Source organism: Gordonia marina (genome assembly GCF_052036135.1).
In the GTDB taxonomy this organism is placed as follows: domain Bacteria; phylum Actinomycetota; class Actinomycetes; order Mycobacteriales; family Mycobacteriaceae; genus Gordonia.
On record NZ_JBPSDN010000016.1, the window covers coordinates 57,151 to 104,755 of the forward strand.

Consider the following 47,605-nt stretch of genomic DNA (forward strand, 5'->3'; position numbering starts at 1 on the left):
GCGTGCGGATCGGGACCTCCGAGGTCTATCGCTCGGTCGAGGCCGTCGACGGCGTCGACGACAGCCTGGTGGTCTGTCTCAATCTGCCGGACGGCGGCTTCTTCATGCCGTTGTTCGTCAAACCCGCTCCCGGCCGCGTGGTCGACGACGACCTGCGCTCGGAGATCGTCCACCGGCTCCGGACGGAGAACTCCCCGCGTCACGTGCCGGACGAGATCTACCAGGTCGACCGCATCCCGTACACGCTCACCGGCAAGAAGATGGAGATCCCGGTGCGGAAACTGCTGGCCGGCGTGCCCGTGGAGAAGGCGGCCAATCCCGATTCGATGGCCGACGCCACCGCTCTGGACTTCTTCGTCGAGTTCGGCCGGCGAAATCCCCGGCCCTGAGCCGGCTCCAGATCCCGATCACCACCGACGGACCCCGGTCCGAAACACCGACAACTCGAAGGAACACAGCATGCGCGCACTGAAACTGACCGGTCCCGGCACGATGGAGCTCGTCGAGGTCCCGGTTCCGGAGATCGCCGACCACGAGGTCCTGGTGAAGGTCACCGCCGCCGGTTTGTGCCATTCCGACCTGCACATCCTGCATCAGGACGAGAACTGGCCGTTCTTCGGCACCACGCTGGGACACGAGACCGCCGGACTGGTGGATTCGGTCGGTGCGGCGGTGACCGGACTCGTTCCCGGCGAGGCCGTCCTGGTGCGGGCGCTCTGGGCGTGCGGCGAATGCCGGCCGTGCCGTCTGGGCGCCGACAACGCGTGCGCGGTCACCGGGACGCGCACCATGTTCCCGCTGACCCCGGGCCTCGGCGCTGACGGCGGGATGGCCGATTTCATCAAGGTCGACGCCCGTCACCTGGAGAAGATCGGGGAGCTCGACCCGCTGGTCGCGGCGCCGCTCGCCGATGCCGGGCTGACGCCGATGCACAACGTGAACTCGGTGCTGCCCTACCTCACCGAAGGTGCCACCGTGGTGGTCATCGGCATCGGCGGCCTGGGGCACGTGGCCCTGCAGATTCTCGCGGCCGCCGCCCCGGAGGCCCGGGTGATCGCGGTCGACACCGACGACGCCAAACTCGACCTCGCGCGGTCTCGCGGCGCGAGTCTCGTCCTGAAGCCGGGACCGGACGCCGCGGCGCGGATCCTCGCCGAGGCCGGTGAGCACGGCGTGGACGCGGTTCTCGACTTCGTCGGTGTGCAGCCGACGATCGACCTGGCGATGAGCGTCGTGCGCCCGGAGGGCGCGATCCGCATCGTCGGCCTGGGCGAGGGTCATGCGCAGATCAACGCCGATCTGTCCGGTGAACCGCTGCCGTGGGGTGTCACGGTGCAGCGCGCGTACGGCGGGAACATCGCCGATCAGCGCGCGGTGATCGACCTGGCGAATCGCGGGCTGGTCACCATCGAGTCCACCGCCTATCCGCTCGCCGAGGCACAGCGGGCGTTCGACGATCTCGCCGCCGGCCGGGTCGCCGGGCGGGCGGTGCTGGTTCCGTAAGCGGCCCGGCGCCGCGTGCCGGTGGTGAACCTCGCGACGATCACCACGTCATGTCGCGCAGGGACCGCTTGAGGATCTTGCCCGCACCGGACACCGGGAGCGCTTCGACGAACGCGATCGACCTCGGCAACTTGTAGTTGGCGACGTGCCCGCGGCAGAAGTCCTGGATCTCGTCGGGGGTGACCGTCGCTCCGGGCGCGAGCACGACGACGGCGTGGACGCGCTCGCCCCACTGGTCGTCCGGCAGTCCGATCACGGCGGCCTGCGCCACGGCCGGATGCTTCGCCAGGACGTTCTCCACCTCGACGGAGTACACGTTCTCGCCGCCGGTGATGATCATGTCCTTGATCCGGTCGACGACGAAGACGTAGCCCTGGTCGTTCATGTATCCGACATCGCCGGTGTGCATCCACCCGTCCCGGAGCGCCGCGGCGGTCTCGGCCGGCTTGTTCCAGTACCCGGTCATCACATGGTCGCCGCGCACCACGATCTCGCCGACCTCGTTGCGCGCGACCTCCTGCTCGTCGGCCCCGACGATGCGCAGATCCGAGTGCACCGCGGGCCGGCCGCAGGACCGGCGGAGTTCGGGGACGGCGTGGTCGGCGTTCGACAGCAGGGTCGCGACCGGGGCCAGCTCGGTCATGCCGTAGGCCTGGGTGAGTCGTGCGTTGGGCAACAGTTCCATGGTGCGGGCCAGCAGCGCCTCGGAGATGGGCGAGGCGCCGTACATGATGTTGGTCAGACTCGTCAGGTCCGCATCGGCGGCCTCCGGCGCGTCGACGAGCAGCTGGATCATCGTCGGGACGAGGAGCGCATTGGCCACCCGGTGGGTCTGGACCGCATCGATGACGCCGGAGACGGTGAACGACGGGATCATCACGTGCGTCGCGCCGGTCAGGCAGGCGATGTTCCAGGCGGCGAGATCGGCGAGATGGAACATCGGCGCGGCGTGCAGGAGCACGCCGCCGCGGGCCAGGAGGTCGGTGGTCACCAGCGAGCCCATCGCCGAGGTGAGGCAGGCGCGGTGGCTCAGCATGACGCCCTTCGGGTCGCCGGTGGTACCGCCGGTGTAGAAGATGCCGAACAGATCGTCGCCGCCGCGACCGGCGTCGGGCACCGGGTCGGCACCGGCGATCAGCGTTTCGTAGTCGAGGGTGTCTTCCGGCGCCGGGCCGTCGCCGGTGTAGATCACCGATTCGAGCTCGGGGGTGAGCTCGCGCAGCCGGGGGACCAGGGGTGCGAAGGTGTCGTCGACCAGAAGGATCCGGGTCTGGCAGTCGGTCAGCGAGTAGGCGATCTCGGCGGCGCTCCACCGGACGTTCACCGGATTCACCACGCCGTCCGCCCACGGCACGGCGAGCAGGAACTCGTGGTAGCGATCGCTGTTGAGCGAGAGGATGCCGATCCGGTCACCGCTCCCGGCGCCCAGGGAACGCAGCGCCCCGGCGAGGCGGGCGACGCGGTCGACGATCTGGACGGCGGTTCGCCGTCGGTCACCGCAGATCGTGAGGACCCGATCGGGGGTCAGTTGTGCGGACTGGCGCAGGGCGTGCGTGATCTGCATGTCTCCTCCTGGGAGAATATTCGTGAGTGTGATGGATCCTACATCGATTCCACTATTGCGTGATACATCGCAGAAATGCAAGTATAAGTGAATAATCGTTCGCGACATGGAGGTTGAATATGACTAACGCGATGGTGGCCGGTGTCGGCATGATTCCGTTCGCGACGCCGCGCACGGCGCGGCCGTACGATGTGATGGCACCGGAGGCGATCCGCGCCGCCCTGACCGACGCGGGCATCGCGCTCACCGAGGTGCAGCAGGCGTATGCCGGCTATGTCTACGGCGACTCGACCAGCGGGCAGCGGGCGCTGTACGAGGTCGGCACCACCGGGATTCCGGTGGTGAACGTCAACAACAACTGCTCTACCGGGTCGAGTGCCCTGTGGCTCGCGCGCCAGGCCGTCGCCTCCGGTGCCGCGGACTGCGTCCTCGCTTTCGGCTTCGAGCAGATGGAGCGCGGGGCGCTCACCATGAAATGGCCGGACCGGCCGAGCCCGTTCACCGATTTCATGGAGATCGCCGAGCGCCGCAACGGGGCGAGTGAGGCGCCGTTCGCCGCGCAGTTGTTCGGTGGTGCCGGGGCCGAGTACGCCGAGCGGTACGGCGTCTCTCCGGAGACCTTCGCTCTGGTCTCGGTCAAGGCGCGCAAGCACGCCGCGAACAATCCCTTCGCGGTGTTCCGCGACCCGGTGACCGTCGAGGAGGTCATGGACTCGCCGGCCGTCTTCGGCCCGCTGACCCGCCTGCAATGCTGCCCGCCGACCTGCGGGGCCGCCGCGGCGATCCTGGTCAGCGAGGAGTTCGCGCGGCGTCGTGGCCTGCGGACGGATGTGATGATCCGTGCCCAGGCGATGACCACCGACGGTCCGGCCACCTTCGACGGCAGCCTGCCGAACCTGGTCGGTGCCGAGATGAGCCGCCGCGCCGCCGACCAGGTGTACGAGTCGGCCGGGGTGGATCCCGGCGACATCCGTGTCGTGGAGCTGCACGACTGCTTCACCACCAACGAGGTGCTGTCCTACGAGGCGCTGCGCCTGACGCCGGACGGCACCGCCGAGAAGTTCATCCGGGACGGCGACAACACCTACGGCGGGGCGGTGGTGACCAACCCGTCCGGCGGCCTGCTGTCCAAGGGGCATCCGCTCGGTGCCACCGGCCTGGCCCAGTGCGCCGAACTCACCTGGCAGCTCCGCGGCGACGCCGGTGCCCGGCAGGTCGACGACGTCACGCTCGCCCTGCAGCACAACATCGGCCTCGGCGGGGCCGCCGTCGTCACGCTCTACGAGAAGGTCTCCTGATGCCCATCGATCCGGTGGCGGCCAAGGCGGTGACGTTTCCCGAGTTCTCCGTCGAGATCGAACGCGGACGGCTCCGCTTCTTCGCGCAGGCCATCGGTGAGACCGATCCGGTCTTCACCGATGTCGGCGCCGCGCGGGCCGCGGGTCATCGCGACCTGCCGATTCCGCCGACCTTCCTCTTCAGCCTGACGCTCGAAGCGCCCGACTCGTTCGGCTACCTCGACGCGCTCGGTATCGACATCCGGCACATCCTGCACGGCGGACAGCGTTTCGACTATCACTTCCCGCTGTGCGCCGGTGACACCGTGACCGTCCGCGAGCAGATCGTCGATGCGTACAGCAAACGCGGCGGTGCGCTGGACTTCCTGGTCAAACGCACCGAGTTCCTCCGGGACGGCGATCTCGCGGCCACGGCCACGTCGACCGTCGTGGTCCGTCACCCGGAAGGAGCGCAGCGATGAGCGCCGTCGCGAAGGCCGGCCCGGCGGTCGGGGACGAACTCCCGGAGCTGGCGGCCGGCGAGATCACGCGGACCGTGCTCGCCCTGTTCGCCGGCGCGAGCGGGGACCACAACCCGATGCACATCGATCTCGATGTCGCCCGGTCCGCCGGGCTCGACGATGTCTTCGCCCACGGCATGCTGTCCATGGCCTACCTCGGCCGGTTGCTCACCGAGTGGGTGCGGGTCGACCAGATCAGGAGTTTCGAGGTCCGCTTCGCCGCGATCACCCCGCTGCACGGCGCACCCGTCTGCCGGGGTCGCGTCGCCGCCGTCGATGGTGACGAGGCGACGCTGGAACTCACCGTCACGCTCGGCGACGGCACCGTCACTCTCGCCGGCAGCGCCGTCGTCGCGTTGCACTGATCCGGCGCTCCGCCGGACTCCACACCACAGAAGGAGAGAACCATGGCTGTATTCACTGGAAAGACCGCGATCGTCACCGGATCCGGGCGGGGCATCGGGCGCGAGATCGCCCTCAAGCTCGCCGGTGAGGGCGCCGCCGTCGTCGTCAACGATCTGGACGCCGAACCGGCGCAGCAGACGGTCGCCGCCATCGAGGCCGCGGGCGGCCGGGCGGTCGCCTGCCCGGGGAGCGTCACCGACGAGGACTTCGCCGAACGCTTCGTCGCGACCGCGGTCGACGCCTTCGGCGGGATCGACATCGTCGTCAACAACGCCGGATACACCTGGGACAGCGTGATCCAGAAGATGAGCGACGAACAGTGGTCGGCGATCATCGACGTCCACCTCACGGCTCCGTTCCGGATCCTGCGTGCCGCACAACCGGTGCTGTCGGCGCAGGTCAAGCGGGAGCGGGCGGAGAGTCTGCCGGTGCCGTGCCGGAAGGTGGTCAATATCAGCTCGATCGCCGGGCTCGGCGGCAACGCCGGGCAGGCGAACTACGCGGCCGCCAAGGCGGGGATCACCGGGCTGACCAAGACGCTCGCCAAGGAGTGGGGGCGCTACAACGTCACGGTCAACACGGTGGCCTTCGGGCTGATCACGACCCGCCTCACCGAGACACCCGCGGACGGCGACGGCAGCATCGACATCGCCGGCCGTGAGCTCAAGGTCGGTGTCAACCCGCAGCTGCTGGAGGCGATGGCCTCGCAGATCCCCCTCGGCCGCGCCGGTACGCCGGCCGATGCCGCCGGCGCGGTCTACCTGCTCTGCCGCCCCGAGTCCGACTACGTCAGCGCGCAGACACTCGTCTGCGGCGGCGGCTACCAGATCTGAGTAGCCCGTGGAACGCAACATCTTCGAACGCGAACACGGCGACTACCGGGCGGCCGTCCGCCGGTTCCTGACACAGCGCGTGGTGCCCGGCTACGCCGCATGGGAGAAGGCCGGTGCGGTACCGCGCTCGCTGTTCACCGAGTGCGCCGAACTGGGTGCCTTCGCCGCGGTCCCCGAGGAGTACGGCGGCGCGGGAATCCGGGACTTCCGATTCAATGCGATCCTCGCCGAGGAGGCGGCCGCCGCGGCGGTCGCGCCGGCCCTGCTCGGACCGATCCTGCAGGCCGACGTCTGCATGCCCTACCTGCTGGACCTGACCACCGACGAGCAGAAGCGGCGCTGGCTGCCCGGCATCGCATCCGGCGAGACCGTGGTGGCCATCGCGATGACCGAACCGGGCACCGGCTCGGACCTGTCCGGGATCGCCACCACCGCGGTCCGGGAGGATGGACACTACCGCGTCAACGGCGCCAAGACGTTCATCACCAACGGCATCAACGCGGACCTGGTGATCACCGCGGTCCGGACGTCCGCCGATCCGCACCGGGGCCTGAGCCTGGTGATGATCGAGCGCGGCATGCCCGGCTTCGAGCGCGGTCGCAACCTGGACAAGATCGGCATGCACGCGCAGGACACCGCCGAGTTGAGCTTCACCGACGTCCTGGTGCCGGTGGAGAATCGGCTGGGAGACGAGGGCGCGGGCTTCTTCGGCCTCACCGGCAACCTGCCGCAGGAGCGGCTGTCGCTGGCCGTCGCCGCCGTCGCCGGGGCGCGGGCGGCCCTGGACTGGACCATCGACTACGTGCGGGAACGACGCGCGTTCGGGCAGGCCATCGGCGACTTCCAGGCCACGCGTTTCCGGCTCGCCGAGCTGGTGACGGAGGTGGACGTGACGCAGGCGTTCGTGGACCGGGCGATCACCGAACTCGTCGGCGGTGCGCTGTCGGTGGCCGACGCGGCCAAGGCCAAACTGTGGGCCACCGAATTGCAGAGCCGAGTGGTCGACGCCTGCGTCCAGTTGCACGGCGGCTACGGCTACATGACGGAGTATCCGATCGCGCGGGCCTACGCCGATTCCCGGATCGCGCGTATCTATGGTGGTACCAGCGAGATCATGAAGGAGATCATCGGACGGTCTCTCAACCTCGGAGAGGGCGGGCGTGACGGCAAGGCAGGCGCGGACTCGGCCCGCCAATCGCCGTGAACTGATCGTCACGGCGGCCACCCGGCTGTTCGTCGACGACGGATACGCGGCCGTCTCGATGGCGCGGATCGCCGGCGCGGTGGGCGTCCAGCCGTCCGCGCTCTACCGGCACTTCACCAACAAGCAGAGCGTGCTGTGCGAGGTGTTCGCCGAGTACGTGCGGACGCTCTGCGCCGCGCTCGACGATCCGGGACCGGCCGGCCCGCTGCGGGCGCTGGCCGAGCGGATCCTCGCCGACCGGTTCGCCGGCCGCCTGTGGATCCGCGAGTACCGTCACCTTCCGCGCGCGACGGCGGACGAGATCCGCGAGACCCTTCTCACCCGGCTCGACGCCGTCGTGGCGCCGGGGTGTCCGGGACCCTCGGCGCGGGTCTGCTCCACCGCGGTACTCGGGGTGCTGTTCAGCGTCGCCACCCATCACGCCGAGATCACGGACCCGGCCGCCCTCGTCTCGCTGGCCGAGCGGGCCGCCGCGGGGCCGCCCGAGGTTCCGCCCGCGGCACCCCGGCCGGCCGGCCTCACCCGAGTCGGCAATCGCGAACTGATCCTGGCGACCGCGGGGGACCTGTTCGCCGACCGGACCTACGAGGGTGTGGGCATCGACGACATCGCCGAGGCGGTGGGCGTCGCGCCGTCGAGCATCTACAACCACTTCTCCGGGAAGGCGGAACTGCTGGCGGTGCTCCTGCACCGCGGCAACGGCTATCTCCAGGTGACGCTCGACGACGTGCTCCGCAACTCGGCGGACGCGTCCGCGGCGCTGACCGCGGTCGTCTCGTCGTACGCCGGGTTCGCCGTCCGCCACCCCGGGCTGGTGCAGGTGATCGTCGCCGAGTCCGGGGCGCTCGAAGCACCGGACGCGGCGCTGTTGCGGTCGGCGCAGCGCGACTACGTCGGCGAATGGGTGCGCCTGTACTCCGGTGATCCGGCGGAGTCCCGGGTCACGGTGATCGCGGCGATCACCGCGATCAACGACGTCGCCCGGCTTCCGGAGATCTCCCGGTGCGAGCGCGGCGAGCGGTTCGTCGCCGGGTACGGGCGGCGCATCCTCGCTCTGCCCTAGGCCACGTCTCGCGCCGGTGACCCGTCAGAGCGCGATCGTCGCGCAGGCGTCGCGCGGCGAACCGAACAACTGCGCGTCGGCCTGGGCGCGCTTGAAGTACAGCCCGATGTCGTGCTCGGCGGTGATCCCGATGCCGCCGTGCAACTGGATCGCCTGCCCGGTGACGCTCACGTAGCCCTCCGAGCAGTAGACGTGTGCGGCCGCCGCGAGTTCGGCGGCCTGCGGGTCGTCGTCGGACACCGCGGCGACGGCGGCCGCGGACATCGAGCGCATCGTCTCGACCAGGACGTACATGTCGGCCATGGCGTGCTTGAGGGCCTGAAACGACGCCAGCTCGCGCCCGAACTGCTTGCGGGTCCGGGTGTGCTCCACCGTCAGGGCCAGCGCCCGGGCCGCGCCGCCGACCTGCTCCGCGGACAGCAGTGCCCAGGCGAGCGTGCGGATCCGGCCGGGCAGACCGGGCGGCGATCCGATGGTATGCGCCGGTGTCTGGTCGAAGCAGACACGCGCCAGCGGACGGGTCGCGTCGAGTACCGGCAGGGGAGTGACGGTGACGCCCGGGCCGTCGGCGGGGACCTCGTGCAGCGTGGGGCGGCTGGGTCCGGCGAGCACCAGGAAGGTGTCGGCGGATTCGCCGTCGATCACGTATTCGGCCGTGCCGCTGAGCAGCCCGGCTTCGGCGGTGACGCCGGGCGCGTCCCAGCCGGCCGGTCCGGCCCAGCACAGTGCGGCGGTCCGGGTTCCGGCCGCCAGGTCCGGGACCAGGCGCGCGCAGGTGTCGTCGTCACCGGCGGCGAGGAGCGTTCCGGTCGCCATCACCGCCGATGAGAGCATCGGCACCGGCGCAAGGCTCTCGCCGAGGGCTTCGACGACGACGGCGGCCTCGCGCAGGGAGGCTCCGGCACCGTCGTATTTCTCCGGGACGGCCAGGGCGGCGACCCCGATGTGTCCGGCGAGGAGGCGCCACAGTTCGTCGTCGTACCGGCCGGGCCGGGTGATCGCCTCGCGGACGGCGGTGCGGCCGCCGCGGCGGGCGATCGCGTCCCGCACGGCGGCGCCGAGGGCGTCGAGCTCGTTCATCGCGGCCGGCCTCCGCGCAGGCGCTCGGCGATGCGGGCGCGGTGCCAGGCCGGGGTGCCCCACGCGCCGCGCAGGGCGCGGGCCTTGGTGAGGTGCAGCGACAGGTCGTGCTCGGCCGTGTAGCCGATGGCGCCGAGCACCTGCAGGGCGCGGCGTGCGGCGAGGTCGGCGGCGTCGCTCGCGGCGACCTTCGCCGCGGACACATCGCAGGTCACGTCGGCCGTCCCGGGTGCACCGCCATCCATTCCGACGGCCGCGCCGTGGATCAGCGGCCGGGCCATCTCGACGGCGATCGCGACGTCGGCGAGGTGGTGTTTCACCGCCTGGAACGAGCCGATCGCCCGGCCGAACTGGTGTCGCGCCTTCGCGTAGTCGGCGGCGATCGCCAGCATGGCTGCGGCCAGGCCGAGCGACTGGGCCGCCGTGGCGAGGGCGGCGAGATTCAGGATGCGCGCGGTCGCGTCGTCGAGGGCCGCGATCCGCGCGCCTTCGGCGGCCTCGGCGACCGCCCGGGTGGGATCGACGGTGCTGCGCGCCGGTCCCGCCGGGGAGGCCCGGAACAGAGCGCCGTCGCGGATCAGATAGGGCTGGGCGGCGCCGGGGTCCGCGGCGCGCGGGTTGACCGGCGCCAGCACGCACGACGCCGGCCGCCCGGCCAGCAGTTCGGCGAGGTCACCGGTACCGGCGCCGCGGGCGGCGACGGCGCCGAGCGCGGCCGGAACCGCCGCGAGGGTATCGGCGACCGGCCCGGGCACGCACCACCGGCCGAGTCGCTCGGCGGCGACCGTCATCTCCACGGCTCCGGCGCCGCTGCCGCCGAGGCCGTCGTCGACCAGCAGGCCGGTGATCCCGGCCTCGGCGAGCTGCCGGTACACGGCCAGGCCCGGCTCGCGGTCGCCGTCGGCCCACGCGCGGGCGACGGCGGTGCCCCCGGCCCGGGTGGCGATCGCCGTGACCGTCTCGGCCAGATCGGAATGGGTGTCGTCGAGCAGGAAGTCCACTATCGGTCTCCGCGGGGCAGGCCGAGCAGCCGCTCGGCGATCACATTGCGCTGAATCTCGTTGGTGCCGGCGTAGATCGGACCGGAGAGCGAGAAGAGGTAGCCGTCCTGCCACGGCCCGTCGAGTTCGGCGTCGGCGCCGAGCAGGTCGAGCGCGGTCTCGTGGGCGGCGATGTCCCACTGCGACCAGAAGACCTTGTTGATCGACGACTCCATGCCCAGCTGCCCGCCGGCGGCCAGGCGACTGACGGTCTGGTAGGTGGACAGTTCGTAGGCGCGGGCGCCGATCCAGGCGTCCACCACGCCGTGGTCGGCGGCCGCCGTCGTGGGCGTGGTGTCCCCGCGTTCGCGCCAGAGCGCCAGCAGCCGGTCGGTGGTGGCCAGGAATCGGCCGGGCGAACGCAGCGACAGGCCGCGCTCATTGGCGGCGGTGCTCATCGCGACCTTCCAGCCCTGGTGCACCTCGCCGATCACGCCGGAGGCGCCCGGGTCGGCGGGGTCGTCGGGCACGAAGACGTCCTCCAGGAAGATCTCGGCGAACCCGGGTTCACCGTCGAGCTGGGCGATCGGGCGGACGGTGACGCCGGGGGCACGCAGGTCGAACATGAAGTAGGTGAGACCCCGGTGCCGTCCGGACGGATTCGCCCCGCTCACTCCGTTCCCGGTGGCGCCGGGGTCGGTGCGGAAGAGCCCGAATCCCTTGTCCGCGAAGCTCGATCGGGAACTCCAGGTCTTCTGGCCGTTCAGCAGCCAGCCGCCCTCGGTCGGGGTGGCCGTCGAGCGGAGGGAGGCCAGGTCGCTGCCGGCCTCCGGCTCGCTCCACGCCTGGCCCCAGATGTCGTCGGCGCGGGCCATCCGCGGCAGGATCCGGGCGAGCTGATCGGGATGGGCGTGCTCGAAGAGTGTGGGAGCGAGCAGGAAGATGCCGTTCTGGCTGACCCGCCCCGGCGCGCCCGAGCGGTAGTACTCCTCCTCGAAGATCAGCCAGTGCAGCAGCGGCTCGTCGCGGCCGCCGAACTCGGCGGGCCAGCTGACCACCGACATGGCATCGGCGGCCATCTCGGCCTCCCAGGCGCGGTGCGCCTCGAAGCCGGCGGCGGTGTCCATCGACGGCAGCGGCCGAGCGGGGACGTGCGCGGCCAGCCAGGCGCGGACCTCGTCGCGGAACGCCTGCGCGGCGTCGTCGAACAGCAGGTCCATCAGGCCGGCCCCCCGGCCGCCGACTTCATCGACTTGGCGTCCATACCGCCGAGCGAGTCGCCGCCGGCCTCGGCGTTCGCGCTGTGCGCGTAGTGGTGCCAGCCGAACACCGAGTCCATCGCGTTGCGCAGACCCATCTGGTCTTCGCAGATGTTGACCGCCTTCTTGGACAGGAACAGGCCCTGCATGGGCATGGCGGCCATCTGCCCGCAGAGCTCGTCGACCTTGCCGGCCAGAGCCTCGCGCGGCACGACGTGGTTCACCATGCCCCACTCGAGAGCCTGCTGCGCGGTGAACCGCTGCCCGGTCATCAAGACCTCCTTGGCACGACGCGCACCCAGGACATAGGCGTGCGCGAAGTACTCGACGCCCGGAATCCCCATGCGCGCCACCGGATCGGAGAAGAAGGCGTCGTCGGAGGCGACGATGAAATCGGCCGACCACGCGAGCATCAATCCGCCGGCGATGCACGCGCCGTGGACCTGCGCGATCAGCGGCTTCGGCATGTCACGCCACCGGCGGCACATCCCGAGGTACACCTCGATCTCCCGGGCGAGCCGCTGGTCGGCACCGGACTTGTCGGTGTGATCCCAGTGCAGGGCGGCGACGTTCTCGTAGTGGGTGTCGAAGTCCCGCTCGGGTGTCCCGATGTCGTGCCCGGCGGAGAAGTGCTTCCCGTTCGCGCGCAACACGATCACCTTGACCGCCGGATCGTCGGTCGCCTTCGCGAACGCGGCGTCGAGCGAATACGTCATCACCGAGTTCTGCGCGTTCCGGTATTCGGGGCGGTTGAGGGTCACGTAGGCGACCGCCCCCTCGGGTCCGCCCGTCTCGTAGGCGACCGGGGTCGATTCGGCGGTCAGATCGTCGGGCCCCAGCGCGGGCGGAATCGCGGCGTCGCTCATGCCGTCGATCGTAACCTAGCAAGTGCTTGGTTGGTAGTGGGAGGAGTTGTCCGGCCGGCCGGGCATGCTGGGACGGTTCTCGGGAGGAATCGTCCCGGCATCTTGGTAGCTATTTGGTCTAGAGTGCCTTCTAGGGAAAATAGCTTGGCCTATTTGGTCGGCTAAGAGGTGTAGACCGGAAGGATGGTCGATGTCGTATCGGACGCTGAAGTCGATCTTCCACCAGCGCGATCGGGCGGGAGCAGACGCTGAGGAACGCGCTCGGCGGGAGTCGCCCGCTGCTCTGCACTGGGACCTGATGCTCGGCGAGCATGCGATGTTCGCGCTGATGACACCCGAAGTCGCCGCGCTGATCGAACGGATCATGAGCTTCGAGCCGAGGATCCGGGCCGAGTGGGGAGGCTTGCCAGGCCGAGCTCGCAGTCACTATCTGCACCGGATGGTGATCGACGAGATCCAGGCGACGAACGAGATCGAACAGGTTCGCTCGACCCGGAAGGAGATCGGCGACGCGCTCAGGGCGCTGCGGGCGGAGCGGCCTACGGCTGGCAAGCGGTTCACGGAAATGGTGCGGCTTTACCTTGACATCGGCGAGGCGGAGACGGAGACCGCGAGTCCACAGACTCTTGATGACATCCGAGCGGTGTACGACGCGGTGACGCGAGGGGAGATCCGAGACGAGGACGCCCCGGACGGTAAGCGATTCCGCGAGGGGCCCGTGTCGATCGAGTCGGGGACCAAAGTGGTGCACACCGGGGTGGTCCCCGAGTCGGCGATCGACGATGCCTTGACTCTCATGCTGAGCCAGGGCCGCGATGATGCCGTTCCGCGGCTGATCAGGGCCGTTGTCGCCCACTTCATCTTCGAGTACACGCATCCGTTCTACGACGGGAACGGCCGGACGGGGCGTTATCTGCTTGCGCTGGATCTCCGGCAGGTGCTGGCGCCCTACGCGAGTCTGGCGCTCTCGGCGACCGTCGCCGACAACAAGGATCGTTACTATCGGGCCTTTGCGGGCGCGGAGGACCGGCTGAACCGGGGAGATCTGACGCCGTACGTGATCGACATGCTGGAGATTATCGCCGAGGCGCAGCATCGACTGCTCCTCGACCTTTCCGATCGGCGACAGAAGATCGAAAAGCTTGATTCGCGTCTCGCGGATCTGCTAACGGGCGAGGGGTTTCCGCAGATCCTCGGATCCGGCGCCGACTCGGAGCGCGCGGTGGATCGCGATGTCATTGGCGCGGTGTTGTTCACCCTCGGCCAGGCCCGCTACTTCGACGCGAACGGCGCCGTGAAACTGCAGACCCTGGTTGACGGAACCGGCCGTTCCACAAAGTACGTTCGCCCTCAGCTGCAGCGTCTCGATGACGCCGGCGTGATCGAGACGATCACAAAGAAGCCGCTGCGCTTCCGCCTCACCGCGCGGGGATCGTCGCTCCTCGAACTGGATGTGGAGTAGTTACGTCCCCGCCTGCGGTGGGAGGCCGGCGACCAGGGGTGCGTCGGTGCCGGTGGCGCCGAGCTTCATGGCGCCACCGGGGGAGCCGAGGGGAGACTCGCGGCCCGGCAGGCACTTCTCGAAGAAGTCGGCGTTGTCGGTGAGGTAGGGCGCCCACTCCTCGGGGAGGTCGTCCTCGTAGAAGATGGCCTCGACCGGGCAGACCGGTTCGCAGGCGCCACAGTCGACGCACTCGTCGGGGTGGATGTACAGGCTGCGGCCGCCCTCGTAGATGCAGTCGACGGGGCACTCCTCCACGCAGGCGCGGTCCATCACGTCGACGCAGGGTTCGGCGATCACGTACGTCATGGCGTCACGATGCCGGCCGCACCGTCGGGGTGAGGGTCAGTGCGGGTTCCCGATGGGTGTGGACGGTGAGGTACGAGAGGCCGTCGTTTCCGGCGGTGAACGACCGGCGCGAACGCTTCGGCAGCCACAGGATGTCGCCGAGCAGGACCTCGATCGGGCCGTTCTCGGTGCCGACGGTGCCGCCGCCGGACAGCACATAGACGAGCACGTCGACCTCGGCGCCGGCGTGGTCGCCGATCGAGCCGCCCGGGGCGAGGGTGATGAGGTTCGAGTCGAGATCGCGGTCGGGGAAGTCGAGCTTCCAGGCGACGCCGGGCTCGCCGCCGGTCACCAGTTCTGCCGCGTTGCCGAGCGCGCGAGGCACAGGCGCGGCGAGCGTCTTGCCGATCCGGATGCGGTAGTCGCCGGGCTCGCGGACCAGGTACTCCCACTCGAAACCGCCCGGCGTCTTGTCGTCGAACTGGCGGTGCAGCGGGACCGGGTCGTGGTCGTTGACGAGGATCAGCGCCTCGCCGACCCGAAGGCCGTCGAACAGCCCGAAGATCTTCGGGTGCCGCTCCGGCTTCGGGATCTCACGCACATCGATGGTCACGTCGGGCACCGGATCCTCCTAATAAAAACTATTTGTATAGTCGAAATTACTCGCGGCGAATGTCCAGGGGCAAGTGCCGCGGCACCGCGACCGGCGGCGGGCTCACGACCAGCCGAAAGTGACACCCAGGAGGGCGACGGTCGAGAGCAGGGGGCGGCCGGCCAGCACGGCGATCAGCACGCACACGATGACGACGGTGGCGGCTTTGCGCACCCTGCGGTTGCGGGGACGGGCGGAGGCGGTCGTGTCGGTCATCATCGGGTCCTTTCGGGGTGATCGGCATCGGCGAAGTAGCCGCGGCGTTCGATCTCGTGACGGGTGGCTTCGGTGGGAATGGCGATGCGCTTCATCAGAGCGCTCATGTCGTCGCCGAGGCGGCGGGCGGCGTCGTCGACGCGGTCGGAGATCGCGCGCGATCGGGTCGTGTCGGCGAGCACGGTCGGATCGTCGAGCGACTTCGCGGTCGATTCGACGGTGTCCGCGAAGGTCGTGAACGCGGATCGGGCGGAGGCGTGCTGGTCGATCCAGTAGCCGGGCGACGTGTCGGGCGCCAGCGCCCGGTACCACCGGGGCGGTGGTGTGGCGTCGATCCGGGAGGCCGCCGACCGTGCGGAGCGGGCGAGTCGTCCCAGGTAGTCGCGCGCCTGGTCGGCCGCTTGCTGAAGGGGGAGCGGCGTGTCCGGCGGGCTCTGCTTCGCCGCGGCATCGACGGCGGTGAGTCCGGCGTCGATCGATCCGACGAAGTCGACGACGTCGTAGTACACGTCGTTCGCGTGGTGTCGGCGGTAGGCCGCGTCGGACGCCCGCCGGCGGTCGTCGCGGTGGTCGGCCGAGGCCGCGGAGTCGGGGTTGAGCAGGCCGCCGTCGACGTCGCACCGGGCGACGGCGAACCCGACGGCGCCGAGGACGAGCAGCGCGATCAGTGTGGCTCGTAGGGGATGGCGGATACGGGGGGAGAGTCGGCGGAGGCTCACGGCTGTCCTTTCGGTGACGAACCGAGCCGACTCGCCGTCAGGTGCGCGGGCGGCCGCTCGATTCGCGGGTGTGGATCTGGTTGTCGGGGTCGATGTACAGGGCGGTGTTCGCGGTGCTCTCCTGCGCGTGCAGTTCCGCGATGCGGTCGGCGAGCTGATTCGCGGCGGCATCGATGTCGCCGCTCACGCTGGTCAGCGCCGGCGTGGTGAGGCGGCCGAGGATCGAGTTGTCGGTGCCGACCACGGACACGTCGCCGGGTACGGCGACCCCCTGGACGCGTAGCGCGTCGATCACGGCGAGGGCGTACGTGTCGCTGTACGCGTAGACGGCCGTCGGCAGGGAGTCTTCGATCAGCCAGCGCCGCACGAGGTGACCGAAGTCGTCCCGGGTGCACGCGACCTCTTCGCGCCGCACCTCGGCGCCGAGGTCGATCGCCGCGGCGGCGAACTCCGAGAAGCGCTGGCCGGCGAAGTCGATGGGACGGGTGCCCGGCGGCACCGGAATGCTGATGCGACGGTGGCCGAGATCGTTGATGAGATGGTTGGCGGCGGCCGCTCCGATGCCCTTCTTCAGGATGGCCGCCGACGCGTAGTCGAGGGGGCCTTCGGCGAAGAGGAGGATCTGGTCGATGCCCTGCTTCCGCAGCCGGCCGGCGATCGCCGGGGTGACGGTCGCCGGTGTCGAGATGACCATCCACGGCCGGCGTTCGCTCCAGCGGCGGACCAGATCGTCCTCCGATCCGGAGACGTCGCCGTCGTAGGCGAGGACCAGCCCGCGCGACTCGAGCTGCGCGCGCAGCGCGTAGATGAAGTTGTTCACGGTCTCGGCGTCGGAGTATCCGCCGGCCGGGACGAGGACCAGGTTCGACGCCCGCGACCGGAGCGACCGCGCCGACGGGTTCGGGACGTAGTCGAGGGCGCGTGCGCTGGCGAGTACCCGTTCGCGGGTCGCCGGGCTGATCGCGGCGTCGTTCCCGTTGAGGACGAGCGACACGGTGGTCCGGGACACTTTCGCGTGTCTGGCGACGTCCGCGCTCGTCGCTCGGGTCGGTCGGGAGGTGTTCACGAGCGTGTTCCCCAGTCTTGTCCGGTGGATGATGCCGCCGAACACTGATACGTGCCACTGACTCGTGTTCGGAGCCACCACTGATCGTACGCGATAGAGGCCAAGGTCCCGAAAGGTGAATGTCCCTGCGAATATCGGTCATGAGCTGGCGTCTCTTCGTGTAGTAGCGGTGGTTCCGGACTTCAGATTACACGTGTTACTAACTCGTGTTAGTTACACGTGTCACAAGGCATTGCGATACCGCGGTTCAGGGGCGCACGGTTGGTCCGGGAACGAGATGCGTTCCCGGTCGGGCGCGGCAGTGTTCGGCCGAAGACGAACGGAGGTGGCTCGACATGGCCCACAACAGACGGGACATCGAGGGGGTGAGAACGAGGAGAATCCTGGTGCGCGTCCTGATCGGACTGGCCGTGGCATTCGGTTTCAGCGCGATCGTCGCCGGGACGGCGGCGGCCAGCACCCAGGACGCCACGACGGTGAAGTCGGTCCTGGACATGGCGGCCGTCGCCGCGCACAGCGAGCCCGCGCGCAGGCTGGGCGTCGCCGATGCCGTCGATTCGGTGGTCGCCGAGGCGCAGACGTGGAAGCGGCTGCCGCTGGCGGAGGTCCCGTGGCCGAACGTCGGCCCGGCGCCCGCGGTGACCTCGGAGGCGGATGCGTGCGACGTGAACGCGTGCATCGACCGGATCATCGACGGCGCCGCCTCGGTGATCACCTCGGCCGTCGACCGATTGCCGACCGTGATGCGCGATCCCGCGGTGCTGCTTCGCGCGCCGCCGTCGATCACGGCCGACATCGAGACGAGGTTCGGAACGCCGGCGATGAGAACCGCGCTGAGCACGGTCTTCGACGCACGGATTCTCCCCGTGCTCCGCGGACTCGAACTCGGCGTGTACGCGGGCGGCGGCGTGAGCGCGCTGACCGCGGTGATCGGAGCGATTCCGGGGATGGTGGCGACCGGTGTGCCGGGCGCGATACTCGGGGCGGTTCTCGGGGTCCTCAACCCGCTCGCCCCGATGGTCGGAGGCGTTCTCGGAGCACCCTTCGGCGGACTCCTCGGTCTGCTCACCGGGGCGCCGATCGGGGCACTTCTCGGGGTGCTGCCCGGGGGCGTGATCGGGTGGATGCTCACCGCGATCGTCGACGCCGTCGTCACCGGTCTCTTCGGGTTCGGTGCGGGCGTGGCCGCCGCGTTCCTGGTGATGCCTGTCCTCGGAGCGATCATCGGCGGACTGCTCACGGCACTCGCGACGGGCGCACTGCTCGCCGCGGTGGGCCTCGGGCTGGGTCTGGCGCTGATCACGGCGCCGATGTGGCTGCCACTGGTGCTGTTCGTCTTGCCGTTGGTCCTGCTGCCGTTGGCGATCGGCGCGCTCGTCGCCCTGCCGTTCCTGCTGCCGGCGTTGATCATCGGCGGGATCGTCGCGGCCGTCATCCTCGCGGTGACGATCGGCGGACTCATCCTCGGCGCGGGCGCTCTCGTCCTCGCCGTTCTCACCACGCCGATCTGGCTGCCGATCGTGATCATCGTCCCGTTCCTGTACGTCGCGTACATGGTCGCCGTCGTCGTGATCGTGCTGGGGATCGTGGTCGTGACCATGCCGGCGTGGTTCCTGATCGGGCTCGTCACCTGGCCGTTCGCGTTGGCGGCCCTCGTGGTCCTGATCGTCGTCGTGGCGTTCGGCGTGGTCGGTGTCGGCTTCCTCGTCCTCGTGATCGGTGGCGTGACACTGCCGATCTGGTGGCCGCTCGTCGGGCTCGGCCTCGGTGCGATCGTCGCGTTCGCGATTCTCGGTCCGCTCGCCGCGCTGACGGCATTCGTGCTGATCCCCGCGGTTCTCGTGATGATCGGACTGGCACTGGGGGCGCTGGCGTATCTGCTGTCGTTGCCCTTGCTGCTTCCCCTGGCGATCCTCCTCGGCGGACTGCTGGCGTTGGCGGCGGTGTTCGGCGGCGTTCTGGCGATGGGCCTCACCTGGCTCATCGGGCTGATCACCATTCCGGCGATGCTCCTGGGCGCGCTGCCCGGCATCGTCCTGGGCGCGCTCGCGGGTGTGCTTCTCGCACCGTTGCTCGCACTGATCACCGCGCCGCTGGGTGGACTCCTGGGTGCGCTGCTCGGCGCACTCAATCCGCTGAACCTGCTCGGGTTCCTCGGCGGGGCGCTGCTCGGCGCCGCCGTCGGCGGAATCGCCGGTGGACTCACCGGTGGGCTCATCGGTGCCGTCGCCGGACTGCTGGTGGGTGCCGCGCTGGCCGCGATCTTGTCGGCGCTGCTCGGTGGAGGACTCGGCTTCGTTCTCGCCGCAGTGCCCGGTGCACTGATCGGCGGGGCCCTCGGGGCGGCCTTCGGGTCCTGGTGGGCGCTGCTTGCCGGTGCGCTGGTCGGCGGTATCGCGATCGGGTCCGTCGTGCGACGGTGGGCACCGTATCGCTGGACCCGGTCGGGCTGCGGTACCCACTGCCTGAGGCAGAAGTGGTCGGCGTTCGGTGACCTCGTCGCGGCACTGACCCGCGGCCGGGCCGACGGCGTGAACATCGCCTACGGCGCGATCGCGGGTCTGCTCGTCGGCGCGATCGCCGGCGGAACGGCGGGTGTGACCGCCGGATTCGCGGTCGGTGCGCTCAATCCGCTCAACCTGCTCTGGGCGGTGCCCGGTGCGGTGGTGGGTCTGGTGCTCGGGGCGCTCGACGGTGCGGCTCTCGGGTCGATCGCCGGTGCGCTTCCGGGGGCGATCGTGGGGACGGCCGTCGCGGCCGTGCTCGACGCGCTGGTGACCGCCGCGGTCGGCGCGATCGTCGGCTACCTGGGCGGCGCCGGAGTGACGGCGCTGCTGGGTGCCCTGTCCGGTGCGGGTCTCGGTGCTTCCGCCGGGGCCGCGGTGTCGCTGGTGCTGTCCGCACTCGCGGCGCTCGTCACCGGCGCGGTCCTGCTGCCGTTGACGGCGGTGCTGGTCGGAGCCCTACCGGTTCTCGGATGGCTCGCCACCGGCGCCGGCGTGCTGATCACCGGGTTGATCCCGGCCCTGATCGGCCTGCTGCTGCCGCTGCTGCTTCCGGCCGCGTTGATCGTGGTCGGTGCGATGGTGCTGGCGATCCCGGTGATCATCGGGGCGCTCGTCGTGATCGGTGCGGGCCTCGTGCTCGCGCTCCTGTCGGGTCCGTTCGCGCCCTTCGTCATCGGCGCGCTCGTGCTCGCGGGTGTGGCGGTGGCGGCGGTGGGACTGGTGGTCGCGGTGATCGCGATCGCCGTCCTCCTCGTGGGCGTCGGCATCCCGCTGGCAGTGGTGTTCTATGCGGCGCACCTGCTGTTGATCGGAGCTCCGGTGATGATCATCGCCACGGTGATCAGTGGACTGGGGCTGCTCGCGGCCCTGGTGGCGGGGCTCGGCGTCGCGGGACTCGGGGCGCTTGTCGCGGCCGGGGTGACCGGTGCACTCGGTGCGCCGTTCACGATCGGTATCGGCGGTGTACTCGGCGCCCTCGCCGGGCTGGTGCTCGGCGCCCTCGCCGGCCTGCTGGCCGGGATTCCGGCGGCTGTCGCCGGCGCCGTGATCGGCGGACTGATCGGTGCGATCAACCCGATCAACCTGTTCGGCGCCCTCCCCGGCGCATTCGCCGGCATGCTGATCGGCGGCTTCGCCGGTGGCATCGCGGGCGGATTGCCGGGCGCGGTCGTCGGAGCCGTTCTGGCGGTCGTGCTCGTGGCCCTGGCCACGGGCCTGTTCACCGGAGTTCTCGGTGGGCTGTTCGGCAGTTCGGTGTTCGGGGTTCTCGGCGTGGTGACCGGTGCCGTCGCGGGATGGTTCCGCCCCAGCCGGGACGGAGAATCCCCGGCATCGCCGCAGGAGATCATCGACGCGATCGGGCATGTGCTCGAACCGTGCGACGACTCCTGTGGAGGCGGCGACTGCGGCGTGACTACGCCTGGTAACGGCGGCAATGCGGTCACGCCTGGTAACGGCGGTAGTGCGGTCACGCCTGGCGGCGACTGCGCTGTGGCCGGGGCCGTCTCCGACGTCGAGGACCGGGACTTCCCGGTGCAGGCGGCGACGGGCGGCTCGAACCCCGCCGAGGGCGACGGCCGGTCCCTGCCGGTCGGCGACTCGCTCGTCGGCACCGGAGTGCTGATCGCACTGCTGTGCGGCGTGCTCCTGGCCGGTGCGCGACGACGTGAAGACGAACTCGAAGAGGAACGAGAACTCGTCTGACCGTGGTCCGCACCGCCGGATGACGGCGGGCGCCGACGGTGCCGCTTACCGGCACCGTCGGCGCCCGCTCCGTCATCGTCCTGACTTTCTCAGATCGGAGAAGACATGGTGCGCACGTGGCGCCGCGCGGCGCTGATCGCCGCACTGCTGGTCGTCGCCGGTGTGCTGGTCGTCGCGGGTCTCCGGACCGGCTCCCCGGCCGCGCCGGAGTCGGCACGTCCCGTCCACATCGAGATGAGCGGTCCCCGGCTCACGATCCCCGTTCTCGGCGTCACCGCACCGTTGACGGAGAAATCGTCGACCGTTCAGTGGGATCCGTTTCTCGGCGAGGAAGTGCGCAGCTTCGGCGTTCCGGACGACATGACGTCCGTCGTGCGGTGGAGCGACGGCCCCGGCTTCGGCGAACCGGGTATGGCGGTGGTCCTCGGCCATACCCAGGTCGGTGGTCCCGGTGTGTTCAACGGTCTCGGAGCGATGCCCGCCGGCGCTCGAGTCGACGTGATCGACGCCGGCCGCACGTACCGCTATCGGGTCAGCGGCCGTGCGCTCCGAATCCCCAAACGCGACCCTCGCGCGCTGAGCCTGGCCCTGGAGAAGGCCCGCGAGCACGCCGATCTCGCCCTGGTCACATGCGACGGTCCCTTCGACCGATCGGCTGGTGCGTCGATGGAGAACTCGATCGTCTTCGCCGAGAAGATCACCTGACGGTTCGCCGGGCTTCCCTTGACACCTGATGGAGGTAGCTGCCGCTGGTATTCGAGGGGACCGTGCGAAGCATCCGGAGTGGTGAGTGTCAAGGGCCGACCGGGTCGCTTGTGGACGACCTCACTTGTCCACAGGCCGGCCGGGCGGGGTCTGGCCCGCGCGGATGTGCCGGGATAGACCTGAGGCATGCCTGCACAAGCCTGGGTGAATCTGATCGCCGGCCTGATAGCCGTCGGCGGTGTGATGTTCACGATTCGGCAGCGGACTCTCGCCGACAATAGGCGGGAGTGGTGGGCGAGATTCAAGTGGGCGCTGGATGCGACGTACAGCGATTTGGAGGACAAGCGCGCCGATGGCTGGAGGGTGGTCCGCACCCTTGCCGCTTCGGAGATGATGACCCGAACCGAGCGGGAGATCATCGATGAACTCTCGCTTGACGTCGGTGGGCCGGTGCTGGAGCTCGAAGACTTCGAGGGTGACAGCGCGTAGCGTTGGCGATGACGTCGAAGGAGCTGATATGACTGAACGACGCAGGAGTCGCCGGGGGTCGACGCCGGAGGAACGACGACTTATCGCCCTTCTGATCTCGGATGTGTACACGCGACGGAAGCAGCCGGTTCCTGACTGGGTTCAGCAGATCATCGACGATCCGACGTCGCGTCCTGCGATACCGAAGAGGATGTCGGCGACAGGCTCGCTCCGGGGCTGAGTCTCACTCCCGCACGACGCCCGCGAACGATCCCCACGGCCGCGTCGGCGGTGCGGAAATCTCTGGTACCCGGGCCGTCCCAGCTCAGCGGGCGGTGAGCAGGGAGCGCGCCTCGTCGTCGTTCAGCATGGCGCGGTGGAAGGCGTCGAGGGCGCCGCGGCCGTCGAAGTTCACGCCGATCAGGACCACTTCGCTAGACGGTGTGACGGTGGTGTGCGACCAGGGGACGGCCGGCTGGATGGTGAGATTCGGTCCCGCCTGGCTCCAGACGTGGGCGATGTCGGGCCGATCGGCGATCCAGCAGTGGCCCTTGGAGCGGATCAGGCCGGTGGTGCCGCGCAGTGCGGCGATCAGCCGCTCGCGATGGAACGGGCGGTCGCCGCGGAACACCACCGATGAGATCCCGTATTCCTCGGTCTCCGGCGTGTGCGGATTGATCAGTTCGTCGGCGTAGTCCGGCCGGGCCGCCGCGGCCTCCGGGTCGTACAGGGCGGCATCGAGGACGGCGCCGGCGGCGATCTCGCCGTGGGTGACCGTCACGATCCGCGCGTGTGGATTCATCGCATGCACCGCGTCCACGGTGGCCGCGGCGATCTCCGGGCGCACCAGGTCGGTCTTGGTCACCAGGATCAGATCGGCGAACTCCACCTGGTCGACGAGCAGGTCGGCGACGGAGCGCTCGTCCTCCGGATCGGCCGCGTCGTCGGCGTCGGCCAGCGCCCGGTGCCGGGCCATCTGTTCGAGGAACTGCGAGGCGTCGACCAGCGTCACCATGGTGTCGATCGGGGCGACGTCGGCCAGCCGTCGTCCGTCCTCGAACTGCCACTCGAAGGTCGCCGCGACCGGCATGGGCTCGGAGATCCCGGTCGATTCGATGACGATCTGGTCGTACTTCCCGGATTCGGCCAGGCGGCCGACGTTCTCTACCAGGTCCTCCCGCAGGGTGCAGCAGATGCAGCCGTTGGACAGTTCCACCAGCCGGTCCTCGCCGCGTTCGACGTGGCCGCCGGCGGCGATCAGGCCCGCGTCGATGTTGACCTCGGAGAAGTCGTTGACGATGACGGCGAGCCGGCGGCCGGCCCGGTTGGCGAGGAGGTGATTGAGCAGAGTGGTCTTGCCGCTGCCGAGGAATCCGGACAGGACGGTGACGGGGGTCGAGGGCATGCGCCCACCGTACACTAATGAAAACGATTATCAATAAGGCGCGAGAAGGTCGGCGTAGGCCGCGCGCCGCGCCGGGTCGATCACCGCGCCGAGGATCAGTGATCGCTGGGCGGCGATGTACTGCTCCAGCGTCATGGTGCGCTCGAAGTACCAGTGCTTGAGCGCCCAGGAGTGGGCGAGCAGCAGCAGGTTGTAGGCGACGAGATCGGGATCGGCCGTCACCAGTGCGCCGGCGGCGACTCCCTCCCGGACGGCCTCGCGGAGCGGCTCGCTGGTCTCCACCTCGAGTGCCTTGATCCGCTCGCGCCCCTCGGCCGACAGTGCGTTGGACTCCCGGTAGGTCAGCACGGCCGCGTGCCGGTAGCGGTCGATCACCCGGCAGTAGGCCGCGAAGGCGGCGGCCAGCCGGCGGACCGGGTCGTCGCCGGCGGCGGCCACCGCGGCCGGGACGTCCTCGGCGAAGGCGTTCAGGACGTCGACGATCACGGCGAGCAGGATCTCGTCCTTGCCGCCGAAGTACCGATACAGCAGCCCGACGCTGACTCCGGCCTCCTCGGCGAGTGCCTGCATGGACACCGCCTCGGAGCCGCGATGTTCCATCAGCCGGGCCGCCGCGTCGAGGATCTGCCGCGAGCGCACCGCGGCGCCCGCGGCGCGGGCCGCTTCGGTGGCCGTCTGGGTGGTCGAACCGCTGGTCATGACTGCCTCCCTCGGGTGAATCTGAATTCACTGTACAGGCCGTCTCGGCTGTGACTGTTGACACGATCGGCATGGTGAATATAGATTCACTCTCACTGAACATAGATTCACTCAATCGAGGAAGGTGCCAGCCATGGCTCAGTTCGAAGACATCACCTACGAGGTCGACGGTCCCGCCGGGATCATCACCATCAACCGTCCGGAGCGGTACAACGCCTTCCGTGCGAAGACCGTCGACGAGCTGATCGCCGCCTTCCAGCAGGCGTGGTCGGACCGGAACGTCCGTGCGGTGATCCTCACCGGTGCGGGGGAGAAAGCGTTCTGCACCGGCGGCGATGTGAAGCAGCGCGCCGAGACCGGCGACTACGGGCCGAGCGAACTCGGCCGCTTCCGCATCGGCGACCTCCACAAGTTGATGCGCGACATCCCCAAGCCGGTCATCGCCGCCGTCAACGGCATCGCGGTCGGCGGCGGTCACGTGCTCCAGGTGCTCGCCGATGTCTCGATCGCCGCCGACAACGCCCGCTTCGGCCAGGCCGGCCCGCGCGTCGGCTCCTTCGACGCCGGCTTCGGCTCGGCGTACCTGGCCCGCGTGGTCGGGGAGAAGAAGGCCCGCGAGATCTGGTTCTTCTGCCGCCAGTACGACGCGCACCAGGCCCTGGACATGGGCCTGGTGAACAAGGTGGTCCCGGCCGCCGACCTGCTGACCGAGGCCCGCGCCTGGGTGGACGAGGCCGCGGCGCTGAGCCCCACCGCCATCAAGTTCCTCAAGCAGTCGTTCAACGCCGACAGCGACCACCAGCTGGGCCTGTCGAACATGGCGATGACCGCGCTGGACATGTTCGGCGTCTCCGCCGAGGGCATGGAGGGCGCCAAGGCGTTCGCCGAGAAGCGCACCCCGGACTTCGCGTCCGTCGTGGACTGGCACTGAGACACCGAATCGACGACGCCACCATGGACTACGGATTCGACGACGAGCAGGAGCTCTTCCGCACCGAGATGGCCCGCTGGGCCGGCAAGGTGCTCGCTCCGCACTACCAGGACGACGACAAGGCCGCGCGGCTGCGCGGGCAGCAGGTGACCGACATGGCCGGGATGGGCCTCACCGGCCTTCGCATCCCGGAGGAATACGGCGGCCAGGAGGCCTCGGCGGTGATCGCCGGGATCGCCGCCGAGGAGGTGGGCCGCGCCGACTTCAACGCCGGGTACCTCATCATCAACACCGCGCTGATCAGCGACATCATCGTGCGCAATGCCACCGAACGGCAGAAGCGCGACTGGCTGCCGGGCATCGCGTCGGGCGCGACGGTGCCCTGCATCATGATCACCGAGCCCGGTCACGGCACCGACGCGGCGTCGCTGGCGCTGCGCGCCGAGGAGACCGAGAACGGCTGGCGGCTGACCGGCGAGAAGACCTCGATCACCCTCGGCATGGCCGCTGACAAGGCTGTCGTGCTCGCTCGCACCGGTGGGCCCGGTGCCCGCGGCGTCTCGGCCTTCTGGGTCGACATGGACGCCCCGGGCATCAGCCGGAGCGCCTTCGACGACCTCGGCAGCCGCGCCATCGGCCGCGCGTCGATCTTCTTCGACGACGTCGAAGTGGGCCGGGACCGGCTGATCGGCGAACCCGGTGGCGGCTTCGTCTCGGTGATGGAGGGCTTCGACTACTCGCGCGCCATCATCGGTCTGCTCTGCCTGGGCGCCGCGCAGCAGTCACTCGACGAGGCGCTGGACTGGGCCCGCGACCGGGAGGCCTTCGGACAGCCGATCGGCAGGTTCCAGGGCGTCTCGTTCCCGCTCGCCGAGGCCGCCACCTACCTCGCCGGTGCCCGGCACATCTGCTACGAGGCGCTGTGGCGCAAGGACGAGGACCTCGAGCATTCCGCGCAGGCCGCGATGGCCAAGTTCTGGGCGCCCAAGCTGTCCGTCGACGTCATCCACCAGTGCCTGCTCACCCTCGGCCACATCGGCTACTCGACCGAACACAAGGTGGGCCAGCGCCTGCGCGACGTGATCGGCCTGGAGATCGGTGACGGGACCGCGCAGGTCTCCAAGCTGGTGATCTCCCGCAACCTCCTGGGCCGCAGTTTCGCGCCCTGACCACCCCTTCTCACCTCACAGGAGTACGACATGACCACCCGACTCGACGGAAAGATCGCCTTCGTCACCGGCGCCGGGCAGGGCATCGGCGCCGCCATCGCCCGCCGCCTCGCCGACGACGGCGCCACCGTGATCGTCACCGACCTCAACGCCGAGACCGCGGCGGCCGCCGCCGCCGCACTCGGCGACGGCTCGATCGGCCTCCAGGTCGACGTCACCGATCGCACCAGTGTGAACGCCGCGGTCGATGCCGCCGTGGACCGCTTCGGCCGCATCGACGTGCTGGTGAACAACGCCGGCTGGGACAAGGGCGAGCCCTTCGTCGACTCGGTCCCGGAGACCTGGGACCGCATCATCGACATCAACCTCTACGGCGTGCTCAACACCTGCGCCAGGATCGCGCCGATGATGATCGCGCAGGGTTCGGGCAGCATCGTCAACCTCGGCTCGGACGCCGGCCGGGTCGGCTCGTCCGGCGAGGCCGTGTACGCCGCGGCCAAGGGCGGCGTCATCGCCTTCACCAAATCCCTCGCCCGGGAGACCGCCCGCGACCAGGTGCGGGTCAACTGCGTCTGCCCCGGTCCGACCGACACGGCGCTGTTCGCCTCCATGGGCGGCGAGAAGCTGCGCGAGGCGCTCAAGAGGGCCATCCCGATGCGGCGGCTCGGCCAGCCCGACGACCTCGCCAAGGCCGTGGCCTTCCTGGCCTCCGACGACGCCGGCTTCATCACCGGCCAGACCGTCAGCGTCAGCGGCGGCCTGACCATGAGCTGACGGGACACCCATCATGGAGACCCTGCTCACGCCCGAGCTGTCCGGGCGCTATCACGCCGACGGCTACTGGACCGACCGCGTCATCACCGACTACCTCGACCGATTCGCGGCGGCCACGCCGGACAAGGTGGCCTTCATCGACCATCGCCGGGAGATCACCTACGCGCAGCTGCGTCACGAGGTCGATCGCTGCGCCCTCGGCCTCCTCGAACTCGGTGTGCGGCCCGGTGACGTGGTGTCGTTCCAGCTGCCCAACTGGATCGAGTGGATCGTCGTGCACTACGCGGCCACCCGGATCGGCGCCGTCAGCAATCCGCTCATCCCGATCTACCGGGAGCGCGAGGTGTCGTTCATGATCCAGCTCGCCGAGACCAAGGTGCTGGTGATCCCGGAGAGCTTCCGCGGCTTCGACTATCCCGCCATGTACGACGCCCTCGACGGCGCGCTGCCGTCCGTGGAGCACACGCTGGTCGTGGGATCGAGCTTCGACGAGTTCCTGGCCACCCCGTGGGAGGAGCGCCGCGACCCGGCCGAACTGGCGGCGCTGCGGCCGGCCGGGGACGACGTCACCCTGCTGATCTTCACCTCCGGCACCACCGGGGAACCCAAGGGCGTGATGCACACGCACAACACGATGGTGGCGGCCAACCTGCCGCTGCCGGGGCGGCTGGGCATCACCGACGCGACGGTCTTCCACATCGCCTCGACGCTCGCCCATCTGACCGGCTTCCTGTACGGCGCGCGGCTCAACGTCCAGAACGGCGCCACGTGCGTGCTGCAGGACGTCTGGGACAAGGAGCGATTCGTCGCGCTGGTGGCCGAGCACCGGATCACCTACACCTCGGGCGCGACGCCCTTCCTGCACGACTTCATCTCCGCCGAGTCGCTGGCCGGGACCGACGTGAGCAGCCTGAGACTGTTCTGCTGCATGGGCGCGCCGATCCCGCGGGCCATCGTCGAACAGGCCCTCGCCGCGGTACCGGAGATGGTGGTCCTCGGCGGCTGGGGGCAGACCGAGAACGCCCTGGTGACGCTCGGCATCCCCGGCGACCCGATCGACAAGATCGTCGGGACCGACGGCTACCCGTGGCCGGGGATGGCGATCCGGACCGTCGACGTCGACGGCGAGCCCGCGCCGGCCGGGGAATCCGGGCGGCTGCAGGTGCGCGGCCCGTCGCTGTTCGTCGGCTACCTGAACCGGCTCGACGAGACCCGCGCGCAGTTCCACGACGGCTGGTTCGACACCGGCGACGTCGGCGTGATCGACGCCGACGGATACCTGAAGATCGCCGGGCGCACCAAGGACATCATCATCCGCGGCGGCGAGAACATCCCGGTCGCCTTCGTCGAGAACGTCTTCTACGAGCACCCGAAGATCGAGTCGGTCGCGGTGATCGGCCTCCCCGATCCGCGTCTGCAGGAGCGGGCCTGCGCCTGCGTGGTGCTCAAGCCGGAGGCGCGCGGCGAGGGTTTCACCTTCACCGAGATGCAGGACTACCTGGCGGCCAAGGGCGTCGCCAAACAGTACTGGCCGGAACGACTGGAAGTGCTCGACGCGCTGCCCACCACGCCGAGCGGCAAGATCCAGAAGTTCCATCTGCGCACTCAGGTCGGCGCCGAGGAGGGGCGGGGATGACGGCCGCCTATCTGGTCGACGGCGCGCGCACTCCGATCGGCCGCTACGGCGGTGCGCTGGCCGCCGTCCGGCCCGACGATCTCGCCGCCCGGGTGCTCACGGCGCTGGTGGACCGCCATCCGGAGATCGACTGGTCGCGGACCGACGACGTGCTCCTGGGCTGCGCCAACCAGGCCGGCGAGGACAATCGCAACGTCGCCCGCATGGCGGCGCTGCTGGCCGGTCTGCCGGTCGAGGTCCCCGGCGCCACCGTCAACCGGCTGTGCGGTTCCGGCCTGGACGCGGTGGCGCAGGGTGCGCGGATGATCGCCGTCGGCGAGGCCGACCTGGTGATCGCCGGCGGCACCGAATCGATGACCCGGGCACCGCTGGTGATGCCGAAGGCCGCCACGGCCTTCGCCCGCGACACCGCCGTGTACGACAGCACCATCGGCTGGCGTTTCGTCAATCCGGAGATGGCCCGGCGCTACGGCACCGACTCGATGCCGGAGACCGCCCAGCACCTCGCCGACGAGCGGGACATCTCGCGGGCCGATCAGGACGCGTTCGCGCTGCGCTCGCAGGAGCGGGCCGCGGCGGCGATCGCGTCGGGGCGCCTGGCCCGCGAGATCGTGTCAATCGAGGTGACCGGGCGCCGCGAGTCGACGGTGGTCGGCACCGACGAACATCCGCGGGCCACTACGCCGGCGAAGCTGGCGGCGCTGCGGCCCATCGTCGCGGGCGGCAGTGTCACCGCGGGCAACGCCTCGGGTGTGAACGACGGTGCCGCCGCCGTGATCCTGGCCTCGGAGAGCGCCGTCGAGCGATACGGGCTCTCACCCCTGGCCCGGGTCGCCGGGGCCGCGGTGGCCGGAGTGCCGCCGCGCATCATGGGCATCGGGCCCGCCCCGTCGACCCGGAAGCTCCTGGCCCGCCACGGCCTCGGGCTCGGCGACGTCGACGTCATCGAACTCAACGAGGCCTTCGCGGCCCAGGCGCTCGCCGTGCTGCGGGAACTCGGCTTGCCCGACGACGCCGAGCACGTCAATCCTCACGGGGGCGCCATCGCCCTCGGCCATCCCCTCGGCGCCAGCGGCGCCCGACTCGCCCTCACCGCGGCACTGGAACTCAACCTTCGAGATGCCCGCCGCGCCCTCGCCACCATGTGCATCGGCGTCGGCCAGGGCATCTCCCTGCTCTTGGAGGCAGCATGACTCTCACCGTCGAGGTGACGGACTCCGTCGCCCTGATCACCCTGAACCGTCCCGAGGTCCGCAACGCGATCAACGCGCAGGTGCAGGCCGACCTCGCCGCGGTACTGGACGACTGCCGCGCCGACAGCGCCGTCGGCGCGATCGTCCTCACCGGCGCCGGCGAGAAGGCCTTCGCGGCCGGCGCCGACATCGGTCAGCTCGCGAACTACGACCTGCACACCGGTCTGGCGTCGACCATGGCGCGTCTCTACGACACGATCGAGGCCTACCCGAAGCCGACCATCGCCGCGGTCAACGGGTACGCCCTCGGCGGCGGCTGCGAACTGGCGATGGCCTGCGACATCCGTATCGCGGCGCGGTCCGCCCGGTTCGGCCTGCCGGAGACGACGCTGTCGGTGCTGCCCGGCGCGGGCGGCACGCAGCGGCTGGCCCGGCTGATCGGGGTCGGCCGGGCGATCGAGGCGGTCCTCACCGGCCGGATGTTCACGGCCGACGAGGCGCTGGTCAACGGGCTGGTGACGCAGGTGGTGCCGGACGGCGAGGTGGTGGCGGCCGCCCGCGCGACCGCCACCACCGTGCTGAGCAAGGGCCCGATCGCGGTGCGCCTGGCCAAGCTCGTCATCCGCACCGGGATGGACGCCGACCGGCACACCGGCCAGGTGGTGGAGCAGCTGGCGCAATCGCTGCTCTACACCACCGCCGACAAGGCCGAGGGCGCCGCGGCCTTCCTCGGCAAGCGGGCGCCGGAATGGACCGGGCGATGAGCGGCGCCGAACGCGTCACGGTGATCGGTGCCGGGGCGATGGGCTCGCAGATCGCCATGCTCTGCGCCCTCGCCGGCCACGAGACGACGCTGGTGGACGCTGCTCCGGAAGCCCTCGACCGGGCCACGGCCGCCCTCCGGGGACGTACCGACGCGATGGTCGCCAAGGGCCGGCGCGGCGCCGCTGACGTCGACGCCGCCTGGGCGCGGCTGCGCACCGCCGCGGAGCCGGACGCCGGCTCGGACCTGGTGATCGAGGCGATCGTCGAGAAGCTGGCCGCCAAACGCGAGCTGTTCGCCGGGCTCGACGCGCGCTGCGGGCCGGACACCGTCTTCGCCAGCAACTCGTCGAGCTTCGTGCCGTCGTCGATGGCCTCGGCCACGCACCGCGCCGATCGCTTCGTCAACCTGCACTTCTTCAATCCCGCGCTGGTGATGACCTGCGTCGAAGTGGTGCGTGGACCGGACACCTCCGACGCCACCGCGGCCCGGGCGATCGCCTTCGTCGAGGGGCTGGCCCGCATCCCCGTCGTGCTCGAGAAGGAGATCCCGGGCTTCGTCGCGAACCGTCTGCTGAACGCGGTGCGCGATGAAGCGCTCGCGCTGTACGAGGGCGGCTACGCCGGCGTCGAGGCGATCGACACCGCCGCCCGCACCGCACTCGGCTATCCGATGGGGCCCTTCGAGCTGATGGATCTGACCGGCGTCGACATCGGCTACCTGACCAAACAGGCCCGGTACGCCGACTCCGGGGACCCCGCCGATCTGCCCTCGCGGACCGTCACCGCGCTGGTGGAGGCCGGACACCTCGGCCGCAAGACCGGCCGCGGCTTCTACTTCTACGACGAGTCGGGGCACCGTCTCGGAAAGGCACTCTGATGGACTTCACCCTCACCCAGGAGCAGCGCGACTTCCAGCGCCTGGCCCGCGACTTCCTCGACAAGGAAGTGGTGCCGTACCGCGCGCAATGGGACCGCGACGAGGCGGTCGACACGTCGATCATCCCGAAGCTCGGCGAGGTCGGTTTCTTCGGCCTCACCATCCCCGAGGAATACGGCGGCCTCGGCGGCGACTACCTCACCTACTGCCTCGGCATGGAGGAACTCGGCCGCGCCGACTCCGCGATCCGCGGCATCGTGTCGGTGTCGATGGGCCTGTTCGGCAAGATCGTGCTCGCGCACGGCACGGAAGAGCAGAAGCAGCGCTGGCTGCCCGGCATCGCCGACGGCTCGCTGCTCGGCTGCTTCGGGCTGACCGAACCGGACAACGGTTCCGATCCGGCCGGGCTGTCCACCCGCGCCGTCCGCGACGGCTCCGACTGGGTGATCACCGGCAACAAGATCTTCATCACCAACGGCACCTGGGCCGACGTCTGCATCGTCTTCGCCCGCACCGGCGGGCCGGGACCGAAGGGCATCTCCGCCTTCCTGGTGCCGACCGACGCACCGGGCTTCGAGGCCACCGAGATCCACGGCAAACTCGGGCTGCGCGGACAGGCCACCGCCGAACTGCGGTTCGACGGCGTGCGCGTGCCCGCCGCCGCGATGGTCGGCGAGGAAGGGCAGGGCTTCGCCCTCGCGATGGGCTCACTCGACAAGGGCCGGGTCTCGGTCGGGGCCGGCTGCACCGGCATCATCGCCGGCTGCCTGGACGCGGTGGTGCGGTACACCACCGAGCGCACCCAGTTCGGACGGCCGATCGCGTCGTTCCAGCTGATCCAGGACATGATCGCCGACATGTCGGTCGACGCCGACTGCGCGCGCCTGCTCAGCTGGCGGGCGGCCGCGCTGATCGACGGCGACGACCCGGCCGCCCTCGCCCTGGCGGCCTCCAAGGCGAAGCTGTTCGCCTCCGAGGCGGCGGTGCGCGCCGCCAACCTGGCGGTGCAGGCCCTCGGCGGCTACGGCTACATCGACGAGTACCCGCCCGCCAAGTACCTGCGCGATGCCCGCGTCATGACCCTCTACGAGGGCACCAGCCAGATCCAGAAACTACTCATCGGGCGCGCCGAAACCGGTGTCTCCGCCTTCGTCTGACCTCTTTCACCAGGAGTTTTCGCATGACCAGCACCCTGAACGACCTGTTCGCCGTCGACCGGCTCTTCTCCACCGAGGAGCGGGAGATCGCCGGCACGGTCCGCGACTATCTCGCGCGGGACGTGGCCCCGCACATCGCCGAGTGGTATGAGGCCGGCGACATCCCGGCCCGCGAACTGGCCCGCGGCCTCGGTGCCCTCGGGGTGCTCGGCATGCACCTGGAGGGCTACGGGTGCGCCGGCACCTCCGCGAAGGCCTACGGTCTCGCTTGCCTGGAACTGGAGGCCGCCGATTCGGGACTGCGATCGCTGGTCTCGGTGCAGGGGTCGCTTGCGATGTTCGCGATCTGGCGCTGGGGCAGCGAGGAGCAGAAGCAGCAGTGGCTGCCCGCGATGGCCGCCGGGGAGGCGATCGGCTGCTTCGGCCTCACCGAACCGGACTACGGCTCCAATCCCGGCGGCATGCGCACCCGGGCGCGCCGTGACGGCGACGACTGGATCCTGTCGGGCAACAAGATGTGGATCACCAACGGCTCGGTGGCCGACGTCGCCGTCGTCTGGGCGCAGACCGGGGAACAGGGGGACGGGCACGGTGTCCGCGGCTTCGTCGTGCCGACCGGCACCCCCGGATTCTCCGCGCCGAAGATCACCCGCAAGCTGTCGCTGCGCGCCTCGGTGACCAGCGAGCTGGTGCTCGACGACGTGCGACTGCCGGCGTCGGCGATGCTGCCCGAGGCGCAGGGGCTCCGCGGTCCGCTGAGCTGCCTGTCCGAAGCGCGTTTCGGCATCGTCTTCGGCGCCATGGGCGCGGCTCGTGACTGCCTGGAGACGGCGCTCGCGTACGCCGGTGAGCGGGAGATCTTCGACCGCCCACTCTCCGGTTTCCAGCTCACGCAGGCCAAGTTCGCCGACATGGCCCTCGAATACGGCAAGGGTGTGCTGCTGGCGGCCCAGCTCGGCGATCTGAAGGACGCCGGTGCGATCACTCCCGCGCAGGTCAGTCTGGGCAAGCTCAACAATGTGCGCGAGGCCATCGCGATCGCCCGGAACTGCCGCACCGTGCTCGGCGCGGCCGGTATCACCGGCGAGTTCCCGATCATGCGGCACGCGAACAACCTGGAATCGGTGCTGACCTACGAGGGCACCTCCGAGGTGCACCAGCTGATCATCGGGCAGACGCTCACCGGACAAGCCGCCTATCGCGGGTGATCGCAGCATATCCGGCTAGGGTGAGTGCGGAGCGTACGGCGTTCCGCCGCCGAGCCGGTAGGAGAGGGATGGACAAGCAGGGCTACGAGTTGTCGGACCTGGAGGCCCTCGAGGCCGAGTCCGTCCACATCTTCCGGGAGGTCGCGGCCACGTTCGAGCGCCCCGGGATGCTGTTCTCCGGCGGCAAGGACTCGGTGGTGATGTTCCACCTGGCGCGCAAAGCGTTCTGGCCCGCGCCGATGCCCTTCCCGCTGATGCACGTCGACACCGGGCACAACTTCGACGAGGTGATCGAGTACCGCGACCGCGTGGTCGCCGAGACCGGTGCCACGCTGCTGGTGTCGAGCGTGCAGGACGACATCGACGCCGGCCGCGTCGTCGAACAGACCGGGCCCGGCACGTCGCGCAACCGGCTGCAGACGGCGGCGCTGCTGCGCGGCATCACCGAGAACCGGTTCGACGCCGTGTTCGGCGGGGCCCGCCGCGACGAGGAGAAGGCCCGCGCCAAGGAGCGGGTGTTCAGTTTCCGCGATTCGTTCGGTGCGTGGGACCCGCGCAATCAGCGGCCGGAACTGTGGAACCTCTACAACGGCCGCCACCACCGGGGCGAGCACATCCGGGTCTTCCCGCTGAGCAACTGGACCGAGCTCGACATCTGGCGGTACATCGACGCCGAGAACATCGAGCTGCCGTCGATCTACTACGCGCACGACCGCGAGGTGGTGCCGCGCGACGGCATGCTGCTGGCCAAGACGCGGTTCCTGCAGACCTATCCGGGCGAGACCGGCCACGTCGAACGAGTCCGCTTCCGCACCGTCGGCGACGCCACCTGCACGGGCTGCGTGGAGAGTGACGCGGACACGCCCGCGAAGGTGATCGAGGAGGTGTCGTCCACCCGGATCACCGAACGCGGAGCGACGCGCGCCGACGACCGGATCTCCGAAGCCGGGATGGAAGACCGCAAGAAGGAGGGGTACTTCTGATGGCCGGGGAACTGTTGCGGATCGCCACCGCGGGCAGCGTCGACGACGGCAAGTCCACGCTGATCGGCCGCCTCCTGTACGACTCGAAGTCGATCTTCGCCGACCAGCTCGAAGCCATCGAGCGCACCAGCGCCAGCCGCGGCGACGAGTTCGCCGACCTGTCGCTGCTCACCGACGGCCTGCGCGCCGAGCGCGAGCAGGGCATCACGATCGATGTCGCCTACCGCTACTTCTCCACACCCGAGCGCAAGTTCATCATCGCCGACTCGCCCGGACACGTGCAGTACACGCGCAACATGGTGACCGGCGCGTCGACCGCGGACCTCGCGATCATCCTGATCGACGCCCGCAAGGGGGTGCTGGAACAGACCCGCAGGCACGCCTTCCTGTCGTCGCTGCTGGGCATCCCGCACCTGACCGTCTGCGTCAACAAGATGGACCTGGTCGGCTACTCGCAGGAGCGTTTCGAGGAGATCCGCGACGAGTTCGTGGCGTTCGCGGCCAAGCTCAACGTCACCGATCTGAGCTTCATCCCGCTCTCCGCGTTGCGGGGCGACAACGTGGTCGAGCGCAGCGCGGAGATGGACTGGTACGACGGCCGCCCGCTCCTGCGGCACCTGGAGAACGTGTACATCGCGTCGGACCGGAACCTGATCGACGCCCGTTTCGGTGTGCAGTACGTGATCCGGCCGCAGCGCAGCGACGGCCTGGACCACCGCGCGTACGCGGGCACCGTCGGCGGCGGGGTGTTCGCCGTGGGCGACAAGGTGGTGGTGCTGCCGAGCGGCTTCGCCACCACGATCGACAAGCTGTGGGGTCCGGGCGGCGCCGAACTCGACGAGGCGTTCGCGTCGATGGCGGTGTCGATGGAACTGTCCGACGAGATCGACATCGTGCGCGGCGACATGATCGTGCGCCCGAACAACCGGCCGCACGTCGACCGCGATCTCGACGCGATGGTCTGCTGGTTCTCCGAGAACACCGAGCTGCGGCCGGGCGCCACCTACCTGATGACCTGCGGCACCCGGCAGACCCGCGTCCAGGTCAGCGGCCTCAACTACCGGCTCGACGTCAACACGCTGCACCGCGACGAGCAGGCGCCCGGGCTGGCGCTCAACGAGATCGGCCGCGTCACCCTGCACGCGCAGCAGCCCCTGCTGTTCGACGCGTACCGGCGCAACCGCGCCACCGGCAGCTTCATCCTGATCGACGAGGCCACCAACGCGACGCTGGCCGCCGGCATGATCACCGGGCCGGTCGCCCATGACACGAACGTGGTCTGGCAGACCACCAAGGTGAGCCGCGATCAGCGCGCGCACCGCGGCGCCACCATCTGGATGACCGGACTCTCCGGCTCCGGGAAGTCGTCGCTGGCCGTCGAACTCGAGCGGCGGCTGATCGCATCCGGCCGCCCCGCCTACCTGCTCGACGGCGACAATCTGCGGCACGGCCTCAACTCCGACCTCGGTTTCAGCGATGACGACCGCCGCGAGAACATCCGGCGCACCGCCGAGGTGGCGGCCCTGTTCGCCGACTCCGGCGCGGTGGTGCTGGTGTCGCTGATCAGCCCGTTCGCCGACGAGCGGCAGCGGGCCCGGGAGATCCACGAGGCCCGCGACCTGCCCTTCTACGAGGTCTTCCTGGACACGCCGCTCGCCGAGTGCGAGGCGCGCGACGCCAAGGGCCTGTACGCGAAGGCCCGGGCCGGCGAGATCACCCAGTTCACCGGGATCGACTCCCCGTATGAGGCTCCGGAGCACGCCGACATCGTCGTCACCCCCGCCGACGGCACCCCCGGCGATACCGCCGACGCGGTGCTGCGGAACCTGGGAATCTGAGGTGGAGCGCGGCCAGCAGATCGCCGGCTACGAGGTGATCGACAGGCTCGGACAGGGCGGGATGGGTGAGGTGTACCTGGTCTGGAACCCGACGTTGGAGCGGCGCGAGGCAATGAAGGTGATCTCGATGGCCGGATCGGGAAACGACGACTTTCAGCGTAGGTTCTCCGCCGAGGCGAAGACGACGGCGGCCCTCGATCATCCGAGCATCGTCACGATCTACCAGCACGGTGTCGCCGGTCGGCAGCCGTGGTTCACCATGTCGTACATCAAGGGCCTGGATCTGGCCGCCGCGCGGTTGTCCGAGCACGAGGAGATTCTCCGGGCCTCCGAGCAGGTGGCGGATGCGCTCGACTACGCGCACCGCAACGGTGTGGTGCACCGCGACATCAAACCGGCCAACATCCTGATCCGCCGAGACCCACAGAGCGGGTTGCTGGAGCGTGCGGTGGTAGTCGACTTCGGCATCGCGAAACTGGCCGACGGCACCAGCCTGACCGCCACTGATGCCTTCGTCGGCACCCTCCGTTACTCGGCGCCCGAGGTGATCGGGGGCGCGCGTGCCGGCGCACGTTCCGACCAGTATTCGCTGGCCTGCACCCTGTACGAGGTGCTCGCCGGCCGGCCGGTATTCGACGAGACCGTCGCCTCGGCGATCATGATGGCGCACGTCTCGAAGACGGCGAATCCGCTGAGTACCCACCGTCCCGATCTGCGGCCGCTCGATCCGGTGTTCGCGCGCGCCCTGGCCAAGGAACCGGCCCAGCGGTACCCGGACTGTCGAAGCTTCATCGCCGCGCTCCGCGCGAGCACCACCGCGCAAGCGCCGGTCCACCCACAAACGCAATCGGTGCCGCCGCGGGTCGCGACGCCGCCGCCGAGTGCACCGGTGCGGTCCGGCCCGCACTGGGACACGCTGCCGTCGCTCTCCACCGCACCCGGCTGGTACGCGCCCGCCGCCTCGGGCGATCCGAGAGCCGTGGTGCCGTACTTCCCGACGCCCCCGCGACGTACCGGCGGCTGGAAGGTACTTCAGTGTCTGTGGACACTGGTCCCGCTTCTGACCTGCGGAATCCTCGGCCCTGCCGCGTATCTATACTGCGCGATCCGGATCAACAAGGTGTTGTGGTGGGTCCTGTTCGGCGCCTCGGTCGTGCTGTGGATGGTCTGCGCCGCGATCATCGGCAGCGTTCCGACCGAGGCGCCGGCCTCCGATGCCGCGCTGTTGACGCTGTGGCTGCTGCCGACGATCGGCGGCCTGGCCCTGTCACCGCTATACATCCGGGACCTCGAAGCGAAACTCGACCGGTCGAGCACGGCCTGACGACGGGCGGAAACGCACCGTCGCCGGGCCGCACCGCTGGCTGAGTCCGTCCGTCCCGCGGCCGGTCAACGGGCCGCGGCGCGGACGTCGGCGTCGTCGTCGGCGCGGGCGAGCGCGATGAGCTCGGCGACCCGCGGGTCGTCCGACCACGGGCGGAGGGTCTGCACGGTGGCCTTGCGCACGTCGCCGTGCGGATCGGACACCAGCGGCGCGAGGGCGTCGATCGACTCGCTGCCCGGCGCCACCGCGAGCCCGGTGGCCGCCCCCTTGCGGACCTGCCAGGCGCTGTCGCGCAGCGCCTTCCGCAGCAGTTTCCCGTCGGCCTGCGCATCGCCGAGGGAACTCAGCGCGGCGAGTGCGGCGGCGCGCACCAGCGGGTCGGGGTCGACGGCCAGCGCGCGCAGCGTGTCCGCGCCGGCGCCGACGGTCGCCAGGCCCTGTGCGGCGACGACCCGCACCTCGCGGTCACCGTCGGCGGCCGCCCGCGCGATCGATGCCGCGTCGTCGAGGGAGACCAGGCCGCGGATGGCCTCGATCCGCACCCGGTGATGCGGATCGGTCAGGAATCCGGCGAAGAACGCGGACTCGGCCTCCTTCAGGGCGCGCAGGACGTCGAGCACCCCGGCCCGCACCAGCGGATCGTCCGACGCCGCCGCGCCCAGCAGCACCGACACCAGTTCGGGTTTGCCGCTCACCACCTCGATCAGCTCGCGCAGGGCCTCGACGGCGGCGCGGCGCACCCCGCCGTCGGCGTCGCGCAACGCCGCGGCCAGCGCGAGGTCGAAACCGGGCGGCGTGTGTTCGGTGAGCGTCGCGACGGCCGTGCGGCGCACCGTGGCGTCGTCGTCGGCGAGATACCCGGCCAGCTCGCCGACCGTGACCGTCTCCATCGCGACCAGTTCGGCGATCCGCGGTGACAGCGGCTCCCGCCGGGCCGGGGCCGCATTCGGGCGGGCGATCGGCCGGTCCGTGGCGGACGGAAGACCGCCACCGGGGCCGACCGTGACGGTGGGCTGCGCGACGGCGATCACCGAACGATCCGCCGGCGGCAGGTGATCGAGGCCGTCCACGGGGACCAGATACGGCGCCACCGGGCGCCCCAGGAACTCCATCTCGCCGTCCGCGTTCTTGCGGACGTTGAGGTGATAGCCCCAGGCCGCGTCGTCGCGCTCGGGAAGGTCGCTGCGCTGGTGGTACAGGCCCCACCGGCTCTCGGTGCGGGTCAGCGAGCTGCGTGCGGCGAGTTCGGCGCAGTCGCGGATGAAGGTCACCTCGGCGCAGCGCATCAGCTCGTGCGGGGTCCGCCCGCCCATCTCGGCGATCTCCCCCTTCATCCGCTCGAAGGTCTCGATGGCGATGCCCAGCTTGTTCGACGTCTTCGGGGGTGCGACGTAGTCGTTCACGAACCGGCGCAGCTTGTACTCGACCTGCGGCTGCGGCGGCCCGTCGGGGTTGCGCAGCGGCCGGTAGATCAGTTCGTGGGCGGCGGCGATCTGGTCGCCGGGCAGGTTGCCGGGCGCACCGACGTTCTTGGCCCGCTCGCTCGCGTGCCCGCCGGTCAGCTCGCCGTAGACGAAGGCCCCGATCATGTAGTTGTGCGGCACGCAGGCGAGGTCGCCCGCGGCGTACAGGCCGTCGACCGTGGTCGCGCCGTTCTCGTCGACCCAGACCCCGGACGCGGAGTGCCCGCTGCACAGGCCGATCTCGGAGACGTGCATCTCGATGTCGTGCGTGTGATAGCTGTGGCCGCGGTTCGCGTGGAAGGTGCCGCGAGTCGGGCGCTCGGTGGTGTGCAGGATCGATTCGAGGGTGTCGATGGTCTCGGTCGGCAGGTGCGAGACCTTCAGGTACACCGGGCCGCGCGCCGAGTCGATCTCGCGGACCACCTCGGTCATCATGTCGCCGGACCAGTAGTCCGAGTCGACGAAGCGGTCGCCGTCGGCGTTCACCTGATAGCCGCCGAACGGGTTGGCGACGTACGCGCACGCCGGGCCGTTGTAGTCTTTGATCAGCGGATTGATCTGGAAGCACTCGATCCCGCTCAGCTCCGCGCCGGCGTGATACGCCATCGAGTAGCCGTCGCCGGCGTTGGTCGGATTCTCGTAGGTGCCGTACAGGTAGCCCGACGCCGGGAGCCCCAGGCGCCCGCACGGCCCGGTCGCCAGGATCACCGACTTGGCGCCGATCACGTAGAACTCGCCGGTCCGGGTGTGCAGGGCCGCCGCGCCGACGGCGCGGCCGTCCTCGGTGAGGACGCGCACCGGCATCAGCCGGTTCTCGATGGTGATCTTCTCCCGCATCTCGCGGCGGCGCAGCACGCGGTACAGCACCTTCTTGACGTCCCGGCCCTCCGGCATCGGCAGCACGTACGACCCCGAGCGGTGCACCCGGCGTACCGCGTACTCGCCGTACTCGTCCTTCTCGAACTTCACGCCGTAGCGCTCCAGCCGGGAGATCATCCCGAATCCGCGGGTCGCGGTCTGGTAGACGGTCTTCTGGTTCACGATGCCGTCGTTGGCTCGGGTGATCTCGGCGACGTAGTCCTCGGGCAGCGCCTTGCCCGGGATCACCGCGTTGTTCACCCCGTCCATGCCCATCGCGAGGGCGCCGGAATGCCGGACGTGCGCCTTCTCCAGCAGCAGCACGTTCGCGCCGTTCTCGGCCGCGGTGAGCGCCGCCATGCAGCCCGCGGTGCCGCCGCCGATCACCAGGACGTCGCAGTCCAGGCGTTTCGCGTCGGCGAGGTCGGGAGCGGTGAACGGTGCAGCTGCGGGGGCGGTCATGCGGAGGCCTTCTCTCGGAGCCGGTCGGATCGGTGGGTCGGTCGGGGAGTGGCGAGAGCGGCGGCGGCCGCCGCGCGGGCCGCGTCGTTCGCGGCGGCCGGGGTGCGCGGATACGGGACGTCGACGATCCGCCGGACCGGTTCGCCGGCCCGGCCGAGCACGACGATGCGGTCACCGAGCAGGACCGCCTCGTCGATGTCATGGGTGACGAAGACGACCGTGGCGGGATGCGCCTTCAGGGTCCGGATCAGCAGTTGCTGCATGGACTTGCGGGTCTGCGCGTCGAGGGCGCCGAACGGCTCGTCCATCAGGACCGCGCGCGGCGCACCCGCCAGGCCGCGGGCCAGCTGTACCCGCTGGCGCATACCGCCGGACAGTTCGCGGGGCAGGTGATCGGCGAAGTCGTCGAGCCCGATCTCGGCGATCCAGCGATCCGCCTCGGCCTTGCGCCGGGCGCGCGGCACTCCGCGGAGCGTGAGTGCCAGCAGGATGTTGCGGCGGACGCTGCGCCACGGATGCAGGGCGTCGTCCTGGAAGACCATGGCGCGGTCACGCGAGGTGCCGGTCACCGGCTCGCCGTCGACGGTGACGGCGCCGTCGTCGATCGGCCGGAGTCCGGCGATCGCGCGGAGCAGCGTGGACTTGCCGCAGCCGGACGGGCCGGTCACCACCAGCACCTCACCGGCGGGGATGGACAGGGAGACGTCGTCGACGACGGTGCGGTCGCCGTGGCGCAGGGTGACGCCGGCGATGTCGATGGCGGTGCTCATGAGTGTCGTTCTCCTCTGGGAAGCCAGCCGGTGACGCGGCGGCCGATCAGTTCGATGCCGCCGGAAGTGACGGCGCCGAGAGCGGCGATGGTGAACATGCCGACGAAGACGCCCGGGTAGTCGACCACCGTGTAGCTCTGCCAGGTCTGGTAGCCGATACCGAGGCGGCCGGAGATCATCTCGGCGGAGATCAGGCAGATCCAGGCGACGCCGATCCCGACCGACAGGCCGCTGAACACGCCCGGCATGATCCCGGGCACGATCACCCGCAGCACCACGTCGCGGCGGGTGCCGCCCATGGTCAGCACCGACTCCTCCCAGATGGTCGGCAGCGCGCGGACGGCGTGCCGGGTGGAGACGACGATCGGGAACAGCGCGGCGACGAAGGTGATGAACACCATGCCCGCCTCGTCGCTCGGAAAGACCAGGATGGCGATGGGGACCAGGGCGATCGCCGGGATGGGCCGCGCCAGCTCGGTGAGAGTGCCGAGGGTGTCGCCGGCCACCGACGACCGGCCGAGGGCGATACCCAGCGGCACGCCCACCGCGGTCGCCAGCGCGAAGCCGGTCCCGATCCGGATCAGCGACTGTCCGACGTCGAGGTAGTACTGCGACGTCCCCAGTCGCTGCCACCAGGCGCTCAGCACCTCGCCGGGCGACGGGACGGTGTCGAAGTGCAGCCAGGCGACGACGTCGTTCGCGGCGAGCAGCTGCCACAGACCGACGACGGCCAGCACGGTCGCCACCCGCAGCGCCCAGCGGGTGACCGGGATGCCGGGCCGTGCGCCGGCGGCCGGTGCGGCCGTGGCGACGGAGGCGTCGGCGGGCTCGGTGCCGGGGACGACGGCCGCGGTCACGGCCGCACCTGCGCGAGCGCGTCGTCGTAGCCGACCGGGACCGCGGCGGGATGGGCGGCCCGATAGGTGGCCGCGCTGTCCGGCGTGGTGAACGCCTCGAAGCGGTCGCCGTCGCGCAGCCAGACCGCATGATCGGCGAACCAGCGGGTGCCCAGCACCGGGTCGGTCACGTAGGCGGCGGTGACCTTCTGATGCGTGGCGCGGGCGGCGCGGACCAGCCGCAGGAGGCCGGTCGCGTCGTCGGTCTTGACGGTGTGCGAGCCGTCGTACCAGACCTCGCCGGGCGCGGCGCCCTGGTCGCCGCGCCGGTCGAGGAGCTGCTGGTAGTTCCCGCCGGTCTCGGCGACGGCGGTGCGCAGCGGCCCGTCGTTCACGAAGGTCGCGAGATCGACCGGGTGCGGAAAACTGCCGATCGACTTCAGGTACGGCTCGTCCGCGGCGAGCGCGTCGACCAGGCCCGGCTTGAGCGCCGGGTCGAAATCGGTGCCGCCGGGACCGTTGTACAGGTAGACCACCTCGGGCGGCAGGCCGCTGGCCTCGGCGACCTGCTTGGCGGCGGCCAGCGGATCGGCGGCGAGAGCGCCGGTGGCGTCGAGCTGCGCCTTCAGGAACGCGTCGATCACCTCGGGGTGATCCTTGATGAACGTGTTCCGGGCGATGGTGCCGTGCAGGGTCGGGCGGCCGAGCTGGGCGCCGTCGTAGATCACCTTCGCCTTGTTCTGGAACACGAGCAGGCCGGGCCAGGCGACGAACTGGGCCAGCGCGTCGACCTTGCCGCTCTCCAGCGCCGACGCGCCGACCTGCGGTTGCTGGTTGGTGACGGTCACCTGGTCGGCCGGGATACCGGCCTGGCTCAGGGCCGCGACCAGGGTGCCGTGTCCGGCCGAGCCCACGCTGGCCGACACGCGCTTGCCGCGCAGACCGGTGATCGAGGTGATCGGCGAGTCCGGCCGTGCGACCACCATGTTCAGCGACCCCTTGGCCGAGGAGCCGGTGACCGACAGGATCGACGTCGCCGTCGCCGGGTTCACGTTCGCGCGGGAGCCGTTGATCAGCAGCGGATAGTCGCCCATCGAACCGATGTCGATCTTGCCGGCGATCATGCCGGTGGTGATGGGGGCGCCGGTGTCGTAGTCCTCCCAGCGCACCGAGTACTTGGTGCCCGACTTCTTGCCGGCCTCGTCGAGGCGCTTCTCGAAGTAGCCGCGGGCCCGCAGCAGCGTGCCTGCGGTGACGGTGTTGATGGTCTTGGACTGGTAGCCGACGACGATCTGCGTGGTGCCGGAGTCGGCGTCGGAGGAGAGTGAGCAGGCCGTGGCGCCGAGGGCGACGGCCACGGCGAGGACGGGGGACAGGATTCGAGCGGATCTGGGCATGGGGGAACCTCACACGTGGGCTGAGAAACTTGAGGCGGGGAACTTCGAGGCGGGACTTCTGGGGCGGGTCCGGGCGGTCAGCGCAGCAGGTACGGCATGTTGACGGTCACCGCGCCGGTGGGGCAGCGGATGGCGCACGGGCCGCAGTACCAGCATTCGTCGACGTGCATGAACGCCTTACCCGACTCCGGGTTGATGGCCAGCGAGTCGAGGGGGCACACCTCGACGCAGAGCGTGCAGCCTTCGATGCACAGCGATTCGTCGATGGTCACCGGCACGTCGGCGCGATTGTTGACGAGGGTCATCGGGGTTCTCCGATCGGCGGGGTGGAGGCGGCCCGCAGCGCGGTGGCGTGCAGGGAGATCCGGTCACTGCGCATCCGCAGGTATTCCAGATCGACGGGCCGGGCGTCCGGCCCGAGCCGGGTCAGACGTTCGATCAGCAGCAGGGCGGTCCCGGCCGGCACGGCGAGGTTGGCGGCCGAATGCGGATCGGCGTTGGCGGCCTCGACGCTCTGTTCGGCCGAGTGCAGACGTTCGCCGGAGACCTGTTCGAGGAGGGCGAAGACGTCGGTGTTCTCCAGGTCGTGGGCCAGCACCGGGACACCGACGTCAGGGGCGAGGTAGGTGAGATCCAGGCTCACCGGTTCGTCGTCGAGCAGCCGGAGCCGTTCGATGTAGACCACCTCGCCGCCGGGCTCCAGCCGCAGGCGCCTGGCGACCGCCGCCGGGGCCCGCACGACGGTCGCGACCCGGACCTCGTTGCGGACCGCGCCGTAGGTGCGAAGGGTCTCCTTCAGTCCGCGGAGGGCATCGATGCCGTGCGGCGCCCGCCGTCGTATGACGTGGGTGCCGACGCGCGGAGCGCGGTCGATCTGGCCTTCGCCGCACAGCAGTGCGAGGGCGTCGCGGACCGCGTTGCGGGAGACACCGAACTCGGCGGCGAGCGCGCGTTCGTCGAGTGCACCGGTGCGTTCGCCCCGGTCGATGCCGCGCCGCAGCACGTCGGCGACGACGCGGGCGTCGTCCGCACGGCGGCGGTTCGGATCGGTGCTGATCGGCATGGATGGGAGCCTATGGCGCTGATCGCGGCGGGCGCCCCGGTGCGCGGAGGCCACGGATGCGGGCGGGCTGAACCCGCCACCCCGAGGCGCTCGGATACCGTGAATGACCTGCGGCGAAGAGTCGTTTCCCGGTGATTCCGCCACCGGTTCGGCGGGCCTGCGCGTTGAACTCAGCGCGCGCAAAATGCGGTGCGCCGCCCGCGCCGGTTTTCGGGCGCGGGCTACCCGGCGAGTTGCGCCAGCTGGAAGCACGCCGCGAGCAGCACGGCCTCGGCGACCGCGCCGAGCAGCGCGACACCCAGGACCGGAAGATCCTGGGCCACTCGCGACTTGATCCAGCGGCCCGTCCGGTTCAGGAGCAGGAGACCACCGATCGCCGAGAGGGCGACCGCGGCGACGGGCCAGACCCAGGCCCGCTCCCCGCAGGCGGCGCCGGGCTCGCAGGTCGAAGCGGTCCACAGCGTGGAGACGGACAGGACGAGACTTCCGACGATCGCGACGAGGGCCTGACCGAAGACGAGTACGCCGGCGGCGGCGTTGTCGGCGGTACGGAGAACTCGATGGGCGGAGTCGGGGAGCGCGTGCACGGTGTCCAGTCTTCGACGACGGTCCGCCGCCCGGAAGCGTAGAACTACCCGGATGCGCCCGCGCGGTAGGCTGCTCAACCGTGAACGCCGCACCTCGCCGACTTGCCCGTACGACCGCCGGACTGGTGTGCGCCGCCGCGTTCCTCGGCCTCACCGCCTGCGGCGGCGGGCACGACTCGTCGCCCGCGGAGTCGGGCGGGGACTCGTCCGTCGTGGACTCCGGGCCGACGCTGGCGACCGGGGATCTGACCGATTGCCAGGCGGCCCTGCAGGTCTCCGCGCAGATCGGCCAGTACCTGGAGTTGTACAACGACACCGCCGACCTGCGGGACGAGGCGGAGCTTCCGTCCGCGGTGCCGCTCGGCTTCATCGAGAACAGCCAGGCGCTGGTGAAGAAGATGAACGACGATCCGCTGCGCACCGTCGTCGTCGATTCCATCGCGATCCAGAAGCGGTACAACGCCGCTCTCGCCGCGAATCAGCGCGGCCAGGCGAGCACGGCGGTGCGCGACCAGTCGGGGCTGTTCACCACCGCGCTCGACAAGTGCGGTTCCACCCTCTCGGCGGACGATCGCAAGGACTTCGACCGCACCAAGGCCGCGTACGCGAAGGGCTTCCCGGCGAAGTAGTCGTGGCTCGTCGAGACCACTCGTTCTGGCCGGGGCCGGTCAGAACGGTGGTGGCCCGGCGGCGTGTTCGCGTTCACGCAGGCGGAGTCGAAAGGTGCGGCGCCAGATTTGTAGGCGGTGGCTGAGTTGGTCGGTGGCCCGCGCCAGCTCGTTGAGTCGGCAAACGGCCCCTGCGAGCCAGTCGAGCCGGCACGTGGCCCTGCCAGGTCGTTGAGCCGTCGGGCGCGAGACGGTATGTGGAGGAAGCGCGGGCCGAATGCTCCTGACTGCAGGTAGAACGTGAATCATCTGTTCCGGGTGTCACATTGCAGTGGAAGGAGCCTCCGGTGATTGTTCACGGTACAAGGCGTGGGGCTGGACGTGCATGCGCGTTCGGTCGTCGCTCACGCGGGTGATGAGGACAGCGGCCTGATCGTACGGGCCATGCTGAGTCCGAACCATCGGGAGATCGTGCAGTGGCTGGTGGCGCTGACCGCACCGGTCCAGGTGGTGTATGAGACAGGGCCGACCGGGGTCTGGCCCGCGCGATCCAGGCCGCGGGGGTGGACTGCCTGGTCGCGGCGCCGTCGTTGCTGCCGAGCCCGCGTCGAAAGGCCCTTCTGGAGACTCGATTCGTCGATGTCGGAAGTCGCGACCGCGACGCTCGCGCCATTCGCGCGGACGCTCGGAACGCGGCGCCGTTTGCGAGTCGCCTGAGTACACGATTTGCGACCTATGTCCGCCTATCTGTGTCGTCGCCTGGGCGCGCCACGCCGAACATGTACTGAACCGGACAATGGGTCTGCTATGTTCTCGCCGTGAATATACGACTAGTCGGACGCACCCGACAAGAAGTGAAACTACAGGGCGGTGCACGTCCTCTGGTTGTGGGAGCCGTGTTGCTCGCGTTTGTGTTGTTGCTCGGTATCGCAGGTATGGGACCGGCTTCCGCTCGGCCAACTGGAGGCTTCACTGATCGATCGGGAACGCGAGCCTTAGTAGTGCCCCATAAGGTGGTGTAACTCGGTGGCCGAGATCGTCTCCGACTTCGTGTCGGGACGGACGTAGAGCGGCCACCGTGTGATCCTTCGAGTCAACCGTCTAAAGAATCCTCGAACGGAGTCATCACGATGACCGCACCTCATATTGTCGACCCTGCAGGCCTGCTTGGCCAAGCCCTCGCCGACGCGTCACCGGATCTGATGCGCGAGCTGCTGCAAA

At 70.1% G+C, this 47,605-nt stretch carries 44 protein-coding genes (1 of these 44 cut by a window edge); 25 read left to right on the plus strand and 19 right to left on the minus strand.

What is annotated here, in order from left to right:
• Both ACSEEN_RS12050 and ACSEEN_RS12055 read left to right on the plus strand, forming a co-directional pair.
• Positions 1–389 carry the 3' portion of an acetoacetate--CoA ligase gene (locus tag ACSEEN_RS12050; RefSeq protein ID WP_440713302.1) on the plus strand. 1,594 nt of this gene lie to the left of the window's left edge, so the window shows 389 of its 1,983 coding nt (coding positions 1,595–1,983); its start codon lies off the left edge, out of view; the stop codon is at positions 387–389.
• Between the two features lie 70 nt (positions 390–459).
• Complete coding sequence (locus ACSEEN_RS12055; protein WP_440713303.1) at positions 460–1,503, plus strand: alcohol dehydrogenase catalytic domain-containing protein; 1,044 nt, start codon at positions 460–462, stop codon at positions 1,501–1,503.
• A 40-nt stretch (positions 1,504–1,543) separates the two neighbouring features.
• On the opposite strand, the gene ACSEEN_RS12060 is transcribed toward ACSEEN_RS12055, so the two are convergent.
• Positions 1,544–3,067, minus strand: a complete 1,524-nt coding sequence (locus tag ACSEEN_RS12060; protein WP_440713304.1) for a long-chain-fatty-acid--CoA ligase — start codon at positions 3,065–3,067, stop codon at positions 1,544–1,546.
• Positions 3,068–3,186: 119 nt separating this feature from the next.
• Between ACSEEN_RS12060 and ACSEEN_RS12065 the strand changes: the two genes are divergently transcribed.
• Genes ACSEEN_RS12065 through ACSEEN_RS12090 form a run of 6 tightly spaced genes read left to right on the plus strand, consistent with a single transcriptional unit; the run spans position 3,187 to position 8,370 of the window.
• Positions 3,187–4,365: a lipid-transfer protein gene (locus tag ACSEEN_RS12065; protein WP_440713305.1), complete on the plus strand. Its 1,179-nt coding sequence runs from the start codon at positions 3,187–3,189 to the stop codon at positions 4,363–4,365.
• Complete coding sequence (locus ACSEEN_RS12070; protein ID WP_440713306.1) at positions 4,365–4,826, plus strand: MaoC family dehydratase N-terminal domain-containing protein; 462 nt, start codon at positions 4,365–4,367, stop codon at positions 4,824–4,826. The genes ACSEEN_RS12065 and ACSEEN_RS12070 overlap by 1 nt, the downstream gene beginning before the upstream one ends.
• On the plus strand, positions 4,823–5,230 hold the full coding sequence (locus ACSEEN_RS12075) for a MaoC/PaaZ C-terminal domain-containing protein (RefSeq protein ID WP_440713307.1): 408 nt from the start codon (positions 4,823–4,825) through the stop codon (positions 5,228–5,230). Before ACSEEN_RS12070 ends, ACSEEN_RS12075 begins: the two co-directional genes overlap by 4 nt.
• 42 nt (positions 5,231–5,272) lie before the next feature.
• Entirely contained in the window at positions 5,273–6,103 is an 831-nt protein-coding gene (locus tag ACSEEN_RS12080; protein WP_440713308.1) for an SDR family NAD(P)-dependent oxidoreductase, read from the plus strand.
• A 7-nt stretch (positions 6,104–6,110) separates the two neighbouring features.
• Positions 6,111–7,307: an acyl-CoA dehydrogenase family protein gene (locus tag ACSEEN_RS12085; RefSeq protein WP_440713309.1), complete on the plus strand. Its 1,197-nt coding sequence runs from the start codon at positions 6,111–6,113 to the stop codon at positions 7,305–7,307.
• Complete coding sequence (locus ACSEEN_RS12090) at positions 7,264–8,370, plus strand: TetR/AcrR family transcriptional regulator (RefSeq protein ID WP_440713310.1); 1,107 nt, start codon at positions 7,264–7,266, stop codon at positions 8,368–8,370. The genes ACSEEN_RS12085 and ACSEEN_RS12090 overlap by 44 nt, the downstream gene beginning before the upstream one ends.
• 24 nt (positions 8,371–8,394) lie before the next feature.
• Here ACSEEN_RS12090 and ACSEEN_RS12095 read toward each other — a convergent pair whose 3' ends face one another.
• The 4 genes from ACSEEN_RS12095 to ACSEEN_RS12110 are packed head-to-tail and all read right to left on the minus strand — an operon-like array spanning position 8,395 to position 12,555.
• On the minus strand, positions 8,395–9,450 hold the full coding sequence (locus ACSEEN_RS12095; protein ID WP_440713311.1) for an acyl-CoA dehydrogenase family protein: 1,056 nt from the start codon (positions 9,448–9,450) through the stop codon (positions 8,395–8,397).
• Positions 9,447–10,451, minus strand: coding sequence for an acyl-CoA dehydrogenase family protein (locus tag ACSEEN_RS12100; RefSeq protein WP_440713312.1), 1,005 nt, complete (start codon positions 10,449–10,451; stop codon positions 9,447–9,449). The genes ACSEEN_RS12095 and ACSEEN_RS12100 overlap by 4 nt, the downstream gene beginning before the upstream one ends.
• Complete coding sequence (locus ACSEEN_RS12105; RefSeq protein ID WP_440713313.1) at positions 10,451–11,650, minus strand: acyl-CoA dehydrogenase family protein; 1,200 nt, start codon at positions 11,648–11,650, stop codon at positions 10,451–10,453. The genes ACSEEN_RS12100 and ACSEEN_RS12105 overlap by 1 nt, the downstream gene beginning before the upstream one ends.
• Positions 11,650–12,555 carry an enoyl-CoA hydratase gene (locus tag ACSEEN_RS12110; protein ID WP_440713314.1) on the minus strand — a complete coding sequence of 302 codons (906 nt, stop codon included), beginning with the start codon at positions 12,553–12,555 and terminating at the stop codon, positions 11,650–11,652. The genes ACSEEN_RS12105 and ACSEEN_RS12110 overlap by 1 nt, the downstream gene beginning before the upstream one ends.
• Before the next feature lie 190 nt (positions 12,556–12,745).
• On the opposite strand from ACSEEN_RS12110, the gene ACSEEN_RS12115 reads away from it, so the two are divergent.
• Positions 12,746–14,017: a Fic family protein gene (locus ACSEEN_RS12115; RefSeq protein WP_440713315.1), complete on the plus strand. Its 1,272-nt coding sequence runs from the start codon at positions 12,746–12,748 to the stop codon at positions 14,015–14,017.
• Here the strand turns inward: ACSEEN_RS12115 and fdxA are convergent, their stop codons facing one another.
• From fdxA to ACSEEN_RS12140, 5 genes are all read right to left on the minus strand, one after another.
• A complete protein-coding gene (gene fdxA / locus ACSEEN_RS12120) occupies positions 14,018–14,365 on the minus strand; it encodes a ferredoxin (RefSeq protein ID WP_440713316.1) in 348 nt (115 codons plus the stop codon).
• Positions 14,366–14,369: 4 nt separating this feature from the next.
• Positions 14,370–14,966: a DUF2249 domain-containing protein gene (locus tag ACSEEN_RS12125; RefSeq protein WP_298446549.1), complete on the minus strand. Its 597-nt coding sequence runs from the start codon at positions 14,964–14,966 to the stop codon at positions 14,370–14,372.
• A 93-nt stretch (positions 14,967–15,059) separates the two neighbouring features.
• Positions 15,060–15,212 carry a hypothetical protein gene (locus ACSEEN_RS12130; RefSeq protein ID WP_440713317.1) on the minus strand — a complete coding sequence of 51 codons (153 nt, stop codon included), beginning with the start codon at positions 15,210–15,212 and terminating at the stop codon, positions 15,060–15,062.
• A complete protein-coding gene (locus tag ACSEEN_RS12135) occupies positions 15,212–15,931 on the minus strand; it encodes a hypothetical protein (RefSeq protein WP_440713318.1) in 720 nt (239 codons plus the stop codon). The genes ACSEEN_RS12130 and ACSEEN_RS12135 overlap by 1 nt, the downstream gene beginning before the upstream one ends.
• Positions 15,932–15,968: 37 nt before the next feature.
• A complete protein-coding gene (locus tag ACSEEN_RS12140) occupies positions 15,969–17,078 on the minus strand; it encodes a LacI family DNA-binding transcriptional regulator (RefSeq protein WP_440713319.1) in 1,110 nt (369 codons plus the stop codon).
• A 305-nt stretch (positions 17,079–17,383) separates the two neighbouring features.
• Here ACSEEN_RS12140 and ACSEEN_RS12145 point away from each other — a divergent pair, with 305 nt between their 5' ends.
• From ACSEEN_RS12145 to ACSEEN_RS12155, 3 genes are all read left to right on the plus strand, one after another.
• Positions 17,384–21,208: a hypothetical protein gene (locus ACSEEN_RS12145; protein WP_440713320.1), complete on the plus strand. Its 3,825-nt coding sequence runs from the start codon at positions 17,384–17,386 to the stop codon at positions 21,206–21,208.
• 105 nt (positions 21,209–21,313) lie between these two features.
• Positions 21,314–21,913 (plus strand): class F sortase, encoded by a 600-nt coding sequence (locus tag ACSEEN_RS12150; protein WP_440713321.1) that lies wholly within the window; start codon positions 21,314–21,316, stop codon positions 21,911–21,913.
• Between the two features lie 186 nt (positions 21,914–22,099).
• On the plus strand, positions 22,100–22,402 hold the full coding sequence (locus ACSEEN_RS12155) for a hypothetical protein (protein WP_440713322.1): 303 nt from the start codon (positions 22,100–22,102) through the stop codon (positions 22,400–22,402).
• Positions 22,403–22,706: 304 nt separating this feature from the next.
• Here the strand turns inward: ACSEEN_RS12155 and ACSEEN_RS12160 are convergent, their stop codons facing one another.
• Both ACSEEN_RS12160 and ACSEEN_RS12165 read right to left on the minus strand, forming a co-directional pair.
• Entirely contained in the window at positions 22,707–23,786 is a 1,080-nt protein-coding gene (locus ACSEEN_RS12160; RefSeq protein ID WP_247866319.1) for a GTP-binding protein, read from the minus strand.
• Between the two features lie 30 nt (positions 23,787–23,816).
• A complete protein-coding gene (locus ACSEEN_RS12165; protein ID WP_298446543.1) occupies positions 23,817–24,485 on the minus strand; it encodes a TetR/AcrR family transcriptional regulator in 669 nt (222 codons plus the stop codon).
• Between the two features lie 133 nt (positions 24,486–24,618).
• Here ACSEEN_RS12165 and ACSEEN_RS12170 point away from each other — a divergent pair, with 133 nt between their 5' ends.
• The 12 genes from ACSEEN_RS12170 (at position 24,619) to ACSEEN_RS12225 (ending at position 38,340) form a co-directional block, all read left to right on the plus strand.
• On the plus strand, positions 24,619–25,416 hold the full coding sequence (locus ACSEEN_RS12170; RefSeq protein ID WP_440713323.1) for an enoyl-CoA hydratase-related protein: 798 nt from the start codon (positions 24,619–24,621) through the stop codon (positions 25,414–25,416).
• A 23-nt stretch (positions 25,417–25,439) separates the two neighbouring features.
• Positions 25,440–26,585, plus strand: a complete 1,146-nt coding sequence (locus ACSEEN_RS12175; protein WP_440713324.1) for an acyl-CoA dehydrogenase family protein — start codon at positions 25,440–25,442, stop codon at positions 26,583–26,585.
• Positions 26,586–26,615: 30 nt separating this feature from the next.
• Positions 26,616–27,359 carry an SDR family NAD(P)-dependent oxidoreductase gene (locus tag ACSEEN_RS12180; RefSeq protein ID WP_440713325.1) on the plus strand — a complete coding sequence of 248 codons (744 nt, stop codon included), beginning with the start codon at positions 26,616–26,618 and terminating at the stop codon, positions 27,357–27,359.
• Positions 27,360–27,372: 13 nt separating this feature from the next.
• Positions 27,373–28,995 carry an AMP-binding protein gene (locus ACSEEN_RS12185; RefSeq protein ID WP_440713326.1) on the plus strand — a complete coding sequence of 541 codons (1,623 nt, stop codon included), beginning with the start codon at positions 27,373–27,375 and terminating at the stop codon, positions 28,993–28,995.
• Positions 28,992–30,188 (plus strand): 3-oxoadipyl-CoA thiolase, encoded by a 1,197-nt coding sequence (gene pcaF / locus ACSEEN_RS12190; protein ID WP_440713327.1) that lies wholly within the window; start codon positions 28,992–28,994, stop codon positions 30,186–30,188. The genes ACSEEN_RS12185 and pcaF overlap by 4 nt, the downstream gene beginning before the upstream one ends.
• Positions 30,185–30,952: an enoyl-CoA hydratase/isomerase family protein gene (locus ACSEEN_RS12195; RefSeq protein WP_247866326.1), complete on the plus strand. Its 768-nt coding sequence runs from the start codon at positions 30,185–30,187 to the stop codon at positions 30,950–30,952. The genes pcaF and ACSEEN_RS12195 overlap by 4 nt, the downstream gene beginning before the upstream one ends.
• On the plus strand, positions 30,949–31,830 hold the full coding sequence (locus tag ACSEEN_RS12200; protein WP_247866327.1) for a 3-hydroxyacyl-CoA dehydrogenase family protein: 882 nt from the start codon (positions 30,949–30,951) through the stop codon (positions 31,828–31,830). The genes ACSEEN_RS12195 and ACSEEN_RS12200 overlap by 4 nt, the downstream gene beginning before the upstream one ends.
• Positions 31,830–32,987 carry an acyl-CoA dehydrogenase family protein gene (locus ACSEEN_RS12205; protein ID WP_440713328.1) on the plus strand — a complete coding sequence of 386 codons (1,158 nt, stop codon included), beginning with the start codon at positions 31,830–31,832 and terminating at the stop codon, positions 32,985–32,987. The genes ACSEEN_RS12200 and ACSEEN_RS12205 overlap by 1 nt, the downstream gene beginning before the upstream one ends.
• A 23-nt stretch (positions 32,988–33,010) precedes the next feature.
• Positions 33,011–34,195: an acyl-CoA dehydrogenase family protein gene (locus tag ACSEEN_RS12210; protein WP_247866329.1), complete on the plus strand. Its 1,185-nt coding sequence runs from the start codon at positions 33,011–33,013 to the stop codon at positions 34,193–34,195.
• Between the two features lie 68 nt (positions 34,196–34,263).
• Positions 34,264–35,178, plus strand: coding sequence for a sulfate adenylyltransferase subunit CysD (gene cysD, locus ACSEEN_RS12215; RefSeq protein ID WP_247866335.1), 915 nt, complete (start codon positions 34,264–34,266; stop codon positions 35,176–35,178).
• Positions 35,178–37,016 (plus strand): adenylyl-sulfate kinase, encoded by a 1,839-nt coding sequence (gene cysC, locus ACSEEN_RS12220; protein ID WP_440713329.1) that lies wholly within the window; start codon positions 35,178–35,180, stop codon positions 37,014–37,016. Before cysD ends, cysC begins: the two co-directional genes overlap by 1 nt.
• A gap of 1 nt (position 37,017) precedes the next feature.
• Positions 37,018–38,340, plus strand: a complete 1,323-nt coding sequence (locus tag ACSEEN_RS12225) for a serine/threonine-protein kinase (RefSeq protein ID WP_440713330.1) — start codon at positions 37,018–37,020, stop codon at positions 38,338–38,340.
• 65 nt (positions 38,341–38,405) lie between these two features.
• Here ACSEEN_RS12225 and ACSEEN_RS12230 read toward each other — a convergent pair whose 3' ends face one another.
• The 7 genes from ACSEEN_RS12230 to ACSEEN_RS12260 form a co-directional block, all read right to left on the minus strand.
• Positions 38,406–41,123 carry a fumarate reductase/succinate dehydrogenase flavoprotein subunit gene (locus ACSEEN_RS12230; protein ID WP_440713331.1) on the minus strand — a complete coding sequence of 906 codons (2,718 nt, stop codon included), beginning with the start codon at positions 41,121–41,123 and terminating at the stop codon, positions 38,406–38,408.
• Positions 41,120–41,893 (minus strand): ABC transporter ATP-binding protein, encoded by a 774-nt coding sequence (locus ACSEEN_RS12235; RefSeq protein ID WP_298445172.1) that lies wholly within the window; start codon positions 41,891–41,893, stop codon positions 41,120–41,122. Before ACSEEN_RS12235 ends, ACSEEN_RS12230 begins: the two co-directional genes overlap by 4 nt.
• Positions 41,890–42,666: an ABC transporter permease gene (locus ACSEEN_RS12240; protein WP_440713334.1), complete on the minus strand. Its 777-nt coding sequence runs from the start codon at positions 42,664–42,666 to the stop codon at positions 41,890–41,892. The genes ACSEEN_RS12235 and ACSEEN_RS12240 overlap by 4 nt, the downstream gene beginning before the upstream one ends.
• Positions 42,667–42,746: 80 nt before the next feature.
• The gene (locus tag ACSEEN_RS12245) at positions 42,747–44,126 is read right to left on the minus strand and encodes an ABC transporter substrate-binding protein (RefSeq protein ID WP_440713332.1); all 1,380 of its coding nucleotides are present in this window, start codon (positions 44,124–44,126) and stop codon (positions 42,747–42,749) included.
• A 77-nt stretch (positions 44,127–44,203) separates the two neighbouring features.
• On the minus strand, positions 44,204–44,431 hold the full coding sequence (locus ACSEEN_RS12250; RefSeq protein WP_298445166.1) for a 4Fe-4S dicluster domain-containing protein: 228 nt from the start codon (positions 44,429–44,431) through the stop codon (positions 44,204–44,206).
• A complete protein-coding gene (locus ACSEEN_RS12255; RefSeq protein WP_298445163.1) occupies positions 44,428–45,189 on the minus strand; it encodes a GntR family transcriptional regulator in 762 nt (253 codons plus the stop codon). Before ACSEEN_RS12255 ends, ACSEEN_RS12250 begins: the two co-directional genes overlap by 4 nt.
• A 221-nt stretch (positions 45,190–45,410) precedes the next feature.
• Entirely contained in the window at positions 45,411–45,776 is a 366-nt protein-coding gene (locus ACSEEN_RS12260; protein ID WP_247866338.1) for a hypothetical protein, read from the minus strand.
• 80 nt (positions 45,777–45,856) lie between these two features.
• Between ACSEEN_RS12260 and ACSEEN_RS12265 the strand changes: the two genes are divergently transcribed.
• A complete protein-coding gene (locus ACSEEN_RS12265; RefSeq protein ID WP_298445159.1) occupies positions 45,857–46,405 on the plus strand; it encodes a hypothetical protein in 549 nt (182 codons plus the stop codon).
• Positions 46,406–47,605: the final 1,200 nt, after the last annotated feature.

Coding starts and splice junctions, on each gene's coding strand:
- cysC (WP_440713329.1), top strand. CDS start 35,178: ATGGCCGGGGAACTGTTGCGGATCGCCACCGCGGGCAGCGTCGACGAC.
- ACSEEN_RS12205 (WP_440713328.1), top strand. CDS start 31,830: ATGGACTTCACCCTCACCCAGGAGCAGCGCGACTTCCAGCGCCTGGCC.
- ACSEEN_RS12165 (WP_298446543.1), bottom strand. CDS start 24,485: ATGACCAGCGGTTCGACCACCCAGACGGCCACCGAAGCGGCCCGCGCC.
- ACSEEN_RS12235 (WP_298445172.1), bottom strand. CDS start 41,893: ATGAGCACCGCCATCGACATCGCCGGCGTCACCCTGCGCCACGGCGAC.
- ACSEEN_RS12200 (WP_247866327.1), top strand. CDS start 30,949: ATGAGCGGCGCCGAACGCGTCACGGTGATCGGTGCCGGGGCGATGGGC.
- ACSEEN_RS12070 (WP_440713306.1), top strand. CDS start 4,365: ATGCCCATCGATCCGGTGGCGGCCAAGGCGGTGACGTTTCCCGAGTTC.
- ACSEEN_RS12160 (WP_247866319.1), bottom strand. CDS start 23,786: ATGCCCTCGACCCCCGTCACCGTCCTGTCCGGATTCCTCGGCAGCGGC.
- pcaF (WP_440713327.1), top strand. CDS start 28,992: ATGACGGCCGCCTATCTGGTCGACGGCGCGCGCACTCCGATCGGCCGC.
- ACSEEN_RS12080 (WP_440713308.1), top strand. CDS start 5,273: ATGGCTGTATTCACTGGAAAGACCGCGATCGTCACCGGATCCGGGCGG.
- ACSEEN_RS12115 (WP_440713315.1), top strand. CDS start 12,746: ATGTCGTATCGGACGCTGAAGTCGATCTTCCACCAGCGCGATCGGGCG.
- ACSEEN_RS12195 (WP_247866326.1), top strand. CDS start 30,185: ATGACTCTCACCGTCGAGGTGACGGACTCCGTCGCCCTGATCACCCTG.
- ACSEEN_RS12065 (WP_440713305.1), top strand. CDS start 3,187: ATGACTAACGCGATGGTGGCCGGTGTCGGCATGATTCCGTTCGCGACG.
- ACSEEN_RS12095 (WP_440713311.1), bottom strand. CDS start 9,450: ATGAACGAGCTCGACGCCCTCGGCGCCGCCGTGCGGGACGCGATCGCC.
- ACSEEN_RS12155 (WP_440713322.1), top strand. CDS start 22,100: ATGCCTGCACAAGCCTGGGTGAATCTGATCGCCGGCCTGATAGCCGTC.
- ACSEEN_RS12150 (WP_440713321.1), top strand. CDS start 21,314: ATGGTGCGCACGTGGCGCCGCGCGGCGCTGATCGCCGCACTGCTGGTC.
- ACSEEN_RS12130 (WP_440713317.1), bottom strand. CDS start 15,212: ATGACCGACACGACCGCCTCCGCCCGTCCCCGCAACCGCAGGGTGCGC.
- fdxA (WP_440713316.1), bottom strand. CDS start 14,365: ATGACGTACGTGATCGCCGAACCCTGCGTCGACGTGATGGACCGCGCC.
- ACSEEN_RS12055 (WP_440713303.1), top strand. CDS start 460: ATGCGCGCACTGAAACTGACCGGTCCCGGCACGATGGAGCTCGTCGAG.
- ACSEEN_RS12075 (WP_440713307.1), top strand. CDS start 4,823: ATGAGCGCCGTCGCGAAGGCCGGCCCGGCGGTCGGGGACGAACTCCCG.
- ACSEEN_RS12110 (WP_440713314.1), bottom strand. CDS start 12,555: ATGAGCGACGCCGCGATTCCGCCCGCGCTGGGGCCCGACGATCTGACC.
- ACSEEN_RS12230 (WP_440713331.1), bottom strand. CDS start 41,123: ATGACCGCCCCCGCAGCTGCACCGTTCACCGCTCCCGACCTCGCCGAC.
- ACSEEN_RS12210 (WP_247866329.1), top strand. CDS start 33,011: ATGACCAGCACCCTGAACGACCTGTTCGCCGTCGACCGGCTCTTCTCC.
- ACSEEN_RS12250 (WP_298445166.1), bottom strand. CDS start 44,431: ATGACCCTCGTCAACAATCGCGCCGACGTGCCGGTGACCATCGACGAA.
- ACSEEN_RS12180 (WP_440713325.1), top strand. CDS start 26,616: ATGACCACCCGACTCGACGGAAAGATCGCCTTCGTCACCGGCGCCGGG.
- ACSEEN_RS12060 (WP_440713304.1), bottom strand. CDS start 3,067: ATGCAGATCACGCACGCCCTGCGCCAGTCCGCACAACTGACCCCCGAT.
- ACSEEN_RS12245 (WP_440713332.1), bottom strand. CDS start 44,126: ATGCCCAGATCCGCTCGAATCCTGTCCCCCGTCCTCGCCGTGGCCGTC.
- ACSEEN_RS12175 (WP_440713324.1), top strand. CDS start 25,440: ATGGACTACGGATTCGACGACGAGCAGGAGCTCTTCCGCACCGAGATG.
- ACSEEN_RS12105 (WP_440713313.1), bottom strand. CDS start 11,650: ATGGACCTGCTGTTCGACGACGCCGCGCAGGCGTTCCGCGACGAGGTC.
- ACSEEN_RS12185 (WP_440713326.1), top strand. CDS start 27,373: ATGGAGACCCTGCTCACGCCCGAGCTGTCCGGGCGCTATCACGCCGAC.
- ACSEEN_RS12255 (WP_298445163.1), bottom strand. CDS start 45,189: ATGCCGATCAGCACCGATCCGAACCGCCGCCGTGCGGACGACGCCCGC.
- cysD (WP_247866335.1), top strand. CDS start 34,264: ATGGACAAGCAGGGCTACGAGTTGTCGGACCTGGAGGCCCTCGAGGCC.
- ACSEEN_RS12170 (WP_440713323.1), top strand. CDS start 24,619: ATGGCTCAGTTCGAAGACATCACCTACGAGGTCGACGGTCCCGCCGGG.